General features: G+C 44.9%; 57 protein-coding genes and 1 riboswitch (1 of these 58 running past the window's edge). Of the genes, 19 read left to right on the top strand and 38 right to left on the bottom strand.

Going from position 1 to position 57,224, the window contains the following annotated elements; genetic code table 11:
- The 13 genes from A1QO_RS08745 to A1QO_RS08690 form a co-directional block, all read right to left on the bottom strand.
- A protein-coding gene (locus A1QO_RS08745) for a ParB/RepB/Spo0J family partition protein (protein ID WP_017034374.1) crosses the window boundary here: on the bottom strand, positions 1-37 show its 5' end (the start). The gene continues 866 nt to the left of window position 1, outside the view; only the first 37 of its 903 coding nucleotides appear in the window; its start codon is at positions 35-37; the stop codon falls past the left edge of the window.
- 28 nt (positions 38-65) lie between these two features.
- On the bottom strand, positions 66-839 hold the full coding sequence (locus A1QO_RS08740; RefSeq protein ID WP_017034373.1) for a ParA family protein: 774 nt from the start codon (positions 837-839) through the stop codon (positions 66-68).
- A 14-nt stretch (positions 840-853) separates the two neighbouring features.
- A complete protein-coding gene (gene rsmG / locus A1QO_RS08735) occupies positions 854-1,486 on the bottom strand; it encodes a 16S rRNA (guanine(527)-N(7))-methyltransferase RsmG (protein ID WP_017040196.1) in 633 nt (210 codons plus the stop codon).
- Positions 1,486-3,381, bottom strand: a complete 1,896-nt coding sequence (gene mnmG / locus A1QO_RS08730) for a tRNA uridine-5-carboxymethylaminomethyl(34) synthesis enzyme MnmG (protein WP_017040197.1) — start codon at positions 3,379-3,381, stop codon at positions 1,486-1,488. Before mnmG ends, rsmG begins: the two co-directional genes overlap by 1 nt.
- Before the next feature lie 484 nt (positions 3,382-3,865).
- Entirely contained in the window at positions 3,866-4,303 is a 438-nt protein-coding gene (gene mioC, locus A1QO_RS08725) for an FMN-binding protein MioC (RefSeq protein WP_017034370.1), read from the bottom strand.
- Positions 4,304-4,369: 66 nt separating this feature from the next.
- Complete coding sequence (mnmE, locus tag A1QO_RS08720; RefSeq protein ID WP_017034369.1) at positions 4,370-5,731, bottom strand: tRNA uridine-5-carboxymethylaminomethyl(34) synthesis GTPase MnmE; 1,362 nt, start codon at positions 5,729-5,731, stop codon at positions 4,370-4,372.
- 108 nt (positions 5,732-5,839) lie between these two features.
- A complete protein-coding gene (gene yidC, locus A1QO_RS08715; protein WP_017034368.1) occupies positions 5,840-7,462 on the bottom strand; it encodes a membrane protein insertase YidC in 1,623 nt (540 codons plus the stop codon).
- A 5-nt stretch (positions 7,463-7,467) separates the two neighbouring features.
- The gene (gene yidD, locus A1QO_RS20060; RefSeq protein WP_083188625.1) at positions 7,468-7,722 is read right to left on the bottom strand and encodes a membrane protein insertion efficiency factor YidD; all 255 of its coding nucleotides are present in this window, start codon (positions 7,720-7,722) and stop codon (positions 7,468-7,470) included.
- Entirely contained in the window at positions 7,689-8,012 is a 324-nt protein-coding gene (gene rnpA, locus A1QO_RS08710) for a ribonuclease P protein component (protein WP_017034367.1), read from the bottom strand. Before rnpA ends, yidD begins: the two co-directional genes overlap by 34 nt.
- A 45-nt stretch (positions 8,013-8,057) precedes the next feature.
- The gene (rpmH, locus tag A1QO_RS08705; RefSeq protein ID WP_004735800.1) at positions 8,058-8,192 is read right to left on the bottom strand and encodes a 50S ribosomal protein L34; all 135 of its coding nucleotides are present in this window, start codon (positions 8,190-8,192) and stop codon (positions 8,058-8,060) included.
- 227 nt (positions 8,193-8,419) lie between these two features.
- A complete protein-coding gene (locus A1QO_RS08700) occupies positions 8,420-9,157 on the bottom strand; it encodes an amino acid ABC transporter ATP-binding protein (RefSeq protein ID WP_017034366.1) in 738 nt (245 codons plus the stop codon).
- Complete coding sequence (locus tag A1QO_RS08695; protein ID WP_017034365.1) at positions 9,154-9,825, bottom strand: amino acid ABC transporter permease; 672 nt, start codon at positions 9,823-9,825, stop codon at positions 9,154-9,156. Before A1QO_RS08695 ends, A1QO_RS08700 begins: the two co-directional genes overlap by 4 nt.
- A gap of 126 nt (positions 9,826-9,951) precedes the next feature.
- Positions 9,952-10,698 carry an amino acid ABC transporter substrate-binding protein gene (locus A1QO_RS08690; protein ID WP_017034364.1) on the bottom strand — a complete coding sequence of 249 codons (747 nt, stop codon included), beginning with the start codon at positions 10,696-10,698 and terminating at the stop codon, positions 9,952-9,954.
- Between the two features lie 364 nt (positions 10,699-11,062).
- Here A1QO_RS08690 and dnaA point away from each other — a divergent pair, with 364 nt between their 5' ends.
- From dnaA to gyrB, 4 genes are all read left to right on the top strand, one after another.
- A complete protein-coding gene (dnaA, locus tag A1QO_RS08685) occupies positions 11,063-12,469 on the top strand; it encodes a chromosomal replication initiator protein DnaA (protein ID WP_017034363.1) in 1,407 nt (468 codons plus the stop codon).
- Between the two features lie 75 nt (positions 12,470-12,544).
- Complete coding sequence (gene dnaN / locus A1QO_RS08680) at positions 12,545-13,645, top strand: DNA polymerase III subunit beta (protein WP_017034362.1); 1,101 nt, start codon at positions 12,545-12,547, stop codon at positions 13,643-13,645.
- A gap of 19 nt (positions 13,646-13,664) precedes the next feature.
- Positions 13,665-14,744: a DNA replication/repair protein RecF gene (gene recF / locus A1QO_RS08675; RefSeq protein ID WP_017040222.1), complete on the top strand. Its 1,080-nt coding sequence runs from the start codon at positions 13,665-13,667 to the stop codon at positions 14,742-14,744.
- An 18-nt stretch (positions 14,745-14,762) separates the two neighbouring features.
- Complete coding sequence (gene gyrB, locus A1QO_RS08670; RefSeq protein WP_017038347.1) at positions 14,763-17,180, top strand: DNA topoisomerase (ATP-hydrolyzing) subunit B; 2,418 nt, start codon at positions 14,763-14,765, stop codon at positions 17,178-17,180.
- A 240-nt stretch (positions 17,181-17,420) separates the two neighbouring features.
- On the opposite strand, the gene A1QO_RS20700 is transcribed toward gyrB, so the two are convergent.
- On the bottom strand, positions 17,421-17,543 hold the full coding sequence (locus tag A1QO_RS20700; RefSeq protein WP_277814230.1) for a hypothetical protein: 123 nt from the start codon (positions 17,541-17,543) through the stop codon (positions 17,421-17,423).
- 140 nt (positions 17,544-17,683) lie between these two features.
- Between A1QO_RS20700 and A1QO_RS08665 the strand changes: the two genes are divergently transcribed.
- Positions 17,684-18,118: an Hsp20 family protein gene (locus A1QO_RS08665; protein WP_009848140.1), complete on the top strand. Its 435-nt coding sequence runs from the start codon at positions 17,684-17,686 to the stop codon at positions 18,116-18,118.
- A 106-nt stretch (positions 18,119-18,224) separates the two neighbouring features.
- Here A1QO_RS08665 and A1QO_RS08660 read toward each other — a convergent pair whose 3' ends face one another.
- The 3 genes from A1QO_RS08660 to glyQ all read right to left on the bottom strand — a co-directional run bounded on the left by A1QO_RS08660 (position 18,225) and on the right by glyQ (position 22,701).
- Entirely contained in the window at positions 18,225-19,475 is a 1,251-nt protein-coding gene (locus A1QO_RS08660) for a valine--pyruvate transaminase (protein WP_017040221.1), read from the bottom strand.
- A gap of 233 nt (positions 19,476-19,708) precedes the next feature.
- Positions 19,709-21,775, bottom strand: a complete 2,067-nt coding sequence (glyS, locus tag A1QO_RS08655) for a glycine--tRNA ligase subunit beta (protein ID WP_017040219.1) — start codon at positions 21,773-21,775, stop codon at positions 19,709-19,711.
- Between the two features lie 2 nt (positions 21,776-21,777).
- Positions 21,778-22,701 carry a glycine--tRNA ligase subunit alpha gene (gene glyQ, locus A1QO_RS08650; protein ID WP_017038344.1) on the bottom strand — a complete coding sequence of 308 codons (924 nt, stop codon included), beginning with the start codon at positions 22,699-22,701 and terminating at the stop codon, positions 21,778-21,780.
- A gap of 210 nt (positions 22,702-22,911) precedes the next feature.
- Positions 22,912-23,038, top strand: a riboswitch (yybP-ykoY riboswitch).
- Between the two features lie 91 nt (positions 23,039-23,129).
- Here glyQ and A1QO_RS08645 point away from each other — a divergent pair.
- Both A1QO_RS08645 and A1QO_RS08640 read left to right on the top strand, forming a co-directional pair.
- Positions 23,130-23,684 (top strand): TMEM165/GDT1 family protein, encoded by a 555-nt coding sequence (locus tag A1QO_RS08645; protein WP_017034355.1) that lies wholly within the window; start codon positions 23,130-23,132, stop codon positions 23,682-23,684.
- Between the two features lie 164 nt (positions 23,685-23,848).
- On the top strand, positions 23,849-24,106 hold the full coding sequence (locus A1QO_RS08640) for a hypothetical protein (protein WP_017034354.1): 258 nt from the start codon (positions 23,849-23,851) through the stop codon (positions 24,104-24,106).
- A gap of 78 nt (positions 24,107-24,184) precedes the next feature.
- Here the strand turns inward: A1QO_RS08640 and tusA are convergent, their stop codons facing one another.
- Positions 24,185-24,433: a sulfurtransferase TusA gene (gene tusA, locus A1QO_RS08635; protein ID WP_017034353.1), complete on the bottom strand. Its 249-nt coding sequence runs from the start codon at positions 24,431-24,433 to the stop codon at positions 24,185-24,187.
- A 150-nt stretch (positions 24,434-24,583) separates the two neighbouring features.
- Between tusA and A1QO_RS08630 the strand changes: the two genes are divergently transcribed.
- Both A1QO_RS08630 and A1QO_RS08625 read left to right on the top strand, forming a co-directional pair.
- Positions 24,584-24,769 (top strand): hypothetical protein, encoded by a 186-nt coding sequence (locus A1QO_RS08630; protein WP_017034352.1) that lies wholly within the window; start codon positions 24,584-24,586, stop codon positions 24,767-24,769.
- Between the two features lie 165 nt (positions 24,770-24,934).
- Positions 24,935-25,879 carry a LysR family transcriptional regulator gene (locus A1QO_RS08625; RefSeq protein WP_017038343.1) on the top strand — a complete coding sequence of 315 codons (945 nt, stop codon included), beginning with the start codon at positions 24,935-24,937 and terminating at the stop codon, positions 25,877-25,879.
- 117 nt (positions 25,880-25,996) lie between these two features.
- Here A1QO_RS08625 and A1QO_RS08620 read toward each other — a convergent pair whose 3' ends face one another.
- From A1QO_RS08620 to ilvG, 6 genes are all read right to left on the bottom strand, one after another.
- Positions 25,997-26,977: an MDR family oxidoreductase gene (locus A1QO_RS08620; RefSeq protein WP_017034350.1), complete on the bottom strand. Its 981-nt coding sequence runs from the start codon at positions 26,975-26,977 to the stop codon at positions 25,997-25,999.
- 156 nt (positions 26,978-27,133) lie between these two features.
- A complete protein-coding gene (ilvA, locus tag A1QO_RS08615; protein ID WP_017040218.1) occupies positions 27,134-28,681 on the bottom strand; it encodes a threonine ammonia-lyase, biosynthetic in 1,548 nt (515 codons plus the stop codon).
- Positions 28,682-28,685: 4 nt separating this feature from the next.
- Positions 28,686-30,542, bottom strand: a complete 1,857-nt coding sequence (ilvD, locus tag A1QO_RS08610; protein ID WP_017038342.1) for a dihydroxy-acid dehydratase — start codon at positions 30,540-30,542, stop codon at positions 28,686-28,688.
- A gap of 17 nt (positions 30,543-30,559) precedes the next feature.
- A complete protein-coding gene (locus A1QO_RS08605; protein WP_017034347.1) occupies positions 30,560-31,525 on the bottom strand; it encodes a branched-chain amino acid transaminase in 966 nt (321 codons plus the stop codon).
- 11 nt (positions 31,526-31,536) lie between these two features.
- On the bottom strand, positions 31,537-31,821 hold the full coding sequence (gene ilvM / locus A1QO_RS08600) for an acetolactate synthase 2 small subunit (protein WP_017034346.1): 285 nt from the start codon (positions 31,819-31,821) through the stop codon (positions 31,537-31,539).
- Positions 31,821-33,467: an acetolactate synthase 2 catalytic subunit gene (gene ilvG / locus A1QO_RS08595; RefSeq protein ID WP_017034345.1), complete on the bottom strand. Its 1,647-nt coding sequence runs from the start codon at positions 33,465-33,467 to the stop codon at positions 31,821-31,823. The genes ilvM and ilvG overlap by 1 nt, the downstream gene beginning before the upstream one ends.
- 490 nt (positions 33,468-33,957) lie before the next feature.
- On the opposite strand from ilvG, the gene A1QO_RS08590 reads away from it, so the two are divergent.
- The gene (locus A1QO_RS08590; protein WP_017034344.1) at positions 33,958-35,481 is read left to right on the top strand and encodes a YifB family Mg chelatase-like AAA ATPase; all 1,524 of its coding nucleotides are present in this window, start codon (positions 33,958-33,960) and stop codon (positions 35,479-35,481) included.
- A 116-nt stretch (positions 35,482-35,597) separates the two neighbouring features.
- Here A1QO_RS08590 and A1QO_RS08585 read toward each other — a convergent pair whose 3' ends face one another.
- From A1QO_RS08585 to A1QO_RS20435, 6 genes are all read right to left on the bottom strand, one after another.
- Complete coding sequence (locus A1QO_RS08585; protein WP_017040217.1) at positions 35,598-36,554, bottom strand: DUF2860 domain-containing protein; 957 nt, start codon at positions 36,552-36,554, stop codon at positions 35,598-35,600.
- 129 nt (positions 36,555-36,683) lie between these two features.
- On the bottom strand, positions 36,684-37,283 hold the full coding sequence (locus tag A1QO_RS08580; protein ID WP_017034342.1) for a thiol:disulfide interchange protein DsbA/DsbL: 600 nt from the start codon (positions 37,281-37,283) through the stop codon (positions 36,684-36,686).
- 36 nt (positions 37,284-37,319) lie between these two features.
- Positions 37,320-38,306: a serine/threonine protein kinase gene (locus A1QO_RS08575; protein WP_017034341.1), complete on the bottom strand. Its 987-nt coding sequence runs from the start codon at positions 38,304-38,306 to the stop codon at positions 37,320-37,322.
- Between the two features lie 57 nt (positions 38,307-38,363).
- Positions 38,364-39,782: a cytochrome c oxidase accessory protein CcoG gene (ccoG, locus tag A1QO_RS08570; protein WP_017034340.1), complete on the bottom strand. Its 1,419-nt coding sequence runs from the start codon at positions 39,780-39,782 to the stop codon at positions 38,364-38,366.
- A gap of 327 nt (positions 39,783-40,109) precedes the next feature.
- Positions 40,110-40,376, bottom strand: a complete 267-nt coding sequence (locus A1QO_RS08565; protein WP_017034339.1) for a YihD family protein — start codon at positions 40,374-40,376, stop codon at positions 40,110-40,112.
- Positions 40,377-40,489: 113 nt separating this feature from the next.
- Positions 40,490-40,657, bottom strand: a complete 168-nt coding sequence (locus A1QO_RS20435) for a hypothetical protein (protein ID WP_170746653.1) — start codon at positions 40,655-40,657, stop codon at positions 40,490-40,492.
- Positions 40,658-41,002: 345 nt separating this feature from the next.
- Between A1QO_RS20435 and A1QO_RS08560 the strand changes: the two genes are divergently transcribed.
- Both A1QO_RS08560 and trhA read left to right on the top strand, forming a co-directional pair.
- Positions 41,003-41,797: a sporulation protein gene (locus A1QO_RS08560; RefSeq protein WP_017034338.1), complete on the top strand. Its 795-nt coding sequence runs from the start codon at positions 41,003-41,005 to the stop codon at positions 41,795-41,797.
- Between the two features lie 85 nt (positions 41,798-41,882).
- On the top strand, positions 41,883-42,542 hold the full coding sequence (gene trhA, locus A1QO_RS08555; protein ID WP_017034337.1) for a PAQR family membrane homeostasis protein TrhA: 660 nt from the start codon (positions 41,883-41,885) through the stop codon (positions 42,540-42,542).
- Positions 42,543-42,642: 100 nt separating this feature from the next.
- On the opposite strand, the gene A1QO_RS08550 is transcribed toward trhA, so the two are convergent.
- From A1QO_RS08550 to def, 5 genes are all read right to left on the bottom strand, one after another.
- Positions 42,643-44,088, bottom strand: coding sequence for a TrkH family potassium uptake protein (locus tag A1QO_RS08550; RefSeq protein WP_017040216.1), 1,446 nt, complete (start codon positions 44,086-44,088; stop codon positions 42,643-42,645).
- A gap of 28 nt (positions 44,089-44,116) precedes the next feature.
- On the bottom strand, positions 44,117-45,493 hold the full coding sequence (trkA, locus tag A1QO_RS08545; protein ID WP_017034335.1) for a Trk system potassium transporter TrkA: 1,377 nt from the start codon (positions 45,491-45,493) through the stop codon (positions 44,117-44,119).
- Between the two features lie 90 nt (positions 45,494-45,583).
- Positions 45,584-46,867 (bottom strand): 16S rRNA (cytosine(967)-C(5))-methyltransferase RsmB, encoded by a 1,284-nt coding sequence (gene rsmB, locus A1QO_RS08540; RefSeq protein ID WP_017040215.1) that lies wholly within the window; start codon positions 46,865-46,867, stop codon positions 45,584-45,586.
- A gap of 148 nt (positions 46,868-47,015) precedes the next feature.
- Entirely contained in the window at positions 47,016-47,963 is a 948-nt protein-coding gene (gene fmt, locus A1QO_RS08535) for a methionyl-tRNA formyltransferase (RefSeq protein WP_017041597.1), read from the bottom strand.
- A 91-nt stretch (positions 47,964-48,054) separates the two neighbouring features.
- The gene (def, locus tag A1QO_RS08530) at positions 48,055-48,573 is read right to left on the bottom strand and encodes a peptide deformylase (RefSeq protein WP_017034332.1); all 519 of its coding nucleotides are present in this window, start codon (positions 48,571-48,573) and stop codon (positions 48,055-48,057) included.
- Between the two features lie 139 nt (positions 48,574-48,712).
- On the opposite strand from def, the gene A1QO_RS08525 reads away from it, so the two are divergent.
- The 4 genes from A1QO_RS08525 to A1QO_RS08510 are packed head-to-tail and all read left to right on the top strand — an operon-like array spanning position 48,713 to position 52,090.
- Positions 48,713-49,849, top strand: a complete 1,137-nt coding sequence (locus A1QO_RS08525) for a LysM peptidoglycan-binding domain-containing protein (RefSeq protein ID WP_017038337.1) — start codon at positions 48,713-48,715, stop codon at positions 49,847-49,849.
- A gap of 55 nt (positions 49,850-49,904) precedes the next feature.
- On the top strand, positions 49,905-51,017 hold the full coding sequence (gene dprA / locus A1QO_RS08520) for a DNA-processing protein DprA (protein ID WP_017034330.1): 1,113 nt from the start codon (positions 49,905-49,907) through the stop codon (positions 51,015-51,017).
- Between the two features lie 2 nt (positions 51,018-51,019).
- On the top strand, positions 51,020-51,496 hold the full coding sequence (locus A1QO_RS08515; RefSeq protein ID WP_017034329.1) for a DUF494 family protein: 477 nt from the start codon (positions 51,020-51,022) through the stop codon (positions 51,494-51,496).
- A 33-nt stretch (positions 51,497-51,529) separates the two neighbouring features.
- Positions 51,530-52,090, top strand: a complete 561-nt coding sequence (locus A1QO_RS08510) for a DNA topoisomerase family protein (RefSeq protein ID WP_017040214.1) — start codon at positions 51,530-51,532, stop codon at positions 52,088-52,090.
- A gap of 64 nt (positions 52,091-52,154) precedes the next feature.
- Here the strand turns inward: A1QO_RS08510 and A1QO_RS08505 are convergent, their stop codons facing one another.
- A complete protein-coding gene (locus A1QO_RS08505) occupies positions 52,155-53,279 on the bottom strand; it encodes a 5-(carboxyamino)imidazole ribonucleotide synthase (RefSeq protein ID WP_017038335.1) in 1,125 nt (374 codons plus the stop codon).
- 3 nt (positions 53,280-53,282) lie between these two features.
- Positions 53,283-53,768 carry a 5-(carboxyamino)imidazole ribonucleotide mutase gene (gene purE / locus A1QO_RS08500; protein WP_017034326.1) on the bottom strand — a complete coding sequence of 162 codons (486 nt, stop codon included), beginning with the start codon at positions 53,766-53,768 and terminating at the stop codon, positions 53,283-53,285.
- Between the two features lie 446 nt (positions 53,769-54,214).
- On the opposite strand from purE, the gene hemF reads away from it, so the two are divergent.
- The 3 genes from hemF (at position 54,215) to A1QO_RS08485 (ending at position 56,356) form a co-directional block, all read left to right on the top strand.
- On the top strand, positions 54,215-55,132 hold the full coding sequence (hemF, locus tag A1QO_RS08495; RefSeq protein ID WP_017040213.1) for an oxygen-dependent coproporphyrinogen oxidase: 918 nt from the start codon (positions 54,215-54,217) through the stop codon (positions 55,130-55,132).
- Positions 55,133-55,256: 124 nt separating this feature from the next.
- Entirely contained in the window at positions 55,257-56,093 is an 837-nt protein-coding gene (gene aroE / locus A1QO_RS08490) for a shikimate dehydrogenase (RefSeq protein WP_017034324.1), read from the top strand.
- On the top strand, positions 56,090-56,356 hold the full coding sequence (locus tag A1QO_RS08485) for a DUF1488 domain-containing protein (RefSeq protein WP_017040212.1): 267 nt from the start codon (positions 56,090-56,092) through the stop codon (positions 56,354-56,356). The genes aroE and A1QO_RS08485 overlap by 4 nt, the downstream gene beginning before the upstream one ends.
- A gap of 24 nt (positions 56,357-56,380) precedes the next feature.
- Here A1QO_RS08485 and A1QO_RS08480 read toward each other — a convergent pair whose 3' ends face one another.
- A complete protein-coding gene (locus A1QO_RS08480) occupies positions 56,381-56,926 on the bottom strand; it encodes a gamma carbonic anhydrase family protein (protein ID WP_017034322.1) in 546 nt (181 codons plus the stop codon).
- Positions 56,927-57,224 lie beyond the last annotated feature (298 nt).

The following is a 57,224-nucleotide window of genomic DNA, read 5'->3' as shown; positions in this document are numbered from 1 at the left end:
ACGCGTCCAGCCCTTTTCCTAAACCACGTTTAGACATGACAGCTAGTTCCTTTTTGAAATATTTTTTACGCTGGGATTTCTTCTCGACGAAGCATCTCACCGGCAAGGGCCAAATACGCTTTTGCACCCGCTGAATACTTGTCGTAATACATCGCGGGTTTACCGTGGCTTGGCGCTTCGGCTAAACGGACATTTCGAGGGATAACCGTACGATATACTTTCGTGCCGAAGTGCTTCTTCAATTGGTCGGAAACTTCATTAGAAAGCCGGTTTCTTGGGTCATACATAGTTCGCAGTAACCCTTCAATTTTTAGATTTTCATTCACGACAGCGGCAAGCTTACTTATCGTATCCATCAAAGCCGTTAGACCTTCTAAAGCAAAATACTCACACTGCATAGGAACTAGTACAGAATCTGCTGCAGCCATGGCATTGATTGTAAGAAGGTTTAACGACGGAGGGCAATCTATAAAGATGAAATCATAGTTATCACGAACCGAAGCCAATGCGTTTTTTAGGCGAACTTCTCTGGCAAAGACTTCCATTAATTTGATTTCTGCAGCGGTTACGTCACCATTTGCTGCAATCAAATCATAATGACCTGAGGTTTTCGTGCACACAACATCATGAAATGGAACATCTTCAACAAGCAACTCATACGAGGTCGCTTCAACCTGGTATTTATCAACACCACTCGCCATCGTGGCATTGCCTTGGGGATCAAGATCGATAACCAATACTTTACGCTTAGTGGCTGCCATAGACGCCGCTAAGTTAATGCATGTTGTTGTTTTTCCTACGCCACCTTTCTGGTTGGCTATTGCTACGATTTTACCCACGGTCTGCCTCGCTGTTATCCCTTCCGAGATAAGATTACAAGATGACGCTCACCTTCCAATTCGGGAACGTTCAAAGATTTGACGCTGTTCACAGAACACCATTGTGGTAGCTGTTCGACCTCATCTTTCTGCAATTGACCTTTTAACGCTAGGAAAACCCCAGAATCAGATTTAGGTAGGTGATGGCACCACTCTACCATATCTGACATTGAAGCAAATGCACGGCTAAGAACGCCATCAAATTTGTCTTCTGTTTGGAACTCTTCTACTCGACTTTGGACTGTCGTCACATTTTTTATCCCAAGCTCATGACAAACCTGTTTGATAAAACGGATACGTTTGCCGAGACTGTCGAGTAAATAAAACTCTTTTTCTGGATTCATGATGGCTAATGGTACACCAGGAAGGCCAGGGCCAGTGCCAACATCGATAAAGCGAGTACCTTGTAAGTGCTCACTAACAACGATGCTATCAAGGATATGTTTAACGATCATTTCAGAAGGATTGCGAACCGACGTCAAGTTATACGCTTTATTCCACTTATTGAGCATTTCAACATACCCAATAAGCTGGTCTGCTTGATCGGATGACACTTGGAGATTTGTTTGGCTAACCAGTTGTTCAAGCCTAGCTTTTAAGTCGCTCATTATGAATCAATCCCTTTTTTTAGCAGGCCTTTTTTCTTGAGGTAAACCAATATAATTGAAATAGCCGCCGGGGTGATGCCCGATATGCGTGAAGCAATACCTACCGATTCCGGTTTTGCATTGGTCAGTTTAAGCATCACTTCATTAGACAAACCTTTGACTTCGCTGTAATCAAAATCAGCAGGAATTTTGGTGTGCTCATGACGTAAAGATTTATCTATCTCGTCTTGCTGACGCTGAATATAACCTTCGTATTTAACCTGTATCTCGACTTGCTCTGAAGATTGTTGATCTTCTAACGCAGGAGAAAAATGATCGAGTTTTGTCAGCTGCGCATAAGTGATCTCTGGCCTACGCAGTAGATCTTCACCACTGGCTTCTCTAGAGATCGGATTCTTCAATAATTCATTCAGCGCCTCAACACCTTCAGACTTAGGGTTGATCCACTGATCTTTTAGTCGTTGGCGTTCTTTTTCGATCGTTTCTACTTTTTGATTAAATCGAGCCCAGCGTAGATCATCGACCAAGCCAAGTTCTCGCGCTTTTTCTGTCAAACGTAAGTCAGCGTTGTCTTCACGGAGCAATAATCGATACTCAGCACGAGACGTAAACATACGATAAGGTTCTTTGGTTCCCATGGTGGAAAGATCATCGATAAGAACGCCCATGTATGCTTGATCACGACGTGGGCTCCAGCCATCTTTGCCTTGACTGTATAAACTCGCGTTGAGTCCAGCCATCAAACCTTGTGCTGCGGCTTCTTCATAGCCCGTCGTGCCATTAATTTGCCCCGCAAAGAACAAACCTTTAATGAACTTATTTTCGTAGGTTTGTTTGAGATCCCTTGGATCAAAAAAATCATATTCGATGGCATAACCAGGGCGAACAATATGAGCATTTTCAAACCCTTTCATCGAACGTACTATTTGAATTTGAACGTCAAAAGGCAAGCTGGTGGAGATACCATTAGGGTAGAGCTCATGGGTTGTTAATCCTTCAGGCTCGATAAAGATTTGGTGGCTTTCTTTATCGGCAAATCGCATGACTTTATCTTCGATAGAAGGGCAGTAGCGAGGGCCAATACCTTCAATAACTCCAGCATACATAGGGCTACGATCGAGGTTTGCTCTGATAACGTCGTGTGTTTTTTCATTGGTGTGTGTAATAAAACACGGAATTTGCGCAGGTTGCTGGCTATGGTTTCCCATGAAAGAAAAAACAGGCGTTGGGTTATCACCATGTTGCACTTCAAGCTCAGAAAAATCGACACTGCGTGCATCAATTCTTGGCGGTGTTCCTGTTTTTAATCGATCAACTCTGAGCGGAAGTTCACGAAGACGATCGGCGAGAGCGATCGATGGAGGATCTCCTGCGCGGCCTCCTGAAAAGTTTTCCATGCCAATGTGTAGCTTTCCACCAAGAAATGTCCCAACAGTCAATACAACGGACTGGGCGTGGAATTTAAGCCCCATTTGAGTCACTACACCGGTAACCTGATCATTTTCAACAATAAGATCATCAACAGATTGCTGAAACAGGGTCAGGTTTTCAGTATTTTCTAAAGCATGGCGAACATAAGATTTGTACAACAGACGATCGGCTTGAGCTCGCGTGGCTCGAACTGCCGGGCCTTTTGATGCGTTCAGAGTTCTAAATTGTATACCCGCATGATCAATCGCTTTGGCCATTAAGCCACCCATCGCATCGACTTCTTTGACTAAATGACCTTTGCCAATACCACCGATGGCAGGATTACATGACATTGCTCCTAAGGTATCAATGTTGTGTGTTAGCAGAAGTGTGTTTTGTCCAGTACGTGCTGCGGCAAGGGCAGCTTCTGTTCCAGCGTGACCACCACCAACAACGATGACATCAAATCTTTCATGGTAAAGCATGTGTAAACCTTAAGTAATCAAGCGAAATTATGGAGAGATAAAAGAGCGACATTCTACCTTTTTTAATGGAATAGAAAAACGAAATTATCAATTTTTCATTTTTAATCGATCTCTTAATATATATAAGATCTTTATAGAGATCTTTTACTAGATCTATTATTAAGGAAGTCATTTTCTGTGGATAAGTTAAAAATGATCAACAAGATCATGCGTTTTTCATGGATCAATTGTTGTGATCTAACCTTGATCAAGATGAGGATTGGTTGGGATCAAAAACAGTGCTTATACACAGGGGGGCGGAGGCTATAAAGTTGTTATTGGGATAACTATAGGATCATAACGGTATATCCTATGATTTATCCACAGATGATTTGACTGTTTTTTGTTCGAACAGTCTGTTTTTTTCTTCATTAAGTTATGCACAGATCATATTCGAAGCAAAAAAAAGTGACCATGACGGTCACTTTTCTTCATTTTATCTTGTTTATTTAAGTTGATCTTGATGCAAAGAGAGCCAAATATCCACTTCATCTTCAGGAACTGGCGTGTTGAGAACATCAATTAGTAAGCAGTTTGATAAGCGAGTTGCCCCTATATCTGCCAGTAATTCATCGGCATGTTTGCCTGCATTGCAGAAGGTATCATAGCTTGAGTCCCCGATCGCAATGACGGAGTAACGAACATCAACCATCTTTGGTGGAGTGGATTGTAGCGCGTGGATAAAAGGCTGAATATTGTCTGGATAGTCACCCGCACCATGTGTTGAGGTCACTATCAGCCAAGTTCCGGATGCTGGTATCGCCTCTAAAGAAGGCTGATTGTGAACCGTAACCTCTATTCCATTTGCTGTTAGTTGGTCACTGATGTGGTCCCCTACATACTCTGTCCCACCTAATGTACTGCCTGTAATTATATGAATCATTGACGCTTTTCCTTGTTAAGTACTACGTAGGTGCTTGTTGACCAAAGCCATTATTTACCTAAGCTGTTATTTCCCAATACAAAATGAAGAGAAAATCTGTCCGAGCAAATCATCAGAGCTAAATTCCCCGGTGATTTCGTTGAGATATTGCTGTGTCAGCCTTAACTCCTCAGCCAATATTTCACCAGCCATGTACCCTTCAAGCTGTTGCTGACCGATATTCAAGTGTTGCGCGGCATGGTTAAGCGCCTCTAAATGACGTCTACGAGCCATGAAGCCTCCTTCATGGCCGCCAGAGAATCCCATGCACTCTTTTAGGTGTGTACGCAGGGCATCAACGCCTTGACCTGTTTTGGCTGATAGGCGGATCAAGGTCGGTGAATTGACGTGACAAATCCCCAAATCTTCTTGTGTTTGATCGGCTTTGTTTCTAATCACCGTTATACCAAGATCTTCTGGCAGCTTATCGACAAAATCAGGCCAAATATCCGAAGGATCAGTGGCGTCTGTTGTTGTTCCATCGACCATGAATAGCACGCGGTCGGCCTGTTTTATTTCATCCCAAGCGCGCTCTATACCAATTTTTTCAACCTCGTCAGAGGCATCTCGCAACCCTGCTGTGTCGATGATGTGCAGCGGCATACCATCAAGATGAATGTGTTCGCGAAGTACATCACGGGTTGTGCCAGCAATTTCAGTCACAATAGCGCTTTCTTTGCCCGAAAGAGCATTCAGTAAACTGGATTTTCCGGCGTTGGGCCTACCTGCAATCACGACTTTCATGCCTTCGCGCATGAGTGCACCTTGATTGGCTTCTTTACGTACCGCTTCAAGATTATCAATGATGGTTTGTAGGTCTGCGGAGACTTTTCCGTCAGCTAGAAAATCAATTTCTTCTTCTGGGAAATCGATGGCCGCTTCGACATAGATTCGTAAATGGATCAAAGAATCCACTAAGGTATTGATACGATTTGAAAATTCACCTTGAAGGGATTGTAGTGCCGATTTAGCCGCTTCTTCAGAACTGGCGTCGATGAGGTCTGCTATTGCCTCAGCTTGCGTTAAGTCCATTTTGTCATTCAAAAATGCTCGTTCTGAAAACTCCCCAGGTTTTGCTGCGCGTACTCCAGGGATTAACAATATCCGTTTGATAAGCATATCCATCACAACAGGTCCACCATGACCTTGCAGTTCAAGAACATCCTCACCTGTAAAGGAGTGAGGATTTGGAAAAAACAGGGCAATACCTTGGTCGAGCTCTGCGCCATTCTCTGCTTTAAAAGCGAGATACTCGGCATAACGTGGCTTTAGAGCTTTACCTGTTACTTCTAGGGCGACCTGTGTTGCAAGAGGCCCTGAAACACGAATAATCCCAACACCGCCTCGGCCTGGTGCTGTTGCTTGAGCAACAATCGTATCTGTAGTCATAATTTTGCCAAATCGCTTGTTCGATGAAATTGATAGTCATTAACGCAATTGTAATCAGCGAAAAACAAAAAGGCGACCAAAAGGTCGCCTTTCTTTCTATATTAAGTCTTACTTAGAATGTAAGCCTTTCTTTTCCAGTGCACGATAAATTAACGTTTGCTGGATAAGCGTTACGATGTTCGATACTAGCCAGTAAAGAACCAAACCTGAAGGGAAGAACAAGAAGAAGAAAGTAAACATAACCGGCATAAAGGTCATGATCTTCTGCTGCATTGGATCCGTTACAGTCGTTGGGCTCATTTTCTGAATAAGGAACATTGAAGCGCCCATCAGAAGTGGCAAGATGTAGTAAGGGTCTTGTGCTGATAAGTCATTAATCCAACCAAAGAATGGCGAGTGACGTAATTCAACAGACTCCATCAGGGCCCAATACAGTGAAATGAAGATTGGCATTTGTAAGATGATAGGTAAACAGCCACCGAGTGGGTTTACTTTCTCTTTCTTATACAATTCCATCATTTCTTGGCTCATACGCTGGCGGTCGTCGCCAATACGCTCACGCATCGCTGTCAACTTAGGTTGAAGCATGCGCATTTTTGCCATTGATGTGTACTGAGCTTTTGTCAGTGGGTACATAGCACCACGAACAATGAAGGTTAGACAGATGATGGCCAGACCCCAGTTAACAACCAGACCTTGGATGAACGAAAGCAATGTATGAAGTGGTTTAGCAATGAACCATAACCAACCGTAATCCACAACGAGATCTAAGCTTGGTGCAACTTCCGCCATTTGATCTTGAAGTTTTGGACCAACCCATAGCGTGCTTTCAAACTGTGTGCTTTCGCCTGTAGCGATGGTTTTGTTTGGCATACGAACACCAATATCAGCCAGGTTACCAATCACACGAGTGTATAAGCTGGTGCCTGGTTCATCACGAGGAATCCACGCCGTCGCAAAGTAGTGTTGAATCATCGCCGCCCAACCTTGACCGTTAGGTAGGTTGATAGATAGGTTGCGATCTTGCATGTCACTAAAGCTGTACTTTTTATAGCGAGTATCTTCAGTTGAGTACGCACCGCCACGATAAGTTGGCATTGTTAAGCTACCGCCGTCATCTAGAACGGTTTGACGTAAGTGAGCATACATACCAACAGTGGCATTGTTGCCAGAGTTGTTAGCAACATCAAAAGTCACATCAATAGCATAACTGCCGCGCTTAAGAATAAACGTTTTAACGTAATCAATGCCATTCGCTTGGAACGTCATTGGAATACGCAGTTCATCTTGGCCATCAGCTAAAGTAAAGCTGTCTGCTGAAACTTGGTAGTTAGGGCGATTTGAGCTGCTTAAATCGATGCCTTGAGGACCGACTAAGCCACTTTGCGCAATAAATTGATGCCCTTGAGTATTTCTCAGTAAAACAAACGATTCTTCAGAATCATACTCTTCGTCGTATTGATTTAAGTCCGCAGCAATAACATCACCACCAACCGTGTCGATAGACAGAGTTAGGACATCCGTAGTCACTGTAATTGTTTGTGCTGACGCAGACGATTGACCAGGAGCAGGATCGAGGTCATCAGCAAAAGATGGTGCCGGTAGTGAGCCGTTAGATTGTGCCTGTTCAACTGTTTGTGGAGCTGGAGCCTTTGCTACTTGCCATTGTTGGTATAGTAAAAAAGAAACCAAAGCCAAAGCAATTAGCAGGATATTACGTTGAGAATCCATCGTTATTAATCTCTGTCTTGTTTTTGGACTGGTGGAACGGGGTCAAAACCCCCTTCATTCATAGGGTGGCATTTTAATAGACGTTTGCCTGATAACCAACACCCTTTTACAAAACCGTGAGCTTTCAACGCTTCTATCGCATATAAAGAACAGGTTGGAGTAAATCGGCAGCGTGGGCCGATGAGTGGGCTAATAAACCATCTATAAAAATAGATGGGTATTAGCGCTATCCACGCGAAGGGCGAGACAGGCGAAGCCATAATTTATCGAATAGCTTGAATATTTCTTCATTGCTTAAATCTTGCGCGCTCTTTTTAGCGATGACAACAAAATCTTTGTTAGGAAGTTGATGTTGACTGTTACGAAAGCTTTCACGGGCGAGACGTTTAAAACGATTTCTTCCAACCGCAGTTTTGATTTGCTTTTTTGGAACGGCCAAACCTAGACGAGGATGAGAAAGTGAATTATTACGAGCAATGATGGTGAAATGAGGAGAACCAGCACGATGAGCTTGCTGGAAAACGTTTTGATAGTGTTCGGGAGTTAACAAACGTAACTCCCGACAGAAGGCTAGCTTATTCAAAATAATCAAAGATTACTTAGAAAGACGCTTACGGCCTTTAGCACGACGTGCATTGATTGTTGCACGACCGTTCTTAGTCGCCATGCGTGCACGGAAGCCGTGAGTACGCTTGCGCTTTAGAACTGTAGGTTGAAAAGTGCGTTTCATTTTAAATACCTTTACTGATCAGTAGTTTTAGGTTCTTGTTAACCCGGCGTGGGCACAATGTATCTCTCTATAAGTAGAAAGAACGACCGACGCCTCTCAACAAAGAGGCGGAATTGTAATCACTGTCACAAAAAGAGTCAATGATTGGGTTTACCTAAATTCCGGTCGGCCGATTATACGTAGTGTAAATAAAATCTCAAGGATCTTTAGTTCACTGCGTTAGATCTTTAATCAAGACCAACTTGATTAAGGAACTTTCTGAGTTGAGGATCCTGTGGATTATCGAAAATATCCTGTGGAGAACCTTGCTCAACAATATGTCCATTTGCCATGAAGATCACTCTGTCAGCGACTTCTTTTGCAAACTGCATCTCATGTGTTACAACCAGCATCGTTTGATGTTTTGTTGCTAACTGCTTCATTAAATTAAGAACTTCGCCAACCCATTCTGGATCAAGCGCAGAGGTGGGTTCATCAAATAGCAGCAGTTCTGGCTGTAGCGCCATGGCACGGCCAATGCCAACACGTTGCTGCTGGCCACCAGAAAGAGCGGCGGGATAACTGTCGCCTTTTTCACTCAAACCGATGTCATCTAAAATTTGCTGAGCTTTGGCTAAAGCCTGATCTTTTTTCCATCCTCTGACGGTAATCAGCCCTTCTGCAATATTTTGTCGCGCTGTCATATGAGAAAACAGAGCATAGTTTTGGAAGACAAAGCCTGTTTTTCTTCTCAGCGCTAGTATTTCTGCTTTGCTGTGGGATTCTGCATTCACTGAAACATCATCTATCGTGATGGTCCCTTTATCGGCTTGCTCTAAGAAGTTGACGCATCGGAGTAGTGTGGATTTTCCTGTGCCACTAGAACCGATAATAACAATGATCTCGCCTTGCTTTATTTCAAGGTCAATTCCTTTTAGCACTTCGGTCTCCCCAAAGTGTTTGTGGATGTTGTTTAATTTAATCATCGTTGGTAAGCCTTATTTAACTTCTCTTCCGCAAAGATTTGTACACGTGTTAACACTAAAACCACTGCCCAGTAGATAAGGGCGACCGCGAGGAAAGCTTCAAAAAACCGAAAGCTCGACGACGCCTCCATTTGAGCGATTGCCATCACTTCTGTTACCCCTAATGTGAAAGCGAGAGAGGTCGACTTAATCATATCGATGAAGTAGTTCATGAGAGAAGGCAGTGCGATTCGGGTGGCTTGCGGCAAAATAATCCGTCGCATCGCTTGTGTGGAGGTCATGCCAACAGACAGGCTCGCTTCCATTTGGCTGCGATCAACCCCAATGATGGCGGCACGAATACTCTCTGCCATATAAGCGGCAAAGTGCAGCGTTAAACCAATAACGGCCGCACTAAAGGCGTCGATGCCTACCATGATTGGAAAAATCTGCGGCAATCCGTAATAAAGGAGGAAAAGTTGAACCAAAAGTGGTGTGCCACGGAAAAAACTAATGTACAGCTGGCTTAACTGATCAAGTACAGGCACTTTGAATACGCGAATATTGGCGAGAATGACCGCAAGCGCCAGTGAGAAAAATAATCCCCATATGGCCATTTCCATCGTCGTGCCAAGATACCTGAGCAGGACTGGTAATAGCTCAAGCATATAGTTGAAATCAAAACCCATGAAGTGACCCTATTATAGACAGCGGTTATGTAAGCTGTGTTTCATTAAACTGAAATTATCGTGCTCTATAGACAAGAAAAGGCGGAACCTCATGTCCCACCTTTTTATAGAATAAACGTTTTAGGGCTATTTAGTAATATCAGCGCCAAACCATTTCTTCGATATTTCGGCTAGAGTGCCATCTTCGCGCATAGCGGATAAAGCTTGGTTTACTTCACCTTGTAGCTTTTGTCCCTGAGCGTTATCCACAAACGGCCAAGCGTTTTGAATCGTTTCAAATGGCTGACCTGCAAGTTGAAGAGGAAGCCCTGTCTTTTTAATCAATTCAAGCGCAGATAGACGATCCATGACAAAAGCATCGGCACGGCCTAGTGCGACATCATGCTCAATACCCGTATCGTAGGTTTTGATGGTGATTTTGTTGTCGGTATCGTAGTTACGAAGCAGTTGTTCAAAGTTAGAACCTAGGTTTACCGCGACCGTTTTACCTTCTAGGTCTTCAATACCTTGAATTGCATCGTTACCTTTACGTACGGTAATTTGTGCGCCATCAACCACATACGGGTCTGCAAACAAGTATTTTGCCTGACGTGCTTCTGTCATGGTGATCTGATTTGAAATCGTATCAATTCGACCTGTTTCAAGTAGGCCAAACAAACCAGAGAAGTTTGCAGTAACGTATTCAACGTTGTAGTCGTTACGTTTGCCTATTTCATTCCAAAGATCGACTTCAAATCCTTGTAATTCATCTTGTTGAACAAAAGTGAATGGGAAGTAGCGCCCAGACATGCCAACTTTAACGTCAGTCGCGGCTTGAACCGTGGCTGTAGATAGTGCAAAAACGGCAATAGCAGTCTTAATCCAGTTTTTCATAATACAACTCCATATTTATGTAGGACGAGATACTACTGTTAGGCTTTAGATTAGAGAAATAACTAAGTGCGATAAATTAGAGGAAAGCGGTCTAAGTTAACAAAATTCCTTCGCAGAATGATCGATCATTTTAATTTAATTCACAGAGTTATCACCAATAGTGCGATCTCTCTAATTCATCCACAATGTGGATCAAAATGTGGGTAAATAAAGGGCAAGATGTGTTGATCCGTCGGTTTTGAGCGTAAAAATTGTGAATAACTTCGATCTTATTCACTGGATCGTTGATCAATCGCTGGTGATCTGGGTTATCAACAGGTAAAATCGCCAGTCTTTTCCGATTAATATTTCGAGTGGGGGCACCGTGTCATCTTCGCTTTGGTTGCAATGTCTGCAACAGCTTCAAGAAGAGCTACCAGCTACAGAATTCAGTATGTGGGTTCGTCCGTTACAAGCGGAGCTCAATGACAATACTCTGACCTTATTTGCCCCGAACCGATTTGTTCTAGATTGGGTACGTGATAAGTACATCAATAGTATTAATCGATTACTGCAAGAATATTGTGGCAATGATACGCCCAGTTTACGTTTTGAAATTGGTAGCTTACCTGTTGCAGCGCCAAAAGCGGCCCCGACTCGTTCAGCAGCCGATGTTGCCGCTATGTCTTCTGCTCCTGCGCGTCTACAAGCGCGTAAACCCGTGCATAAAACCTGGGATGACGAACCGAGCACCCTGGCGGACATTAACCATCGCTCAAATGTGAACCCTAAGCACAAGTTTAATAATTTTGTAGAGGGTAAATCGAACCAGCTGGGTTTAGCGGCTGCCCGACAGGTATCGGATAATCCAGGCTCAGCGTACAACCCCTTGTTTTTGTACGGTGGTACAGGCTTGGGTAAAACGCACTTATTGCACGCGGTCGGTAATGCCATTGTGGATAATAAACCCAATGCGAAAGTGGTTTATATGCACTCAGAACGTTTTGTGCAAGATATGGTAAAAGCCCTGCAAAATAACGCGATTGAAGAATTTAAACGCTATTATCGCAGCGTTGATGCGCTGCTGATCGATGACATTCAATTCTTTGCTAATAAAGAACGATCCCAAGAAGAATTCTTCCATACCTTCAATGCATTATTAGAAGGAAATCAGCAGATCATTTTGACGTCTGATCGCTATCCAAAAGAGATCAATGGGGTCGAAGATCGCTTGAAATCTCGCTTTGGTTGGGGGTTAACGGTTGCGATCGAACCACCAGAGCTAGAAACTCGAGTGGCTATTTTGATGAAGAAAGCGGAAGACCATCAAATTCACCTTGCCGATGAAGTGGCGTTCTTTATTGCGAAACGCTTACGCTCTAATGTTCGTGAATTGGAAGGGGCACTCAACCGTGTTATCGCCAATGCGAATTTCACCGGTCGCCCAATTACCATTGATTTCGTTCGCGAAGCACTTCGTGATTTATTAGCGCTGCAAGAAAAGTTGGTCACGATCGACAATATTCAAAAAACCGTGGCTGAGTATTATAAAATCAAAGTCGCTGATCTATTGTCGAAGCGACGCTCTCGTTCGGTTGCTCGTCCTCGTCAACTGGCGATGGCGTTAGCGAAAGAGCTCACTAATCACAGTTTACCTGAGATTGGTGATGCATTTGGTGGCAGAGACCATACGACGGTATTGCATGCATGCCGCAAGATTGCTCAGCTTCGAGAAGAGAGTCACGATATAAAAGAAGATTACTCGAATTTGATTCGTACATTATCTTCTTAATTTCCAAGACTTGATTATTTTATCTATATATAAAAGAACACAGGCATCGCGCCAAACTACCGTTAAGAGTTAGATATGAAATTTACCATTGAACGTAGCCATTTAATTAAGCCACTTCAGCAAGTGTCAGGTGCTTTAGGTGGACGCCCAACATTGCCTATATTAGGTAACTTGTTGCTCAAAGTTGAAGATAATGTTCTTTCCATGACAGCAACCGATTTAGAAGTGGAATTGGTTAGCCGAGTGACATTAGAAGGTGACTTTGAAGCGGGCAGCATTACCGTTCCTTCGCGTAAATTTCTCGATATCTGCCGCGGACTGCCAGATAGCTCGGTTATTACGGTTGTTTTAGACGCAGATCGAGTACAGGTTCGCTCTGGCCGAAGCCGATTCTCATTAGCGACACTCCCAGCGAATGATTTTCCTAACATTGAAGATTGGCAAAGTGATGTCGAGGTGTCGCTGACTCAAGCTGAGTTAAAAGGTTTGATTGAAAAAACACAGTTTTCAATGGCCAACCAAGATGTCCGCTATTACCTCAATGGTATGTTGTTTGAGATCGATGGCAACACCATTCGTTCTGTCGCCACCGATGGCCACAGAATGGCGGTTTCGCAAGTGACCTTAGTGGGTGATTTTGAAAAACAGCAAATTATTGTGCCACGAAAAGGGGTGCAAGAGCTGTCAAAGTTATTAGATGCGCCAGAGCAGCCGGTGGTATTGCAAATAGGTAGCTCTAACCTGCGAGCTGAGGTGAACAACTTTATCTTTACATCAAAGCTTGTTGATGGCCGTTTCCCTGACTATCGTCGTGTTATGCCGCAAAATACCAACAAGACATTAACCACAGAATGTGATGAATTGCGCCAAGCTTTTTCTCGCGCTGCCATTCTGTCTAATGAAAAATTCCGTGGTGTGCGTGTCAATCTCGCTAATAACGAGATGCGAATTACCGCCAACAACCCTGAACAAGAAGAAGCGGAAGAAACACTCGATGTGGACTTTCAGGGGGAAGACTTAGAAATAGGCTTTAACGTCAGTTACGTACTGGATGTATTAAACACCCTACGTTGTGAAAAAGTGTTGATCTCGATGTCTGACGGTAACGCCAGTGCATTGATCGAAAATGCTGATGATGACAGTGCGATGTACGTTGTTATGCCGATTCGTCTTTAAATCGCATTGACCTGATTGAATGCCATTAAACCGTCTGATTATCAAACAATTTAGAAATATTGAAGCCTGTGATATTGAACTGTCTACAGGCTTTAACTTTCTTATTGGGCCCAATGGAAGTGGCAAAACCAGTGTCTTAGAAGCGATTTATTTGCTCGGACATGGCCGTTCCTTTAAAAGTTCACTGACAGGCCGAATCATCCAAAATGAACAGGATGAACTGTTTGTCCACGGTCGTTTTTTGAACTCGGATCAATTTGAGCTACCAATTGGCATTAATAAGCAGCGCGATGGGACAACAGAGGTTAAAATAGGCGGTCAATCTGGGCAGAAGCTTGCGCAGCTTGCACAGATTTTACCTTTGCAACTCATTCATACTGAAGGGTTTGAATTACTGACTGATGGACCGAAACATCGACGTGCATTTATCGATTGGGGTGTGTTCCACAGTGAGCCTGCATTTTATGATGCATGGGGGCGATTCAAACGTCTCAACAAGCAAAGAAATGCATTATTAAAAACAGCGACCAGCTATCGAGAGCTCAGTTACTGGGACCAAGAGATGGCGCGCTTAGCGGAAAGTATTAACGCTTGGCGACTACAATATGTCGATGAGTTAAAGAATCATGCCGAGCAGATTTGCCAAGATTTTCTGCCCGAGTTCGATATTCAGGTCAATTATTATCGTGGTTGGGATAAATCCACACCATATCAGAAGAGTCTGGAAGATAATTTTGTCCGCGATCAGGCGCTTGGTTACACCTTCAGTGGGCCAAATAAAGCCGATTTAAAGATAAAAGTGAATGGGACACCCGTTGAGGATGTGTTATCACGAGGTCAGTTAAAGTTGATGGTTTGTGCACTTCGTGTCGCGCAAGGTCAATACTTAACCCAGAAGACCGGTAAGCAATGCATTTATTTAATCGATGACTTTGCTTCAGAATTAGATAGCCAACGTCGTAAGCGTCTTGCTGACTGCTTAAAAGAGACCAAGGCTCAAGTTTTTGTAAGCTCTATAACCGAACGCCAAATTGCCGATATGCATGACAATAACGGCAAGATGTTTCATGTGGAACATGGCACAATAGAGCACGGATAAATAACGAGAGAGTAATTCATGTCTGAAAATTACGATTCATCGAGTATTAAGGTACTAAAGGGTCTGGATGCAGTACGTAAGCGTCCGGGTATGTACATCGGCGACACAGATGATGGCACCGGTCTACACCACATGGTTTTTGAGGTGGTGGATAACTCAATTGATGAAGCGTTAGCGGGTCATTGTAATGACATCATTGTGACTATTCATGAGGACAACTCAGTATCGGTACGTGATGACGGCCGTGGTATCCCGACTGAATTGCACGAAGAAGAAAATGTATCGGCAGCTGAAGTTATCATGACGGTTCTTCATGCTGGTGGTAAGTTCGATGACAACTCGTACAAAGTATCAGGTGGCTTGCACGGGGTAGGTGTTTCGGTAGTCAACGCTCTTTCTAAGCAGGTGACCTTAACCATCCATCGTGGCGGTAAAATTCACAAACAGACGTATCAGCATGGTGAGCCTCAAGCGCCACTAGCGGCAACAGGTGATACCGAAAGAACCGGAACTGAAATTCGTTTTTGGCCGAGTGAAGAGACCTTCACCAACATTGAATTCCATTACGATATCTTAGCAAAACGACTGCGTGAACTTTCGTTCCTAAACTCTGGCGTGTCTATCAAGCTGATTGATGAGCGTGAAGAAGATAAAATGGACCACTTCGAATACGAAGGCGGTATTCAAGCATTTGTTGAGCATCTTAATACCAACAAGACACCGATTATCCAGAAAATATTCCATTTCGATTCTGAGCGAGATGACGGTATTACCGTTGAAGTCGCGATGCAATGGAACGATGGTTACCAAGAAAATATCTACTGCTTTACCAACAACATTCCACAGCGGGATGGTGGTGCTCACTTAGCCGGTTTCCGTTCTGCGTTAACTCGTACGCTAAACAGCTTTATGGATAAAGAAGGCTTTTCTAAGAAAGCTAAGACTTCTACATCAGGTGACGATGCTCGTGAAGGTCTAACGGCAATTGTTTCTGTAAAAGTGCCGGATCCTAAGTTCTCAAGCCAAACCAAAGATAAACTGGTTTCATCAGAAGTGAAATCAGCCGTTGAATCTGTTATGGGTGAGAAACTGTCAGAGTTCCTGATTGAGAACCCAGGTGAAGCGAAGATTGTTTGTTCGAAAATTATCGATGCAGCACGAGCTCGTGATGCAGCGCGTAAAGCTCGTGAAATGACACGTCGTAAAGGCGCATTAGATTTAGCGGGTCTTCCAGGTAAACTAGCGGACTGTCAGGAAAAAGATCCTGCATTGTCTGAACTGTATATTGTGGAAGGAGACTCTGCTGGCGGATCAGCCAAGCAGGGGCGTAACCGTAAGAACCAAGCGATTTTGCCACTGAAAGGTAAGATCCTAAACGTTGAGAAAGCCCGCTTTGATAAAATGCTGTCTTCTCAAGAAGTTGCCACACTGATTACCGCACTAGGTTGTGGGATTGGTCGTGACGAATACAATCCAGATAAACTGCGTTACCACAACATCATCATCATGACCGATGCCGATGTCGATGGTTCTCACATCCGTACTCTGCTCCTGACGTTCTTCTATCGTCAAATGCCTGAACTGATTGAACGTGGTTACATCTATATTGCTCAGCCACCGCTTTACAAAGTGAAGAAAGGTAAGCAAGAGCAATACATCAAAGATGAAGAAGCGATGCTTCTGTATCAGGTTTCTTTAGCGCTTGATAATGCATCACTGCATGTGAACGCTGAAGCTCCGGCCTTTTCTGGTGAAGGTTTAGAGAAACTGGTACTGCAATACAATGCAGGTATTAAGCTGGTGGATCGTATGAGCCGCCGTTACCCTCGCGCTTTGATTCATGAGTTCATCTACATGCCTCGTCTAAGCGCTGAGCAGTGTAATGATGTAGCTGCAGTGGAAGCTTGGGGTAATCAGCTGATTGACCAGCTTAATGCAAAAGAAGAAGGCGCGAGCCAATACAGCCTAGAGATCGAGCAGCACGTTGAGCTTGGATTAAATCTTCCTAAAGTGATTGTTCGTACTCACGGAGTGACTCATGAGCACTTACTCAGCATTGATCTTCTGAACTCGAAAGAATACGCAAAATTAGCGGATCTTTCAGAGGCTCTTGACGGTCTTATCGAAGAAGGGGCTTACATTAAACGTGGTGAGCGCACACTGGAAGTTGCAACGTTTGTTGAAGCTATAGATTGGCTAATCAAAGAGTCTCGCCGTGGTCTAAGCCTACAGCGTTACAAAGGTCTGGGTGAAATGAACCCGGATCAGCTTTGGGAAACGACCATGGATCCTGATTCTCGTCGTATGCTACAAGTAACGATTGAAGATGCAGTTGGTGCTGATCTGTTGTTCACGACATTAATGGGTGATCAAGTTGAGCCGCGTCGTAACTTCATCGAAGAGAACGCACTTAAAGTAGCTAACCTAGACGTTTAGTCTCTTTGATACTTCGCTCTTTCGCTTAATTTCTGTGCCAGAGGTGCTCACATACATTCGTATGCTCCGCGCCTCTTCCTTGAACTAAAACGAAATAGCTTCGTCTCAAAAAACTCAATTTATTATTAAAAAGACTGCCCGAAATGGCGGTCTTTTTTGTTTTTTAAGTATTTGAAAAATAATGATCTTGGAAAATAATTGAAAATTATCCCTTGAAACTATTTTGCTCAATCCATATATCTAGTTGTGAAGAGGATGACTGTCTTGCTCTACAAGAGAAGAAACAGAACCTTCATAACCGTTGCTAGAGTGTCGCTCAATAGAGGATAACTTTGGCAGCACACAACTTAAAAATTGATTCATTGCCATGTCCCAGTGTTGTCGCCAATAGAGGTGAAACCCGAGGAATGCGAATTGAATCTCTTAGCTGTTTACTGGATCACACTGGTTCGATCTCAGTAAAATTCACGGCTAAGACTATTGCTTACTAAAAGGATAGCATTATGAGAACTGTAGATTTCACTCCACTTTACCGCAACGCAATCGGCTTCGATCGTCTATTCAACATGATGGAAGCGAACACATCGAAGAACTCTTCTGGCGGTTACCCTCCATACAACATCGAGCAAAAAGACGAGAACAACTACCGTATTACTATGGCCGTTGCTGGTTTTGCTGATGACCAATTAGATCTGACTCAGAAAGAGAACATGCTAATTGTTAAAGGTGAGCGTAAAGCAGAAGCAGAGAAAACCTTCGTATACCAAGGTATCGCAGAGCGCGATTTCGAACGTAAATTCCAACTGGCAGACTACGTAAAAGTGGTAGGCGCAAGCATGGAAAATGGTCTTCTTCACATCGACCTAGAACGCGAAATCCCAGAAGCGATGCAACCACGTAAGATTGCTATTAATGGTAATAGCCTACTAGAAGGTTGATTACTGTTAGCTCCTTAGAGCTAAAAAATATCGGGAAGTAAAAGTGAAAGAGCGCCTAATGAGGTGCTCTTTTTGTATTTGGTCTACGGTAAGCTAAAAGCTCTGATTACTGCTCTGAGTAAGCCTTTTTCACTTCTTCAGCAATAATATTAATGCCTTTTTGCATCGCTTCATCGTCTTGTACGTAGTTCATACGCAAGCACTGGTGAGCATGATCCCATTCGTCTTTTTGGCCAATAAAGAAATACTCACCGGGAACGATCAATACGCCGCGGTCTTTTAAACGCTTATACAGTTCCATGGTGGTGATGGGCAGTTCATCAAACCAAAGCCACAAAAAAATGGCCCCTTCTGGTTTGTGAATTCTAAAGCGTGGATCTTCTATCGCCTGTTGAAGTAACTCAACGGCTCGCAGCGATTTCTGTTGATAAAACGGCTTAATAACATCACTACTGAGTTTCAGTAAGTCACCTTTCTTTATCATATGATTCGCTATGGTTGGCCCAATGCTTCCTGGAGCTAAGCTGATGATGCCATTCATATTGGTCAGTGCTTGGGTCACTTCTTCACTCGCGAGAATAATCCCACAGCGAACACCCGGTAAACCCAGTTTCGATAAGCTCATGCAGAGTATGGTATTGTCGTTCCAGAACGGTTTTACATCTTCAAAAATGATGTTTGGGAATGGCAAACCGTAAGCGTTATCGATGATAAGTGGAATGTTATTCTCTCGCGCTAACTTATCCAGTTTTTGAATTTCGTCATCGGTTAATACGTTCCCCGTTGGGTTGGTCGGGCGAGACGCGCAAATGGCTGCGACTGATTCATTCACTTTCAGTTGCTCAAAATCAACATGATATTTGAACAATCTATTCTCTAGCATTTCAATTTCTGGGTGGTACGAGACGAAAATGTCTTCATCAATGCCTGCATCCCCATAGCCGATGTACTCTGGTGCTAAGGGCAGCAATATTTTTTTATGGGAACCATCGGGTTGCTGACCAGCGAAGAGATTAAACAGGTAGAAGAAACCGCTTTGACTGCCATTGGTAAGGCTAATGTTCTTTTCAGAAATATCCCAACCATAGGTTTCGCTAAATAGCTTGGCGAGCGATTGAACAAACGTCGTTTTACCTTGAGGGCCATCATAGTTGGCCATAGCGGCGAGAAAATCCCCATTGGCGAGCATTTCTTCACTGGCTTGGTGAAAGTAATCGAGCATGGATGGAATGGCAGCGGGGTTACCACCACCGAGCATGATGGCTCCTGGTGTTCTCAGACCGTCATTTAAGTCATCCATTAATTGGGTAATACCAGAATACTGATTAAATTTTTCACCAAACTTAGAGAATTGCATTGCTTACTTACCTAGTTTATTACGAGTGCTTTTTATAATGAAAACGGATGTTCACTCCGTTTGGGATGATATTTGAACATACCGCGGAAACACTTTGCGAGGCAAAGCTTATTTTTGGATTAGGCAAAAACAAAGCCCAATTCCGAGGAGTTGGGCTTAAAAGGAGTTAACTACTTAGTCTTGTTACTTTACTTTCGTTACTGTTTCAGCAAAGCTTATTTTTGTAGTAAAGCCTATTTCTGCAACAGAGAAATATCAGCAATCTGTAGGAACAGGTTACGTAGGTTGTTCAGTAGCGTTAGACGGTTCTTCTTAAGCGCTTCGTCATCAGCCATAACCATTACGTTATCGAAGAATGCATCAACCGGTTCACGTAGATCAGCAAGCTTACTTAGGGCTTCTTGGTAGTTGCCTGTCGCGAATGCTGGTTCTAGTGCTTCCGTCATTACTTCAACGTTTTCAGCCAGTGCTTTCTCTGCGTCTTCTTGAAGAAGCGTTAGGTCGATTTCAGCTGGTAGCTCGCCATCGAATTTCGCAAGGATGTTACCTACACGCTTGTTCGCTGCTGCTAGTGCTTCTGCTGCTTCCAGTTCACGGAAGTGAGAAACCGCTTTAACACGTTGGTCAAAGTCAGCTGGCTTAGTTGGACGACGTGCTAGTACCGCTTGGATGATATCAACGCTGAAACCAGCATCTTGGTACCATGCGCGGAAACGACCTAGCATGAAGTCGATAACGTCAGCTTCAACATTGTCGTTAGTTAGCTTGTCGCCTAGTAGCTCTTTCGCTTTACCGATCAGATCCGTTAGGTCTAGGTTGTAGCCGTTTTCAACGATGATACGTAGCACACCTAGTGATGCACGACGTAGAGCGAATGGGTCAGAACCTTTTGGTGCTTGGCCAATACCGAAGATACCTACGATAGTGTCTAGCTTGTCTGCCATTGCAACTGCTGAAGAGATACCCGTGCTTGGTAGGTCGTCACCAGCGAAACGAGGCATGTACTGCTCGTAAAGTGCTAGTGCAACTTGCTCGTCTTCACCATCGTGAGTCGCGTAGTGCATGCCCATTACACCTTGTGTATCCGTGAATTCGAATACCATAGATGTCATTAGGTCACACTTAGCCAGTAGGCCTGCGCGCTTAGATTTCTCAACGTCAGCATCGATTTGCTCAGCGATGTAGCCAGCAAGTTCTGTGATGCGGTCTGTTTTGTCTTTGATAGTACCAAGCTGCTTCTGGAAGATAGCTTGGTCTAGCTCTGGAAGACGGTCGATCAGCGGGCGCTTACGGTCTGTGTTGAAGAAGAACTCAGCATCAGCAAGACGTGGACGTACAACTTTCTCGTTACCTTCGATAACGTGACGAGGCTCTTTAGACTCGATGTTTGATACGAAGATAAAGTTAGGAAGTAGCTTCTTATTTTCATCGTAAACAGGGAAGTACTTTTGGTCACCTTTCATGGTGTAAACCAAAGCTTCAGAAGGTACTTTTAGGAACTCTTCTTCAAACTTCGCTGTCAGTACGACTGGCCATTCAACCAGAGACGTGACTTCTTCAACAAGGTCATCTTCTAGGTCAGCTTTACCGCCAACCGCTGCTGCCGCTTTTTGCGAATCAGCAAGGATGATCGCTTTACGCGCTTCGTAATCTGCCATGACTTTACCGCGCTCTTCTAGGATCGCAGGGTATTGGTCAGCAGAGTCGATGGTGAACTCTTGTTCGCCCATGAAACGGTGGCCACGGATAGTACGAGCAGAAGCTACGCCTAGGATTTCGCCTTCAACAAGCTCATCACCTAGCAGTACTGTCAGTGTTTTCACTGGACGGATAAATTGAATGTCTGAGTTACCCCAGCGCATTGCTTTAGGAATGGGTAGGCCAGCCAGTGCTTTCGCAGCGATGTCCATCACCAATTCTTGAACGGGTTTGCCAGCCACTTCTTGTTTGAAAAGAAGCCACTCGCCTTTGTCTGTTTTCAGGCGGTCAGCTTGCTCAACAGTAATACCGTTACCACGAGCCCAACCTTGCGCTGCTTTCGTTGCGTTGCCTTCCGCATCGAATGCGACAGAAATTGCAGGACCGCGTTTCTCAACCACTTTGTCTGCTTGGCCTTCAGCCAGTGCAGTTACTTTAAGTGCTAGACGACGAGGTGCTGCGTACCACTTGATGCCTTCGTGAGAAAGCTCAGCCGTTTTAAGACCTGCTTCAAAGTTAGCAGCAAAGGCTTCTGCTAGAGAACGAAGTGCTGTTGGTGGAAGCTCTTCCGTACCCAGTTCAATTAGAAAATTCTTCGCCATGATTACTTCTCCTCGTTTGTCTTTTTACACATCGGGAAGCCAAGCGCTTCACGTGATGCGTAGTACGCCTCAGCAACTGATTTCGTCAGGTTGCGGATACGAAGGATGTAACGTTGACGCTCTGTTACCGAGATAGCTTTGCGCGCATCAAGGATGTTGAATGCGTGGCCTGCTTTTAGAATGCGCTCGTAAGCTGGAAGCGGCAGTGGCTTCTCAAGCTCAAGTAGCTCTTTACACTCTTTCTCGCACTGGTCGAAGAAAGTGAATAGGAAATCTACGTCTGCGTGCTCGAAGTTGTAGGTTGATTGCTCAACTTCGTTTTGATGAAAGATATCACCGTAAGTCACGTTAGAACCGTCTGGTGCTACATTCCATACTAGGTCGTAAACAGAATCGACTTCCTGGATGTACATAGCTAGACGCTCGATACCGTAAGTGATCTCGCCAGTGACAGGCTTACACTCAAGGCCGCCAACTTGTTGGAAGTAAGTGAATTGAGTCACTTCCATGCCGTTTAGCCAAACTTCCCAACCAAGACCCCATGCGCCTAGCGTTGGGTTTTCCCAGTTATCTTCTACGAAACGAATATCGTGCACTAATGGGTCGACACCAAGTACTTCAAGTGAGCCTAAGTACAGTTCCTGAATATTGTCAGGAGAAGGTTTCAGAGCGACCTGGAATTGATAGTAGTGCTGCAGACGGTTCGGGTTTTCACCATAGCGACCATCGGTCGGACGGCGAGAAGGTTGAACGTAAGCGGTAGACATTGGTTCTGGACCAAGTGCACGCAGACATGTCATTGGGTGAGAGGTGCCAGCACCTACTTCCATATCCAAAGGTTGAACAATGGTGCAACCGTTTTGAGCCCAATAATCCTGCAGCGCGAGGATCATTCCCTGGAAGGTTTTGATATCGTATTTTTGCATAGTCAAGTTCGCGCGATTCTTCTAAGTGATTTAGTGAAAATAACCACCAAGTATAGCGACATATTGAGTCTGCGAGTAGAGGTAATCATGGTTAATTAGTACCCAGTACGGGGTTTAATCCATTTTATCGCTTTCGTGATCAATAAATTCATCAAATGAAACAGTTTTAGGTCGTCTTTGCTTGTATTTATTGGTATTCGCTTTAAAATCCTCATCGTCTTTGGGGAGTAGCCTGCTTATTCAGCTTGAATAAGTTCGTTCGTCAACATAATTGGTGCAAAATCACCATGGCGTTCGAGACCTTTGTATCAATCAGACTTTTCTGGGTACAAGGTTTAGCAAGACCTTAGACAAACATCATGAACCGGGGTGGGGCATGAGGTTTGTCTATGGTTAAATATAATAATCCTCGCCCCAATGAGCATGTCATGAGCGTTTTAGCAATTTCCATTACCACTGTCGCTTTAGCCGAGATCGGCGATAAGACACAGTTACTGTCATTATTACTGGCAAGCCGGTATCGAAAACCAATCCCAATCATAGCCGCTATCTTTTTTGCGACCATTGCCAATCACGCGTTAGCTGCGTGGCTCGGTGTGGTTGTCGCAGATTATTTATCACCTGACGTATTAAAATGGGTGTTGGTGGTGAGCTTTATTGCGATGGCGGGCTGGATTTTGATTCCAGATAAACTCGATGACGATGAGAAAATTTCCAATCGTGGACCGTTTGTCGCTAGTTTCATCGCCTTTTTTATCGCCGAAATTGGCGACAAAACACAGATAGCGACATCGATTCTTGGCGCTCAATATGCTGACGCTTTGACGCTTGTCATTTTAGGCACAACGATTGGAATGCTGTTAGCTAATGTGCCGGTAGTTATCATTGGTAAGTTGTCGGCAGACAAGATGCCTTTAGATTTAATTCGAAAAATCACAGCCTTGTTATTTGTGGGCCTTGCGATAGGTGCCGCTCTTTTCTAAGCGATACAGGGTTTATGACTTCGTGATTATTGCGATATTGAACTAGATCAAAAAGTGATTCGATCTTACTCAATATCGCTGTCACTGACACATAAATGTCACAAATATTGTGCTAATTTGGTGGCGTAAAAGTAAACAATTCATAGCAGCGAGAGGGCACTATTATGCTTACACGTTATATGGGTATGACACCGAAAAGTCAGAGTTACTTATTCACCTTTGGGTTAGCGATAACATTGCTTGGTATCGTGTTGACCGACATGTGGTTACCCATGGTGATTGGCGCTATTGTGATGACAGGGTTAATGGTGGAGTCTTGGATTCGCGTTGCTCACATTATTCCGATGCATCAAGAAATGCGAGATATGCAAAAACAAATTACCGCATTGCAAACTCAGTTACGTCGGCACGAATCAGAATAGAAAATATCTATTTTGTCGTAGAATACAGTAAAAAGGGGCACAATCATCTATGTTGTGCCCCTTTTCAGTTTTTGTGCTTTAGGCAATGCCTTTTCGTATTAAATATTGATAGGGCAACGTCTCAGTCTGAAAGGCGACCAATTCATGATCCATAAAGCGACAAAAGCTCGGAATATCACGAGTCGTAGAAGGATCGTCGGCTTTGACGAATAGCACCTCCCCATCTTGCATTTTTCTCATCGTTTTTCTCACCATCATTACGGGCTCTGGGCAGCGTAATCCTTCTGCTTCTAGTGTATGGGTGGCAAGTGTTGAATCAAAGGTCATGGTGAACTCTCTGTGACAGCGTTAGAGCGGTAGATAATACTAATGAAGAAAAAATATTCAATAATCTCTTGGCAAATTGATCATTTTGTTTTAATTTAGTTAACAAGTTGGTAACAACTGGTATTTCAGAGAAAAGATTAAGGAGCGAACATGCTAACAGCACTCGATAGACTGACCATCTACTCCGTTCTTTGTTTTATATCTTTTTGCGCTTTGGTATTACGTTCACCAGCTGACTTGTCTTTAATTCCATTATTTGGTTTAAGTGCAACGATTTTAGGGATTTGGCTTGAGATGCGTCGTTGGACGGGCGTATCTGAAGAACAAAAAAATTAGTGCACAATAGGCTTAACTAACGTTAAGCAAAGACTGCTCACTTGTAAGACTACACACGAATACATTCCGACACTACCCCAGTTTTCTTGGGCTTCCCCGCTGAAAAGCGGGATTTTTTTTGCCCAGAGGTTACACTAAAGGTTATTACTTTAGTGGAGCCAAGCCGTGGAATTAGAAGAGGTTTACCGTAAAGATCTCAATCTACTGATCGCCTTAAGGGTATTGATTGAAGAGTCCAGCGTGAGTAAAGCCGCTGCTCGTTTAAGCCTCAGCCAGTCTGCCATGAGTCGTGTTCTTGGTAGGCTTCGCCAATTATTGGCGGACCCCCTGTTTACTCGCCAAGGTCAACACCTTATACCGACTGAAAAAGCACTAGAGATCGATCGCTCTTTGGGGGAGCCACTTGAATCTCTTCGTCAATTGCTTTCTCCCTTGGAGTTTGAACCTCAAAGCTGCGATCAGGTGTTTTCTATCGCGACGACCGATTATGCAATGCAGACTATTTTGCCTTTTGCTTTGCCACGGATATACCAAGAAGCCCCTAATGTGTCATTTAATTTCTTACCCTTACAGCACGATAGGCTTTCCGATCAATTGACTTATGAAGGGGCTGATTTAGCTATCTGTAGACCAACTGGGCCTGTAGAGCCTTTACGTAGCGAGATTCTAGGTCGAGTTGGGGTTCTGTGTTTGCTTTCAAAGCAGCATCCATTGGCAGACCAAGAGATGAGTCTAACGGACTACCGAGATTATCCTCATGCGATGATAGCGATCAGTGATGGCGTGAAAGCGTTGCTAGAGCAGTCGCTAGTGGGAAATCCCGCCCCTAAAATGGTACTTCGGGCTTACCATTTAGAAGCCGCATTAGCGATTGTGGATACTATGCCACTTATCATTACGGTTCCTGCTGACTTGGCTTACTTAGTGGCTGAACGATACGATTTGGTGGTTAAGCCCTTACCATTTCAGTTTACTCCTTTCGACTATTCGATGATTTGGCACCCTCGATGTGAGCACTCCCCTGCGCAAGAATGGCTGAGAAGTATTGTAAAAGAGGAGTGTGGACGTTTGATTGCCAAGCGAGTGAAAGACATGGGGTTGGATGGTTAACCCTACTGAAAGGCCGTCATAGCTCCTATTTATGATAAAAAGCATGATCAAAAAAAGCTTTAGGTCTCCCTAAAGCTTTTTGCTAAACAGACGGTTTTAAAATCAACAATCAGTCAGTTACAGCTTGATCACGACTCGTCCCGTGATTTGGCCGTTAGTGATGTCTTCTGCGTATGTTGGGGCCTCGGCAAGATCAATTTCTGTACAGGCTTGCTCAAAGTAGCTCTCTGGTAATAGCTCAACCAGCTTTTCCCAGGCAGCAATGCGTTTTTCTAGTGGACAAGAGACTGAATCGACACCTTGCAAGCGCACGTTACGCAATATGAATGGCATGACCGTTGTTGGTAAATCAAACCCACCGGCTAAGCCACACGCGGCAACAGCACTGTTATAGTCCATTTGTGCGAGTACTTTTCCAAGTACCTTGCTTCCGACGGTATCAACAGCGCCAGCCCAGATTTGTTTTTCAAGTGGGCGTGCTGGTTCTTCAAATTCGCTACGGTCAATGATTCGGCTTGCTCCTAGTTTTTCTAGTAACGGCCCGTTTTGTTCCACTCGGCCTGTCACGGCGGCCACTTTGTAACCCAACTTAGCCAGTAGTGTTACCGCTACGGAACCGACACCGCCACTCGCGCCTGTCACAAGTACTTCACCGGTTTCTGGTTTTACACCTGCATCAAGAAGCGCTTGAACACAAAGCATGGCGGTAAAGCCTGCAGTGCCAATCATCATCGCTTTTTTACTATCAAACCCTTTTGGCAGAGGCACCAGCCAGTCCGCTTTTAGACGTGCACGCTGCGCCATGCCACCCCAATGGTTTTCACCGACGCCCCAACCAGTAAGGACAACATGGTCGCCCGCTTGGTAGCGATCATCGTCAGAGCTTACGACGGTACCGGCTAAATCAATACCTGGGACCATAGGGAAATTACGAATAATTTTGCCTTTTCCTGTGATAGCAAGGCCATCTTTGTAGTTTAAAGAAGAATAATCGACATCAATCAGTACTTCGCCTTCCGGCAGTTGTGATTCATCGATTTTTTCTACACGAGCGATGGTACGTTTTTCTTCTTGATTTAGAACTAAGGCATTGAACATTCGTATTCTCCACTTAAGGACAGCAATGAAATTACACACAGTGTAGTGAGAAACTAACTATGAATAAAATGAAACTTTAGCATTATATCTATGTGCTAAACGCATTAATTAAACAGTACAGCATAAAAAAGCCAGTCAAGGTGACTGGCTTTGAGTTTAGGATAAAAAGAACTGATAGGAAGGGTTATCCGTTTCGTCTTTGCATTGATAACCCAATTCACGCAGGTGCGCTGAAAAACGAGTTAAATCATGTTCATCCAGTTCAAAACCACACAACACTCGACCATAGTCGGCGCCATGGTTACGGTAGTTAAACAGGCTAATGTTCCAATGCGTTCCGAGGGTGCTTAAGAACTTAAGCAATGCACCAGGGTATTCTGGAAATTCAAAACTGTATAAGCGTTCTTTCAGTGGTTTCGACGGTTTACCACCAATCATGTAGCGAACGTGTAGTTTCGCCATTTCATCGTCTGATAAATCCACGACAGGGTATCCCCCGTTGCGAAGATCGTTAATGATGTGTTCGAGCTCTTCTTGCCCACCTTGCAAACGCACACCAACAAAAATATTGGCTAGGCTATCGTCGTTGTAGCGGTAATTAAACTCCGTCACAGCTCGGCCACCAATAAGATCGCAAAATTCAAAGAATGCGCCTTGGCGTTCAGGAATGGTCACCGCGAGCAAGCCTTCACGTTTTTCACCCAGTTCACAGCGCTCTGAAACATAACGTAAACCGTGGAAGTTGGTATTCGCACCTGAAAGTATGGTGGCGAGTTGCTTGCCTTTCAGTTGGTTTTGCTCTGCAAACTTCTTCAATCCTGCAAGGGCAAGGGCGCCTGAAGGTTCAGCGATGGCACGTGTATCTTCAAAGATGTCTTTTACCGCAGAGCAAATCTCGTCACTTGAGACAGAAATATGCCCATCAAGGTATTGTTGACATAAACGGAACGTTTCATCACCAATGCGTTTGACCGCAACGCCATCTGCGAACATGCTCACTTGGTCAAGAACAACAGGCTCACCAGCATCAAGCGCGGCTTTGAGGCAGGAAGAATCTTCCGGCTCGACGGCAATCACTTTGATTTCAGGCATCAGTTGTTTGATTAACACCGAGACCCCAGCCGCTAAACCACCGCCACCAACCGGCACAAAGATATAATCTAGGTGACCATTTTGCTGCAACATCTCCATGCCTATCGTGCCTTGCCCTGCAATCACTAATGGGTGATCAAAGGGAGGAACAAAGGTATAGCCGTGCTTTTCTGACAACCGTTCAGCTTCGGATTTCGCTTCATCAAAGTTACTGCCATGAAGTACAACGTTGCCACCAAAGCTTCGAACCGCCTCGACTTTGATATCGGGGGTTGTCTTCGGCATCACAATCGTCGTCGTGATCCCCAGCTTTGTTCCTGACATCGCTAAACCTTGCGCATGGTTGCCAGCGGATGCGGCGATGACGCCCTCAGTTTTCTGTGCTTCAGACAAGCTTGCAACCATGTTGTACGCGCCACGCAACTTGAACGAATGTACAGGTTGACGATCTTCACGTTTCAGTTGCACCTGGTTGCCCAAACGTTCGGACAAGCGCGGCATATCTTGCAATGGGGTGACCATCGCGACTTCGTAGACAGGTGCTTTCAGGATTTGGCGCAGATAGTCTGCGCCAGTTTGTTTCCCTTGCTTTGCTAAAAAAGCGTCGGTCATGGGGTTACCCTTCTAGCTTAGACTTATCGCGTACCGCGCCTTTGTCTGCACTTGTTGCCAGGCTCGCATAGGCTTTAAGTGCAAGTGATACAACACGTTCGCGATTGACTGGTTTCCAACCCATTGTATCTTGCGCTGTGCGTCGCGCTGCCAGTTCATCTTCAGACACATCGAGCGTGATGGAACGACTTGGAATATCAATAGTGATGATATCGCCATTTTTCACTAGACCAATCGCACCGCCACTTGCTGCTTCTGGAGATACGTGACCAATAGAAAGACCGGATGTACCGCCAGAGAAACGGCCATCAGTCAGCAGTGCACAAGATTTACCGAGTCCCATTGATTTAAGGTAAGTCGTAGGGTAGAGCATTTCTTGCATACCTGGGCCGCCTTTCGGGCCTTCGTAACGAATAACAACCACTTCGCCCGCTTTGACTTTTCCGCCTAAGATATTTTCAACAGCGTCATCTTGGCTTTCAAATACAATGGCAGGGCCTTGGAATGTTAAGTTTTCTTCATCTACACCAGCCGTCTTAACGATACAACCGTCGACCGCAATGTTACCTGAAAGAACGGCCAGTCCGCCTTCTTGGCTGAACGCATTGTCTATGGTGCGAATGCACCCTTCTTTACGGTCATCGTCTAAACGATCCCAACGGCAATCTTGTGAAAAGGCTTTGGTGGTACGAATACCAGCAGGGCCAGCTCGGTAGAATTTGAGAACGTCTTCATCGTCTGTTTGCATAATGTCGTATTGAGCAAGCTGCTCTTTCATCGACATATTGAGTACTGTGCGAGTGTCACCGTTGAGTAGGCCTGCACGGTCAAGCTCACCAAGGATAGCCATCACACCGCCTGCACGGTGAACATCTTCCATATGATATTTAGGGGTGGATGGGGCAACTTTACATAGGTGTGGAACACGACGCGACATGGCGTCGATATCGTCCATATCAAAATCAACCTCACCTTCAAGAGCCGCTGCAATAAGGTGTAAAACCGTATTACTTGAACCGCCCATGGCAATATCAAGTGCCATGGCGTTTTCAAACGCGGCTCGGTTAGCTATGTTGCGTGGCAGTGCTGAATCGTCGCCTTCTTCGTAGTAACGTCTGGTTAGATCAACGACACGCTTACCTGCATTGATGAACAACTGCTCACGATCGGCGTGTGTTGCCAGCATAGAACCGTTACCTGGCTGAGACAGCCCTAACGCTTCCGTTAAACAGTTCATTGAGTTCGCTGTAAACATACCAGAGCAAGAGCCACATGTTGGGCATGCTGATCGTTCAACTTGCTCGCTTTGTTCATCTGAAACCGTTGGATCAGCGCCTTGAATCATGGCATCGACCAAGTCGAGCTTGATGATTTGATCGGAAAGCTTGGTTTTACCTGCTTCCATTGGGCCGCCTGATACAAAAATCGCCGGAATGTTAAGGCGCATAGCGGCCATCATCATTCCTGGGGTGATTTTGTCACAGTTCGAGATACACACCATGGCGTCGGCACAGTGCGCATTGACCATGTACTCGACTGAATCGGCAATAATTTCACGAGATGGTAGCGAGTAAAGCATGCCACCGTGGCCCATTGCGATGCCATCATCCACAGCGATGGTGTTGAATTCTTTGGCGATACCACCGGCTTTTTCAATCTCTCGAGCAACCAGTTGCCCCATGTCTTTTAGATGTACGTGACCGGGAACAAATTGCGTGAATGAGTTAACAACAGCGATGATCGGCTTGCCGAAATCTTCATCTTTTACGCCCGTTGCACGCCACAATGCTCGTGCGCCCGCCATGTTGCGTCCATGAGTTGTGGTCGCGCTGCGGTAGGTATTTTTTGGAGTCTTAGACATTTGAATTTCCTTTTCTATTACTTCGCAGACGGAGTGCTTTGTTGGGGCTTGTTCTCTGGGTAAATGTAGTCAAGCCAACCCCACTTGTCTTCTGTGGTGCCGTTAAATAAACCAAAGTAATCCGCTTGCAATACTTTAGTGATTGGGCCGCGTTTTCCTGTACCCACTTCAATTTTATCCACAGAGCGTACTGGAACAATTTCTGCTGCGGTTCCAGTCATGAACACTTCGTCAGCAAGGTAGAGTGCTTCACGAGCAATATTTTCTTCACGAACTTCGTAACCACGCTCGCGTGCTAGAGTGATGATTGTGTCACGTGTAATACCCGGCAAAATGGCACTGGTTGCTGGTGGTGTCGAAAGAACGCCATTGCGAATCACAAAGATGTTCTCACCTGCACCTTCAGATAGGTAGCCATCAACACTTAACGCAATGCCTTCATCGTAGCCATGACGACGCGCTTCTCCACCAACAAGCAGTGAAGAAAGATAGTTACCGCCCGCTTTAGCCGCCGTCGGTATCGTGTTCGGTGCCGCACGGTTCCAGCTAGAAATCATCGCATCAACGCCGTTCTCTAATGCTTCTTCACCAAGGTAAGATCCCCAAGGGAAAGCCGCAATAATCAGATCCATGATCGAGTCTTCTGGTGGACAAACACCCAGGCCAACATTACCAACAAAGCCAAGTGGGCGAATGTAAGCGGATTCGAGTTTATTTTGGCGCAGAGTCTCGCGTGTCGCTTCCATGATTTCTTCTTCCGTGTAAGGAATTGGAAAACGGTATATTTTCGCGGAATCTTTTAGGCGTCTTGCATGCTCTGGGTGACGGAAGATAACTGGCCCATTTGGTGTGTTGTAGCAGCGCACGCCTTCAAATACAGAAGTGCCATAGTGCATAGCATGAGTAAGAACGTGAACATTGGCCTCAGCCCAAGGAACCATCTCACCATTAAACCAAATGTAGTCAGCTGTTTTTTTAGACATTATTATCTTCCTTAAGCGTTAAGTGTGTGTTGTAAGTTGTTGTTAGGGAGTTCGTTATTGTCGATTTTGGTCACTTCAACGCTGATCACATCCCATAATTTTTCAATCTGATTAGTGAGAAATTCAATAGGTCGATCGCTATCGACAATAATTTCTACACTTGCAATTTTGCTGTCGTGATTTTGTGTTCCCGCCACTTGTTTTACAACAAAGCCGCGGTGGCGAACGACGCGTAAAACGCGCTCTAATAGAACCGGTTTATCATCGGCTTTAATATCTAAGAAATATCTTTCCATTAGGTGTTCTCCAACATTTCACTGTTTGATGCACCCGGTGGTACGAGTGGCCAAACATTTTCTTCTTCATCGATCAGGACATGTAAAAGGTATGCTGTTTTACTTTCGAGCATTTCTTTTAACGCCGGTTCAACTTCTTCTTTGCGAGTGATGGTTTTTCCTGGAATATCAAATGCTTTAGCTAGCATGACAAAGTCAGGGTTATCATCCAAAATCGTTTCGCTGTGGCGGCCGTCAAAGAATAAGGATTGCCACTGGCGAACCATGCCTAAACGAGAGTTGTTCAACAACACCATTTTGACTGGAATTTGGCGACGTTTTAAGGTGCCAAGCTCTTGAATATTCATCATGAAAGAGCCGTCACCAGAAATCAGGATGGACTGATCATCAGGTCGAGCAACGGCAGCTCCCATTGCAGCCGGTAAACCAAAGCCCATTGTCCCTAAACCCGCAGATGTGATGAAGTTTTGTGGATCACGAGGCTGAATGTGTTGCGCTGCCCACATTTGGTGTTGGCCAACATCGGTAGAGACGATAGAGCTGTCTGGCATCATGTCCGATAATTGCTTAAGCAAAAGTGGGGCAAAGATAAGATCGCCCGGGTGATCATATCGCCATGTAAAGGCGGTACGCAGCCCCTCACTGTGGTGAGCCCAAGAGCTGATGTCGTGAGTGCATTTCAGTTTCGGCAGTATTTCACGAATATCACCACGTAATGCTGCGTTGGCATGACGAAGCTTGTTGATTTCAGCGGCATCAATATCAATATGAATGACTTTAGCATGAGGCGCGAAGGTATCGAGTTTTCCGGTCACACGGTCATCGAAACGCGCACCGACAACGATCAAAAGGTCACTTTCTTGGACGATAAGGTTGGCGGCTTTTGTGCCGTGCATCCCCAACATACCAAGATAATGTGGGTCGTGGCGGTTAATCGTTCCCAAGCCTTTCAATGTACTCACGGATGGCATTGGGTTGTCAGCGAGAAACTGACGAACGGAGTCAGTGGCTCTGCCGAGTTGAACGCCGCCGCCAACGTATAAAACGGGGCGCTTCGATTCACGAAGCAATGCATTCGCTAGGCGAAACGCTTCAGGCGTTGGTACTGGAAATGGGATATGTTCGAAATCCGGTAAGGTTTCGACAGGGGCTTCAGCTAACTGAACATCTTTCGCAATATCGACGATGACAGGGCCTGGTCGACCCGCTTTCGCGACTTCAAATGCTTCTGCAAGTGTTGGTGCTAGGTCATGGATATCAGTCACGAGATAACTGTGTTTAGTACAAGAAAGAGACATACCGATGACATCCATTTCTTGAAAAGCATCAGTACCAATGTGGGAGCTGGCAACTTGTCCGGTAATTGCAACTAAAGGAATTGAATCCATGAAAGCATCGGCAAGGCCGGTGACGAGGTTAGTCGCGCCTGGACCAGAGGTCGCCATGCAGACAGCGACATCTTGTGATGATCGCGCCATACCAATCGCTGCCATTGCCGCGCCTTGTTCATGGCGACATAAAATATGTTCTACACCACACTCATAAAGGGCATCGTAGATAGGCATAATGGCACCACCAGGGTAACCAAAGACGGTTTTTATGCCTTGTTGTTTTAATGCGGATACGACTAAATCTGCTCCTTTCATCGTATCCCTCTCATACTACGACTTGGCTCGTAGTGACTTCCATTATTTTTGCACGTCATGTGCGCTCCCATTCTTCCTGTCATTTCTCGACTGAACCTTGGTTGTATTCGGTCGGATGTGCTTCAATTTTTAGTGTACTAATTGTAAAAAAACCCCCGGACTTTTCAGTGCGGGGGTTTTTAAAATCTTGTGGTTACTTGCTGCCCACTATCCCCTGCGCGGTGTCAATAATGACCACGATAATCAGGAGTACCAGAGTGTTAAGGCGAGCTTTGAAGTTCATTTTATTTTTTATCTTCGTTTTTGTATTTTATAAATATTGAACAAAATATGTTGCGTACCTAGTGGTAACATAGAATTCCGTTAAATGACAAGCAAAAACTCATTCTTTTTTCACATTTCCTCAGCCTCTAGGCGGGTTATATAACACCCTCATTCAAAAAAGAACCATTCAATTGTTCATGTGAATCGGTTTCAGTAGGTAAGGTAAATGGGGTTAGCCATCGTTCATAGCCGCGCGAGTGTAGGTGTTGAAGCACCAGAAGTGACGGTAGAAGTTCATATCAGTAATGGGTTGCCAGGATTTAGCTTGGTCGGGCTGCCTGAAACTACGGTCAAAGAAGCAAAAGATCGCGTTCGCAGCGCCATTATTAATTCTCGATTTGAGTTCCCAGCAAAGCGGATTACGGTCAATTTGGCACCGGCAGATTTACCCAAAGAAGGCGGCCGATTTGACCTCCCTATTGCATTGGGTATTTTGGCGGCGTGTGAACAGATTCCCATCGATAAATTAGCGCAGCGCGAGTTTATCGGTGAGTTGGCGCTTTCTGGTGAATTACGAGCGATCAAAGGGGTATTACCAGCTGCGCTTGCGGCCCAAAAATCTAAGCGCTGTCTTATTGTTCCACACTTAAATGGTGATCAGGCTGCCTTGGTTGGTAAGGAGATACATAAGTCAGCGCAGAGCTTACTGGAAGTGTGTGCAGAATTGTGCGGGCAGCAGTCCCTCCAGCTGTTTCAAACTAAAGCCAAATTCAGTGACGCTAAACTGACACGCGACTTGCAAGATATTATAGGCCAACAGCAAGGTAAACGAGCGTTAGAGATTGCCGCTGCAGGAAACCACAATTTACTTTTTTTGGGGCCACCTGGCACTGGAAAAACCATGCTGGCGTCTAGGCTGTGTGATTTACTGCCCGAAATGTCAGTGAATGAAGCGATGGAAACGGCTTCGGTTGCATCCTTAACTCAACAAGAAATCAATGAGCACAACTGGAAAAAGCGGCCGTTTCGCTCGCCTCATCATTCAAGTTCGATGGCGGCGCTGGTGGGGGGAGGCTCGATTCCTCGGCCCGGAGAGATTTCTTTAGCCCATAACGGGTTACTCTTTTTGGATGAAATGCCCGAATTTGAAAGAAAAGTGCTCGATTCATTGCGAGAACCTTTGGAGTCGGGTGAGATCGTGATTTCTCGCGCTCAAGGAAAAACCCGTTTCCCAGCTCGCTTTCAATTGGTTGGGGCGTTAAACCCAAGTCCTACTGGTTATTACGAGGGAAGTCATACGCGTACCAATCCTCAATTGATTCTGCGCTACTTGAGTCGACTTTCTGGTCCACTGCTTGATCGGTTTGATATGTCGATAGAAATTCCAGTGCTACCCAAAGGCGTTCTTACAGAAGGTGGAGACAGAGGTGAGCCTACTGAGGTGGTAAAACAACGAGTGAAAATCGCCAGAGAACGAATGCATGAGCGAAGTGGCGTGGTTAATGCGCTGCTTGGTAGCCGAGATATCGATCAATATTGCCCGTTGGAAAAAGTCGATGCTCAGTTTTTAGAAACCGCTTTGCATCGCCTTGGTCTTTCTATTCGTGCTTATCATCGGATCATTAAGGTCGCTCGAACCATTGCCGATCTCGACGGTGCAGAGAGAATAGAGAAGCCTCACTTAGCAGAGGCGCTTGGGTATCGAGCGATGGATCGATTGTTAAAGCAGCTGACCTTACAAGCGGTCTAAGAAGATGGTTAACAAGGCGGCATAACATAATAGGTTATCTTATTTTAAAGATGTGTCGCGATCATTAATCCGCCATAACCTGATGTTTATGGCGGTTCTAATTTATGATCTAGAGATTAGAATTTGTAGTTAACCCCCAGTGTTACGATGCTTTGAGATTCATCATAAAAGTTAATATTTGCATCGGTTTGGCTATACCCAACGAAAGAAATGAAAGACCAATTTTGCCAGCCCATCAAGTTTTGGTATTCATAGGCGACAAAAAATTTCAATCCATCATCGTTACGTATTTGATTTCCAAATAAGTGATTACCCGCTTGATAGTCATGCTGAGAATAGGCCGCGGTTAAAGCGATGTTATGCTCACCGATTGATTGAAACAGACTCAGTTCACTTCGGTACCCCTGGTAAGAATTGGCTTCCCCTTGTGCATCGCTTTCAATATACGCGATGGCAGGCAGCAGCATGGTCGTGCGGCTTAGAGGTATTCTTACTTGCCCTTTGATGAGAAAGGTTTTGGCGTCACGAGCTAATGCGGTATTGACCAGGGCATCCTGCTCAACCTCTTTATCAGCGTAGGCCATGTCGAGAGAGAATAAGCTCCCTCCAATATTCGACAGCTTTAATCGATAAGCGTTACCGTCGACATCGGTTTCTTGGCGTGCCGTTGTGGTCTCGTAAGGATTCTGCCACTCACTGCCCGACATGACCGTTGGAAGGTAGGCGATGTCTACTGTCATTCTCGAAGGGAATTGATATTTATAACCCAATTGTAAGGCAAGTGTCCCTATCGCGATATCATCACGAGTCGTACCAAAATAGACCTGTTGGTTTGATCGGCCGAATGTATAGGCAAGATTACCTAGCGGGGCAACAATCACTGTGTCATCGGTTTCTGCGGTTTGATCTAAACCGGTTAGAATGGCATTAGCGTTGGTATTGAGATGCGATTGAGTGGAGATATACCCAGTATTGAGAGAGATCTCTCCGCTAAACCCATTGCTAGAGCCCAGTTTGGCGTAAGTAGGGGCGGCAGTCAGTAAGGTAAAAAGTAAGATATAGCTGGCTTTCATTAGGTTCTCCATCACCTGAACAAGAGCTTCTACTATACGTTATGATTTATGTACTTATAGCGTTTTTTAATAAAAAAAGAGAACGCACTATGTTCTCTTTCATTGGATGGTGATTCTGTGGTGGTAAAACTACTTGGTCAGCAAGTAATTCACTAGTTCGAAGTATTCCGTCGTCGTTTTGATTGACTGAGCTTGAACAAGGTAGCGGTTATTGACCACGAGAGCAGGGACACCAGTTAGGCCACTGTCTTGAAACTGTTTATCAAAACGGCGAACCATGGAATCGACGGCAAAACCATTATATGCCGCGTCGTATTTCTTGCCATCAACGCCTTCATCCAAGAATATTTGGCGCAACTCTTCTTCATTTTTGGGTGGCTTGCCCATGTTATGGATGCGATTAAAAAGGACTGGGACCATTTTGTCTTCGACTTTTAGAGCGATCATCGTGGCATACGCTTTACTGACCGGTTTACCCATTGATCCGCCCATGAATGAAACATGGCTTTTCAGTAGCTTAGCGTCTTCTGGTAGCTGTTGTTTCATTTGTTCAATAACAGGTTCCAGTGAATTACAGTGAGGGCAGTAGAAAGAGAAAAACTCCGTGACTATCGGCTTTTTTGAAGGCTCAAGATCGAGCACTTTATAGTGTGTTCCTTCTTCAAACTGTGCCGCGTGAGCTGTAATACTCAGCATTAGGGTTGCGAAAATTGCAAACAGCTTCTTCATTGTTATCTCCATATTCTAATTATAAGGCAAATGCCATTACCATTGTGGTGTGAGTGATAATGACGGTTCACTCAGCGCCGCAATTTGTTCTTTAAAGCCTAAGACTTGGCTTTCCCAGTATTTTGGGTCATTAAACCAAGGAAAAGCGATGGGAAAAGCCGGATCTTGCCACCTTTTTGCCAACCAAGCCATATAGTAGACCATTCGTAGACCACGCAAAGGCTCAATAAGTTTCAGCTGCGAGTGATCAAAATCACAAAACTCTTGATAAGCTTCTAAAACGATGTCCAGTTGAGCCAATTTTTCTGTTCTATCGCCACTGAGAAGCATCCATAAATCTTGAACAGCGGGGCCATTTCGAGCGTCATCGAGGTCGACAAACATTGGGCCATCTCGCCATAGAATATTGCCAGGATGGCAGTCTCCGTGTAGGCGAATAATATCGACGTTAGGCTGCCATTGTGCTTCTAATCGAGAAATTAACAGGTCAAGATCGCTGAAAAAAGCGTTCTCAAGGTGCATTGGAATAAAGGTCGAATTTTCCAACAGCTTCTTCGGCTGATGCAAATATTCATCTAGGCTGATCGTCGGTCGATGAGCAAATGTGCGCTGCTGCCCAACTTGGTGAATGCGACCAAGAAAGCGACCCACGCCTTCCAGTTGATCCAAGTTATCCACTTCGAATTGTCTTCCGCCTACACTCACAAACAATGCAAATAGGTAGCCTTGGTATTGATGTAGAGTATGACCGTTAATTCGACATGGCGGTGCGACCGGCACTTCGGCGTCGTGCAGTTCTAGGGTAAAGTCGTGCTCTTCTTGGATTTGCAGTTCGCTCCATCGCTCAGGTCGATAGAACTTCACAACATAGCGTTGACGTTCTTCATCGGTGAATTGGTACACACGGTTTTCGTAGCTGTTAAGAGGCAAGAAACCAGACTCGGCACGAATACCGATACTCTCTAATGCGTACCACATGAAATCGGGTGTCAGGGCATTAAAATTAAAGGCTTTTTCGGTCATAAAATAAAAAGGCTCATTAACTGAGCCTTTTCCTTAGTGTAAGAGTGAGAATATCGATTAAAGCTTCTTAATAAATCGACTTTCTACTTCAATACTGAAGTCGTCATTGTCAGACAGTATAAACTGAATCGTCGTGACAGATGAGGTTAAGTTGTCAGGATTGACTCCTAAGCTCATTGGCAGGTTGAGTACTTCCCCTGGTTTCACCTGAACCGTTTGGCGACCGTACCAAGTCGCATCGGTTAAGCCGGTGACTTCCAGTTGGTAACGCTGCGTCTGTTGTGTTTTATTGATGATCTTCAAGGTGTAAGTATTTTCAATTTCACCGACGTTGTTTTCTCTGAACAGCTCACTTCGGTCACGAATAACACTGAGTCCCGCAGGATCGACACTGGCGATTTGCACAAAGAATAATCCAATCATCACAACAAGAACCAAGCCGTAACCAATCAGTTTTGGCCGCATGATATCGGTCTTATTGCCCGCCAATTGGTGTTCCGTGGTATAGCTAATGAGACCTTTTTTGTATTTCATGCGCTCCATGGTTTGATCGCAAGCATCAATACATGCGCCGCAGTTAATGCATTCGTATTGCAGACCGTCACGGATATCAATACCCGTAGGGCAAACCTGAACACAAAGGTCACAATCGATACAGTCACCTAATCCCAATTCTTTTGGATCGGCTTTACGTGCTCGTGGGCCGCGCTCTTCACCTCGCTTGCTATCGTAGCCGACAATGAAGGTATCTTTGTCGAACATCGCTGATTGAAAACGAGCATAAGGACACATGTGGATACACACAATGGAGCGCATCCAACCGGCATTCGCATAAGTACATGCGGCGAAGAAAATCACCCAAAATACAGGCCAAAAAGTGCCACTAAAGGTGAAGAAATCGACAACCAATTCTTTGACCGGAATAAAGTACCCGACAAAGGTTAAACCTGTTGCAAGAGCGATGGCGATCCAAGCGCAATGCTTTAATATTTTTCGAAACAGTATTTTCCCAGTGAGCTTTCCTGAATCTTGTTTACGCCGCTTGTTGGCGCTGCCTTCGAGTTTTTCTTCAAACCAGATGTACATAAAAGTCCAAACGGTTTGTGGGCAAAGGTAACCACACCAGACTCGACCTAAAAAAGTGGTGATAAAAAACAGCCCAAATGCCGCAATCATAAAGAGCAAGGCGAGGAGCGTGAGATCTTGTGGGTAGAGTGTGGTGCCAAAGAAGTTAAACTGCTGGCTGGCAATATCGAGCAGGATCGCCTGGCGTTCTCCGTAAGGTATCCACGGAATCAGAGTGAATAGCGCGAGTAAAAACCAGCCCCCATAGCGGCGTAGTTGCTGAAATACCCCTTTGCTTTCTCGAACATAGATGCGATTGCTTGGGTTGAAGCGATCTTGTTTCCCTTTATGGGTCTTGGGGTTATATGTTTTGGGAGTGATATCCTTAACATCGATCTTGTCCTGACTCATGAAGTCATCCTTTTCTTTGGGCTGCTAGGCATGGGTTCTGCTGCTCATGCTCTATCGACATTGCATTTTGGTTGGTCAATACTTTTGTTTGTAAATTAGCGTTGCTCGCAAATTAACGCTTTTGCAAATGCATCTTGTTTGCTCAGACGTAATTTAATCGCCTGGGCGCTAAGTGGCGGGTTATTATACAGTGGATTGTGGATTCAATTGTTTAACATTAACCACACTTCATAACAAAATGTGCCTGTTTTATGCTGGGTTAGCCTTAAAGGGAATAAAAAAGCGACCGGATGGTCGGTCGCTAAGATCATCAGGGAAGAAAATACGTTATTTGATGATGCCTCGGGCGCGTAGAATCGCCTCTTTAAAATCATTTTCTTGGTCTTTCTTTAATCCTGGAATCATGTCTGATTTATCGCTATTACGCATTTTTAGATGGTAAATAAGCACGTCGTCAGTGAGGTCGTCGAGTTTGCCTTCATAACCAGCTTCTTTCGCTAATTTTACAATAAATTGTAATAAGTTCAGCTGCTGGTCTTTTTGCCATTCAGGCTCGAGAAGCTCGACTAATTCTTCAATTCTATGGCACTTCACTATTTCATCTCACGGTTATCATTTTATGAGATGTAATGTATCAAATATCACGTTTAAATCTAGGGTTGGTCGATTTTAGGTACAAAAAAGCGCAGTGAGTACTGCGCTTTTTATTAAGCCGCTTTTGTTTCTTTAGTAGGGTCTGACACCGTTCTTGCTGTCTTCTCTGCCAAAGTCATCACGGGTGTTGCCTGTCTTGCTGTCGGAGCAGTAGCAAAGCCACTACGACGACGAGACGCACTGCGATTTGAGTGCGCAAACCTGACGGGTGTTGGGCGCATTGATTAACCTAACTGCCAGGCATATCCATTGCCAATTTAATGGCCTAAGCCGTTATGAGTTGAGCTTCAATTGCTTGAAGGGTGGCTCTTCTGGCTCTCGCCAATCCAAATAACGACTCAGGAGTTGTGATATGCAAGCACATCAAAAAATAGATTAGCACCAACTTGTGGGTTGGTCGATATATAAACAGTTTTTGTGTGGTTTTTTTATGATAAAAATGTGATTGAAATAGAGGCTAACAATTTGACGGGTCTTTTCAGGACGGAAGTAGGAAAAACGCTAGTGGGGCGATTGAGTTAAGACTCGATTCGTGGTTACTATGGATACTCATCAAGGAGGTGTGTATGTCATTTTTCAAGAAAACCCTCGCAAGTTTTGGTATCGGTTCAGCCAAGGTTGATTCGGTGTTGCAACAAGAAGTGTTGTACCCTGGTCAAGGCGTCAACGTGACCATTCATGTCTATGGCGGTTCAAGTGAACAAGAAATTGATAATATTGAGCTAAAGCTGTGCTGTCGATATGTCGAAGAGGTAACGACTGAGCCTGGAAAAAATTCTGAAGGCCAGCGTACTCGTCGTGTCAATAAAACACACACATTAGCCGAGTGGACGTTGCCCTATGCATTCACGATAAAATCAGGTGAAGAGCGAGATTTTAACGTTGAACTAGACGTCCCACTTAATACCCCTGTGACCATCGGGGATGCGAAAGTGTGGTTGGAAACCGGTCTGGATATTTCGATGTCGATCGATCCCACGGACAAAGATATTTTGACGGTGAGGCCCGACCCGTTAATGGATGGGATTTTTACGGCACTCGAAGAGCAAGGACTAAGAATTAGGCAAGTGGAGTGTGAGGCGGTCAAAGGCTTTGAATTACCCTTTGTCCAAGAGTTCGAATTTGTACCTACGACAGGTCCTTACCATGGGCGCTGGCGTGAAGTTGAAATCGTTGCGCACCATACAGAAAGCGAGTTGAAACTTTGGTTTGAAGTGGATCGAAATCGCAAAGGTGCAAAAGGTATGTTGGCAAGCTTGCTTGGGTTGGGGGAATTAAAACGCGAGTTATCTATTCCTATCGGAACCAATCCGGAACTGGCAGGGAGACAGGTTCTCGCGTTTTTAGAAGAGAGCTGTTAAGCGTGGATAATTATTTAAGCTTACAAGTGTAAGCTTAAATGTGCGATACTGCCGATTATTGAATTTCTACTTTGGTTAGTCGCTCATGAACTCTGCAGTTAGCTCGGAATATTCCGTCCGTGAAGAACAGGCAAATGCAATAACCCATGGCCTTGGTGTGCTTTTTGGCATCGTCGGTTTAGGACTCCTACTGCATAAATCGATTCATGCTCAAGGTGATACGCTGACTCTAGTGAGTATGGCTGTTTATGGCGCGAGCATTGTTGTGCTTTTTCTGGCGTCAACTTTGTATCACTCTATCCCTTCCCCTAAAGCTAAACGTTGGTTAAAAACCTTTGATCACTGTGCGATTTATTTGCTGATTGCCGGCAGCTATACCCCTTACTTACTGGTAAGTCTTCGAACGCCACTTGCGATTGGGTTGATGGCCGTCATTTGGTTCATTGCCTTGTTCGGTGTTATCGCCAAGCTGTTTTTTGTTTACAGGTTTGAAAAGTTGTCATTGGTGACTTATTTAGCCATGGGGTGGCTGTCGTTAGTCGTTATCTATCAATTGGCTATCAGCATTGAAGTCGAGGGGCTAATCTTGCTTGCCGCAGGCGGGATTGTCTACTCACTCGGTGTGGTGTTTTATGCCATTAAACGCATTCCTTATAATCATGCCATTTGGCATGTGTTTGTTTTAGCAGGGTGCGTGTGCCACTTTTTTTCTATATATCTGTATGTGGTTCCTGTTTCTTCATAAGGTTAGGCCATAGGAGGCTGTGGATATTTTGTCTCAGGGGTTTTAATCAGCAAGGGTTGGAATCAGTCGGAATTTGAATAAACAGGAATACACTAAACCGTTAACTTCTCCAGAATGCTGGGAAAAATAGCACGAGCAGAGTTAAAATCTCCAACCTTCCCATTAACATGCCAAAGCTTAATAACCATTTAGCGGCATCGGGTAACGGAGCGAAATTACCCGTTGGGCCAATGATAGAACCCATTCCCGGCCCGACATTGGCGACTGCAGTAATGGAACCTGAAATGCTGGTGATAGGGTCAAGCCCCATTGTACTTAGCCCTGCGGCAATGAAGATAATGGTAATGAAGAACATCAAGCCAAATGAGACGACAGAGCGAACAATATCGTCGTTCACCGGGCGCTGGTTGTAGCGCTGAACAAACACTCCATTAGGGTGAATAAGTTTCATCATCTGTTTATTCAGTAGCGCTATCGCAATCTGAAACCGGAAGACTTTAATCCCTCCTGAGGTTGACCCAGAACACGCGCCCGCCATCATTAAAAACGCGAAGAGAGTGGTAGGAAGTGCGCCCCATGCGGTGAAATCTTCTAAACCAAACCCAGTCGTCGTGACAACAGAGACGATATTGAACATCGCAACACGAAGGGCATCTATGCTCGAATATCCATCTCTCACGACCAGCCATAAGGCAACAACGAAGCTAGAAATTAGGAATAGATAGGTAAAGCCTCTTGCTTGAGAGTCTTGTAACAGTACATCAGGCTTACGTTTTTTTAATGCGGTGACGAAGAGCAAAAATGGTAACCCCCCCAAAAACATAAACAGCGTTGCTACCCAATGCGACCCATGAGAGAAGCTATTCATCGAACCATCAGAGGTGGAATACCCACCGGTGGATAAGGTGGTAAAGGCATGATTAATCGCTTCAAACAGTGACATACCCGTGACAACAAACCCAATACAACACAACAGGGTTAGCGTCAGGTAAACAATCACGATATTTTTTGCCACGGTTTTGGCCCTAGGGCTGCTTTTATCGGACCAATCGGAGGACTCGGTTTGGAACAGCTTCATGCCACCGACATTGAGCATCGGCAGAACAGCGACCGCCATGACAATAAATCCAACGCCGCCTAACCACTGCAATATAGAGCGCCATAATAAAATGCTAGGTGCCATGGTATCCAGGCCACTTAATACGGTGGATCCCGTAGTGGTAATCCCAGACATGGTTTCGAAGTAGGCATCGGTGAAACTAATGTGGTTAATAAACACAAAGGGGAGAGCGGCAAACGCACTGGCGATCGTCCAGACGAGGCTAGTGATGAGGAACATATCACGAACACTGAGTTTAAACGTCGCCGTCCGACCCAGTGATAAGCACAAAAAAGCCACAAAATGGGTAATCAATATCGACTGACCAAACTCCCAAAAACCAGCAGTACCAGTAAAAAAGGCAACGAGAGTCGGGATGTACATAAATAGGGCTAGCTTTGATAAAAGTAGCCCTATGACAAAGAGTATGGGACGCAGGTTTACCATTCAATGATGCTCCTAGTCGCCACGATATCTATAAGAAAAATGCACTTGGTTGGAATAGTGCTTCTACGTCGGGTACGTATTTTTTGTCAACTAAGAACATCACAACGTGGTCGTCTTGCTCGATGATGGTTCTATCGTGGGCGATGAGTACTTCTTCTCCGCGAACAATGGCACCTATGGTTGTACCCGGTGGAAGTCGAATATCCCCAATGGCGCGACCAACGACTTTAGAGGTGGTTTCATCGCCATGAGCGATCGCTTCAATGGCTTCAGCTGCACCGCGACGAAGTGACGAAACATTAACAATATCGGCTCGACGCACGTGAGTTAATAGCGCGGATATTGTCGCTTGTTGGGGTGAGATCGCCACATCAATAACACTGCCTTGCACTAAGTCAACGTAGGCGCCTCGCTGAATCAGCACCATCGCTTTTTTGGCTCCCATGCGTTTCGCAAGCATGGCTGACATGATGTTGGTTTCATCTTCATTGGTTAACGCAATAAACACATCAACCTGATCGATATTTTCTTCCGTTAATAATTCTTGATCGGCGGCATCACCACAAAAGACGATGGTATTTTCAAGATCTTCAGAGAGCTTCTCCGCTCGTTTATAGCTGCGCTCAATCAGTTTGACACTGTAGTCTTGTTCAAGGCGTTTCGCTAAACCTGCACCAATATTACCACCACCCACAATCATAATGCGTCGGTAGGGCTTTTCTAGTCGTTGCAGTTCACTCATGACCGCACGAATGTGGTTACTTGCGGCAACAAAGAACACTTCATCGTCTGCTTCAATGATGGTCGTGCCTTGCGGTCTGATTGGTCGGCCTTGACGGAAAATCGCGGCAACACGAGTATCAATATGTGGCATATGATCACGAAGTGCTGACAGTGCATTACCCACTAGTGGGCCACCATAGTAGGCCTTAACCGCCACTAAGCTGACTTTTTGATCCGCAAAACTGACCACTTGCAAAGCACCTGGGTATTGGATTAAGCGTTCAATATAGCTGGTGACGAGCTCTTCGGGAGCAATCAAGTGATCGACAGGAACCGCACCCGATTTAAACAAGGCATCTTTTTCGATTAAATACTCAGGAGAGCGAATACGAGCAACACGGTTTGGCGTATTAAAGAGTGTAAAAGCCACTTGGCAAGCGGCCATATTCGTTTCATCCATATTGGTGACGGCAACTAACATGTCGGCATCTTGTGCGCCGGCTTCTCTTAACACGTCAGGGTGGCTAGCGTATCCATTCACGACTCGCAGATCATATTTATCTTGTAGCTCACGAAGGCGATCACCATTTCTATCGACGATAGTGATATCGTTATTTTCACCTACTAGGTTTTCTGCGAGCGTACCGCCCACTTGACCTGCGCCAAGAATAATGATTTTCATGCCGTTTCTCTTCTATTACTGCTTTAAATCGTAGAATGAAAGTACTCTATTGCACTTTCATTCTGTGCGGTTCTATCTAGCAAGGTGACGTTATGCTAAAGCCTTTTTCAATACAGCGTAGTAGAAACCATCCATATCATTTTCACCGGGAAGAATTTGTCTGCCTGGGGATGATGGTTCTGATCCAATAAGCTCGGCGTTATCTTTGCGATTCAAAAAAGCACTCACTTGTAAGCTGTTCTCTTGCGGTGCAATTGAGCACGTTGCATATACCATAGTGCCACCTGGTTTCAATTGCTGCCACATCGCATCCATAATTTCACTTTGCAGTTCTGCTAGCGCTTCAATGTCTGTTGCTCGACGCAGCCATTTGATGTCTGGGTGGCGACGAATAACACCGGTTGCGGAACACGGTGCATCAAGCAAAATACGATCAAATTGCTCACCTTGCCACCACTCTTCAGGGTAACGTGCGTCACCGCAAAGAACATCGGCTTTCAGCTGCAATCGGTCTAGGTTATCGTAAACACGGTCAAGTCTTTTCGCGTCGCTATCAATGGCGACGACTTCTGTATCGGTCGTGTGCTCTAAAATATGTGCGGTTTTTCCGCCTGGTGCGGCGCAGCAGTCTAGAATCAGCTCACCTTCTTGCGGGGTTAAATAATCGACAGACAGTTGCGCTGCTGCATCTTGTACCGATACCCAGCCTTTTTCAAACCCAGGTAATTTGGTGACATCGCAAGGCGTGGCTAACTTTATCGCATCCGATGCTTCTGGATGAACGGTGAATTCAATGTCTTCATTTTTGAGCAGTTCTAGGTACTCATCTCGCGTGTGGTGCTGGCGGTTCACCCTCAACCACATTGGTGCTTTGCTGTTGTTAGCCTCAATGATGGTTTCCCATTGCTCTGGGTAACTCTCTTGAAGCATCTTTAAAATCCAGCTTGGGTGGCTATATTTTCCGGCGTTGTGGCTAACGGAGAACGCATCAAGCTCTTCTTGGCTGCGTAGGTAGTTTCGTAACACAGCGTTGATCAAGCCGCTTAAGCTTGGGCCTCGCAGTGTATTGGTGGCTTCAACGGTTTCGCCTACCGCGGCGTGAGAAGGGATACGCATAAAGCCAAGCTGGTAAATGCCCACTAGAATTAGATGGTGAAAAACACGCTTTTTGCCTTTGAGTGAGTTTTCCATCAGTTCGTTAGCAATGGACTCTAAGCGCGGTAAATAACGCAATGAACCGTAGCAAATCTCTTGCAACAGGGCGTGGTCTCTCGGGCGGATTGTTTTTTGAGCGGCGGGTAAAGCGTGAGAAAGAGAATGACCTTTGTCGACGACTTGAAAAAGTACGTTAGCTGCGGCTGCGCGAACATTCATTGTGAATACCTTAAATTAGTGGAGGCGTCTCGGCTTCCTAAAATGTACCGACTTAACATTGGCTAAGTCGGTGAGTTGCTTTGGTGGTGCTTTAGGTGGTGCTTTAGGTGGTGCTTTATTAGGTCGACATATCCGATAGAAATCGAGGCTAGCTGAGCACCGTACCCACCTCAAACCAGCTTGCACGGGCGTTGAGGATATCTTGTACTGGCATGGCTTTTTTACCCGGGACTTGCAGTTGGCTTAGGATAAGAACCTGATTGCCCGTCGCCACGTAGATGCCCGTTTTATCGGCTTGAATGATCGTCCCTGCGGGTTGGTCACATGGTGTTTCATCAACTCGGCTTTGCCACACTTTGATGTTGTTGTCAGCGACGGCAAAGTGACTCATTGGCCCTGGGTTAAATGCACGTACGCAGCGTTCAATGTGCTCAGCGTCGTCTTCCCAGTTGATTTTCGCTTCTTCTTTACTGAGCTTTTTCGCGTAGTTTGCTAGATCATCATTTTGCTTTTCCGCTACAGCCGTGCCAGAAGCAATATCAGCAAGGCAATCGACCAAAGCAGCAGGGCCTAATTCTGCCAGTTTCTCGTACATCGAAGCACTGGTATCATTGGCTTCAATCGGTAAGGTGGCGATCTTAAGCATGTCGCCCGTATCGAGCCCTTTGTCCATCTGCATGATGGTCACGCCTGTCTCTTTATCCCCCGCCCAAATTGAACGTTGAATGGGAGCCGCGCCGCGCCAGCGTGGAAGAATTGAACCATGAACATTGATGCAGCCGAGCTTTGGTGTATCAAGAACCGCTTGAGGTAGCAGTAACCCATACGCTACAACGACCATGATATCGGCATCTAATTCTGCTAATTGCTGCTTTGCTTCATCAGACTTAAAGTTTTCTGGCTGATAAACAGGAATGTTGTTTTCTAATGCCATGTTTTTTACAGGGCTCGCAGTCAGTTTTTTACCGCGTCCTGCTGGGCGATCTGGCGGAGTATAAACAGCAATGACTTCATGTACCGAAGACAACAACGCCGCCAAGTGACGGGCGGCGAAATCTGGAGTACCTGCAAAGACAATTCTCAAAGACTGGCTCAAGGTAGGCTTCCTTTTTTAATGATGGTCTCTAGCTATTAATAACATCTTGTCATCAATAGCCGGTTTAGCTGTGTTTGTTGCTAGGCCGTTATTATCGGTTCGCTTGCTTTTCGTTAAAGCGTTTAATTTTTGCCAGCTTATCTTGGATACGCTTTCGCTTTAAAGGAGATAGGTAATCGACAAAGAGTTTCCCCTTGAGGTGATCCAATTCGTGTTGGACACAGATAGCCAGTAAGTCATCGGCTTCAAAGGTAAATTCTTCACCATCGCGGTTGAGCGCTTTTACTGAAACTTCTGCCGCGCGTGACACTAAAGCACGTGAACCAGGAACCGACAAACAACCTTCTTCAATGCCATCTTCACCGCGTTTTTCAGTGATCTCTGGGTTGATAAGAACCATGGGTTGATCGCGTGTGTCAGAAACATCAATCACGACAATACGTTGGTGAAAATCAACTTGTGTCGCAGCGAGGCCAATACCTTCTTCTTCGTACATGGTTTCAATCATGTCATCGACGAGTTTTTGAATTTCAGGTGTTACCTTTTCTACTGGCTTAGCGACAGTGCGTAAGCGGTCATCGGGGAACGTTAATACTTGTAATACAGACATATACACTCTAAATGTTGAACTGTGCCGAATCGGCCTAAAGGTGGTTGGGTCAATTCTAGACATTTTAGACCCTAAATGACAGCATCCAAACGTGAATAATCGAATTATTGATTACTTTTAAGACTAAAGGAATGAGGCTATGCCGCGCATTAATCATTGGTTTCTTATGCTTTCTTTTTCAATTCTAATGTTCGTTTCTTGGTCTGTTTTTGCAAGCAAAAGTGCACCATTAACGCTAAAAGAGGGCGCGCCTAAGACTTATACGGTTGTCAAAGGCGATACGCTTTGGGATATCTCTGCCCTGTATTTGAACAGCCCATGGCTCTGGCCCAAATTGTGGAGAAATAACCCTGAAATAGATAACCCTCATTTAATTTATCCTGGAGATAAGCTCACCTTAGTTTGGCTAAATGGTCAGCCAGTCTTAAGCTTAAAACCTATGGTAAAAATGAGCCCCAAGGTTAGGGTGTTGGATAAACAAGCCGTTCCTACACTTAAAGAGAGCCTGGTTGTCCCTTATTTGCAATCTGATCGACTCGTGAGCCTAGAGACGCTCCGTTTAGGTAGTAAAGTCTTAGGATCGAGTGGTGGTAAGAAATTCTTAACGTCTGAGGACGCGTTGTTTATTTCTCGGACCACAAATGAACGCCATTGGGGGATCTATCGGGTTGCGAGTGAATTTAAGCGTGACAATCAAACCATGGTGGCGCTGCAACGCATCGCCAGCGCACAACGTGAAAAGCAACAAGAAGAAGATTTAACCCAATTGAAGGTGCTCACTCAGGCCAATGAAATTTGGCTCAATGATATTGCACTTCCTGATATTACGGTCGAGAGTAACGGCTTATCAACCACTTTTTATCCGCTCCCCGCCCCTGATGAGACGATGGCGAAGATTTTAGGGGCGCTTAATGGCAGTCAGTACTCGGTAAGAAATCAGGTGGTTATTATCGATAAAGGTTCTGAAGACCAAGTTATCCAGGGCAGTATGTTTCAGTTGTTTCAGCCGGGGGCTAGTGTGTATCAAAAACAGGGTAAATATAGCTATACCGATGAATCTAACGCCTCTGAATTTCGGCTGCCTGATACATCCATTGGCAGTTTAATGGTTATTCGGCCTTACCGTTATTTCAGCTTAGCCCTCATTACAGACAGCAAGGCGCCTATCAGTAGTGAGGCTTTGCTCGTGTCTCCAAATCATTCATTGAAAAAAACAACCAATACCACGGATGAGCTCTCTATTGTCAATCAACGTTCAATGATCGACGAAGGCTAGCCATGATGTCATTCACAAAGAGAGCGCTGCCCATTAAGGTTGTTAGTCTATTCTTATGTTAGAACGGGAGCTCGCCGCTTGGTTGGCGTTATCTTTTACCCCTAAGATCGGCAGTAAGGCACTCGCTCGGCTTATAGCGGTTGACGCACCGTGTAATCTGATGGATAGAGACACAGAATCGTTGTCCTCTCTTGGTTTATCTCGTGAGCAGATTACCTATTTTAAGCAAGGTTCTGAGCGTGATGTAGGTATGTGTATGGAGTGGTTCCAGGCATCCAATCATCATATTTTGACGCCTCTCGATGAGGAGTACCCTCCTTTACTCAAAGAGGTAGCCTTGCCTCCCCCTGTTTTGTTCGTTAAAGGTGATGTAACCACACTGTCTCATCCACAAATCGCTATGGTTGGCAGCAGAAATGCCAGTATGGAAGGATTGAATAGTGCTAAGTCTTATGCAAGTCGTTTTGTTCAGCATGGGTTAGTGGTGACGAGTGGTTTGGCTTTGGGAATTGATGGACATGCTCATGATGGGGCGTTGAGTGCGGATGGAAAAACCATTGCCGTATTGGGTTCGGGATTGGATCAAGTTTATCCATCTAGGCACAAGGGCCTGGCAGGACGGATCATAGAATCAGGGGCACTGGTGTCTGAGTTCGCTCCACAGATTAAGCCAAGGCCAACGCACTTTCCGCGCAGAAACCGCATTATCAGTGGTTTGTCGGTTGGGGTACTGGTCGTTGAAGCGGCAGAAAAAAGTGGCTCACTGATCACTGCAAGGTATGCCGCTGAACAAGGGCGAGATGTGTTTGCGATTCCGGGATCTATTTATAGCGGTAATAACCAAGGGGGGAATGCACTGATTAAAAACGGCGCTTGTTTGGTTCAAAGTGAACAAGATGTTTTAGATGAAATCGATACTTTGCTAGACTGGTCGATTAAACAACGGTTCAGCAGTCAAGCTGAGCTGTTTGATCAAATAGAGAGCGAACAAGAATTGCCATTTCCACAACTGTTAGCTAACGTAGGGGTAGAGGCTACGCCAGTTGATATTCTCGCGAGCAGGACCAATATACCTGTTCATGAAGTCATGATGCAGATCCTAGAGCTTGAGCTTTCAGGGCATGTTGTTGCAGTTTCCGGTGGCTATATTCGAAATGGGAGGGGCTAGCTATGATGATGGACATACTGATGTATTTGTTCGAAACCTATATCCATAGCGATGTGGAATTACAAGTGGACCAAGATGAACTTGAAGATGAACTTCTTCGCGCGGGGTTTCACGAGAAAGATATCTATAAAGCCCTTCATTGGTTGGAAGAGTTGGCATTACTTCAACAAAGTGATGAGCATTCGGCTATTTCTACTTGTGCAGCGACATCAATGCGCATTTACACGGCAAAAGAGATGCAGCGGCTTGATTTAGAAAGTCGTGGCTTCTTACTGTTTTTAGAGCATATTAATGTGCTCACAACAGAAACACGTGAAATGGTGGTTGATCGCGTGATGGGGCTAGAAACCAACGAATTTGAATTGGATGATTTGAAGTGGATTATTTTGATGGTGCTGTTTAATGTACCTGGAAATGAAAATGCTTATACGCTAATGGAAGAGCTGTTATACACAACCGAGCAAGGTATTTTGCATTAAGTTGCCACCTTTGATTAACCACTTAAGAGCCCAATGAGCAGTAAAATAGATCAACATTTATTTTCAAACCACGAGCATGCGCTAGAACATGAACCTTGCCCTAATTGTGATGGAAAGCTTCAACTCCGCCATGGCAAACACGGCCCTTTTTTAGGTTGTACTCAATACCCTAGCTGTGATTTTATTCGACCATTGCATCAAAATGATGGGCACATAATAAAACCATTGGGTGTCGCTTGCCCATTATGCACAAACGAGTTGGTTTTACGCCAGGGGCGATATGGGATGTTCATTGGCTGTAGTCACTACCCTACTTGTCATCACATTGAGTCATTAGACAACAAAAGTGATGACAAAGTACCGCAGTACGCGTGTCCTGATTGCGGTAAAGGACACCTCGCTGAGAGGAAAACACGCTTCGGCAAGGTATTTTATGCATGCGATTGCTACCCTAAATGCAAATTTGCTGTAAATTTGCCCCCCGTTAAAGGTCGCTGTGAGCAGTGCGGTTTTCCATTGTTAGTTGAAAAGAAACTCGCCAGTGGGGTTAAGCTGCAATGCGCTGATAGACGTTGTCATCACATTCAGAAATAAATAAAAAATGACGCAATAGCGTCATTTTTTATTTGGTTTTTACATAGGTTACTGACACTAAACATTAATTTTTAGCCAGCTCATGAATGGCTGGGTAAGCACGTTCATCGAGAACCTTAGCCAGAGAGGCCAAAGTCAGCTGAAGTTCTGTGGCTGATTGAGCTGAAACATTGATGTGTCCCATTTTTCGACCCGCCCGCTTTTCTTTTCCATACCAATGTATATGACAGCCTTCCGTAGAAAGCAGAGCGTCTGGTAGTTTGTCTTCACCCAGTATATTGACCATCGCAGTAGGTCGGATAAGCTTAGTTGATCCTAAAGCCAGACCACAAACAGCGCGTAGGTGATTTTCAAATTGACAGGTTTCTGCACCTTGCTGAGTCCAGTGTCCGGAGTTATGTACTCGCGGAGCTATTTCGTTGACCAGTAGTTGCCCATCAACATCAAAAAACTCTAACGCAAGAACGCCCACATAATCTAGGCGATTGGCAATCGCTGAAAACATCTGCAGTGCTTGGCTTTGCAGTTGGGGAGCATCAATAGCTGTTGATAAGCTGAGTACGCCATTGGTGTGAACGTTTTCCGCTAATGGGTAAACGGCAATGCTGCCATCTTTTGCTCTTGCTCCCACAAGAGAGACTTCTCGATTAAACGGAATGAAGGCTTCGGCCACAATCGATTGAGAAGGAGAAGAGGCGATACATTCAGCCATTTCAGACCAGATGGCATCAACGTCTTTTAGCGATTTAAGACGCCATTGACCTTTTCCGTCATACCCGCCTAAAGCACTCTTCAACACCATTGGAAGCTTAACGGATTCAATGGCGGCATCAAAATCTTCACGGGTATTAACGATGTAATAGTCAGCATTTCTCACCTGGGCTTGATCAAGTAGCGCTTTTTCTATTCGTCGGTCACCACCGGCTTTGATTGCTTCTGTCGTAGGAAAAAACTTTCCACTTTTTTCACAGATATCGAGCACATTATGTGGAATGTGCTCAAATTCAGCCGTAATCACATCTGCTTGTGCAATAGCATTTTCTAATCCTTGACCAATTACCGCCTGAGTCAAAGGATGAACGATGGTTTCACTGTTCACATCAAAGGCTGATATCTCAATATTAAGTGGTGCGCCAGCCAGTGACATCATTCGAGCAAGTTGACCTGCACCTAATACCAATACGTGCATGGTTTAGTCCTCAGCAGGATTCGGGTTGGCAAGGACGGTGTCGGTTTGTTCTGTTCGGAACGCTTCAACTTTAGCCATGACTGTCTCATCGTGTGTGCCGATAATTTGTGCGGCTAGAATTCCAGCATTGGCCGCACCTGCTTCACCGATAGCCAAAGTACCAACGGCGATCCCTTTAGGCATTTGTACGATGGATAACAATGAATCCATCCCTTTAAGAGCGCGAGATTGTACTGGAACCCCTAATACCGGAACACTGGTAAAGGCCGCTGCCATACCTGGTAAGTGAGCAGCCCCGCCCGCTCCAGCGATGATGACTTTAATGCCACGCTCTTTTGCAGTAGTGGCGTAATCTGCGAGTAGCTGAGGAGTTCTGTGCGCAGAAACGACCTTGGTTTCGTAAGGGACACCAAATTGGTCTAGCATCTCTGCTGCTAGTTTCATGGTTGGCCAATCTGATTTAGAACCCATAATAATGCCGACTTTCATCTCAAACTCCTTCAAGCTTCAATAATTAGGTGAGTGGATATTTTGGGCGCATTATACGGGTAAAATCGCATCAAGCAAACGTTTGCGCTAGTGTTAAAAGAAGAATCATACAATTTGTAAACAAATACCTTAGGCACGGATTGTGATTATTTGTACACTTACCATGCTCACTGCGGATAAATCAGAGTCAGGGTGCTAACCTGACGGGGTTTATTTCGTGCATCACCATCTCTGAAGTGTAGCCGCTACTGGGTGATAAACGGTTTGCCATACTCGAATAGAAAACGAGTAGAAGCGATAAACCGAGTGAGAATAGAGATGCCAAAACCTCAAGGGTCGTAAGGCAAGGCTGACCATTTCGATAGAGAAAGTACGATATAGCAAGTTCGATAAAGAAAGTCAGATGAAGTCAAAAAGATAACCAAAATCAGCGTTGGACAAGAATGATGGCAAGTATTGATAAGCACAAAGTGAAGCAGTTTCTATTATCACTGCAAGATAACATCTGTTCTGCACTAGAACAGGCAGATGGCACGGCTAAGTTTGAACATGACGATTGGGAAAAAGGTCCGAGTGAGCGACTTGCTGGTGGTGGCCGAACACGAGTTATGCGTAATGGGCATGTTTTTGAGCAAGGTGGTGTTAACTTCTCACATGTCTTGGGCGAACAAATGCCAGCATCAGCTACGGCGCACCGGCCAGAGTTAGCAGGCCGAAAATTTGAGGCGATGGGTGTTTCGTTAGTGATGCATCCTAATAACCCGTATATCCCGACGTCTCATGCTAATGTGCGTTTTTTTATTGCTGAAAAAGAGGGCGAAGACCCGATCTGGTGGTTTGGTGGCGGTTTTGATTTAACGCCGTTCTATCCTTTTGAGGAAGATTGTCAGCATTGGCACAATGTTGCCAAAGATATTTGTGAGCCTTTTGGTGCCCAGGTATATGCCGAGCATAAAGCTTGGTGCGATAAATACTTTTTCTTACCACATCGCAAAGAAACGCGGGGCGTTGGCGGTTTATTCTTTGATGATCTCAACCAGTGGGGCTTTGATAAGTGCTTTTCCTATATGCAAGCGGTGGGAGAGGGCTTTACTGATGCCTACTTGCCTATTGTTGAGCGAAGAAAAGAGACGTCATTTGGTGAAAGAGAGCGCGATTTTCAGCTTTACCGTCGAGGACGTTATGTTGAATTCAACCTGGTGTATGACAGAGGAACGCTGTTCGGATTGCAAAGCGGAGGGCGGACTGAATCGATTCTTATGTCGATGCCACCATTAGCTCGCTGGGAATATGCCTACCAGGTAGAAAGTGATTCCCCAGAAGCGGCGCTTTACGATCACTACCTAAAACCTCGAGATTGGTAATCGATCGCTTTCTATAGGCTTTCTTCTTTATGTAGTTTCTTCTATTTAGAGTTAGTGATAGGGTCATATTTTAAGGCACATGTCTTTTAGTGTGACTCTTTTTAATTTCTTATAGGTTAAGGATATGACTCAGCAAATAGATCGTTACGTGGTTTTCGGCAATCCCATCACACAAAGTAAATCTCCCTTCATCCATACTCTATTTGCGCGCCAAACCAATCAGCCTCTTACTTATGTGTCGGCTTGTCCGCCAAAAGATGGATTCAAACAAGCGGCAACGCTCTTTTTTTCAGAAGGCGGCAAGGGCTGTAATATTACGGCGCCTTTTAAAGAAGATGCTTATCAATTCGCTGACCGTTTAACAGAGCGAGCACAGTTAGCGGGCGCGGTGAATACGCTAAAGAAATTAGATGATGGAGAGATCATTGGTGATAATACTGATGGTGAAGGGCTCGTTCAGGATCTCCTTCAATACCAAGTGCCTTTGAAGGGTGCTCGTATTCTATTGATTGGGGCTGGTGGGGCTGCAAGGGGGGTAATCAAGCCGCTTTTGGATCAAAACCCAGCTGAAATTATTATTACCAATCGAACTCATGCAAAAGCTCAACAGCTCGCAGACATGTTTGAATCTTATGGAAATATTAAAGCGATCAACATAGGGGAAGTGGATGAGTCTTTCGACGTCATCATCAACTCCTCTTCATCCGGCTTAACTGGCGACTTGCCAGCAATATCTCCAGCAATATTTTCCCCTTACAGCGTTGTCTATGACATGGTGTACGGCTCAGGAAAAACGAAATTTAACCAATGGGCGGCAGAGCACTCGGTGTCAGCCACCTATGACGGTTTGGGAATGCTCGTCGGCCAAGCCGCAGAAAGTTTTATGCTATGGAGAGGATTGAGGCCTGGCTCAAGACAAATCCTAAGAGAGTTACGTAAAAATTTGGAAGGTCTTCAATGAATCAGTCTATTTTATTTCCAGACATGCAGGATTGGGATGAGAATTTAGAGAGGGTGAGCTTCCCTGCCCAACAAGCTGGTGCATTAATCGAATGCTATATATCAATGGAGCAACTAGAAAAATTATCTGCTCAAGAAGTGAAGTCACCACAACAAGCGCTTGATGTGTTTAATCAGTATCGTTTCGATATTGAAGAAATAGTAGAAGAAAAAATAGAGCAAGAAGAATGGACCTCTTCTGGCTCTATTGATGTGTTGCTCTAACTTGGGCAAAGACGAGTCTTAGAGTTAAATAGAAGTGACGTTATTGATATAGTCATTTTTATTCTGAACATAGTTATCAGAAGATTTTTGCAAAAAGGCTTGTTCTTTTTCGGTTAAGGGCCGAGCCTGCTTAACGGGGCTACCCACATAAAGGTAGCCACTTTCTAAGACCTTGTTAGGGGGGACTAAGCTTCCTGCACCGATCATGACATCGTTCTGAATTACCACACCATCTAGGACGATTGCTCCCATGCCGACTAAAACGCGATCATGAATCGTACAGCCGTGTAGCATCACCTTATGTCCTACGGTCACGTCATCACCAATCAATAACGGGTAGCCTGCAGGGTTTTCGATATTCTTATGCGTAACGTGTAGCACGCTACCATCTTGTATGTTGGTTCGTTGACCAATATGGATATGATTTACATCTCCGCGAGCAGCGACCAAAGGCCAAATACTCGAATCATCACCAATTCTAATGTCACCCACTAAAACAGCACTACTGTCTATATAGACGCGTTCACCAATATCCGGGGCGATTCCTTTATAACTGCGTATTGAACTCATAAATTCTCCTTAGTCATTAGGATTAAACGGCAAATATGGACGAATTAGTAGCAAAAATGGTCTCTTTGATTGAAAATTATCCAGGCAGTTAAGGAAATCAAAAAAAATTAAAAAAAGCACTTGCCAACGTGACCGCGATCTCTATAATGCCCCCTCGCTGACACGGGAAAGCATCATTACTTCGGTTTTGAAACGCCCAGCCAGCAAGGTCTACTAGCTTAAGCCGAGTGCTTAAAATGTTTTGAAAAAGTGGTTGACACTAAAAATCAAATCGCTAGAATGGCCGTCCGCTTAGAGA

This window comes from Vibrio genomosp. F10 str. ZF-129 (assembly GCF_000287055.2).
Taxonomy (GTDB): Bacteria; Pseudomonadota; Gammaproteobacteria; order Enterobacterales; family Vibrionaceae; genus Vibrio.
Note: the sequence above shows the minus strand (reverse complement) of the source record. Positions and strands in the feature narration are given on the sequence as shown.

What these genes read in the sequence shown, in the direction of transcription:
- A1QO_RS08525 (WP_017038337.1), top strand. Translation starts at nt 48,713, where the DNA reads ATGCCGCGCATTAATCATTGGTTTCTTATGCTTTCTTTTTCAATTCTA.
- rpmH (WP_004735800.1), bottom strand. Translation starts at nt 8,192, where the DNA reads ATGAAACGCACTTTTCAACCTACAGTTCTAAAGCGCAAGCGTACTCAC.
- A1QO_RS08505 (WP_017038335.1), bottom strand. Translation starts at nt 53,279, where the DNA reads ATGCACGTATTGGTATTAGGTGCAGGTCAACTTGCTCGAATGATGTCA.
- tusA (WP_017034353.1), bottom strand. Translation starts at nt 24,433, where the DNA reads ATGACCTTTGATTCAACACTTGCCACCCATACACTAGAAGCAGAAGGA.
- A1QO_RS08695 (WP_017034365.1), bottom strand. Translation starts at nt 9,825, where the DNA reads ATGGGTTTTGATTTCAACTATATGCTTGAGCTATTACCAGTCCTGCTC.
- hemF (WP_017040213.1), top strand. Translation starts at nt 54,215, where the DNA reads ATGGCAAGTATTGATAAGCACAAAGTGAAGCAGTTTCTATTATCACTG.
- A1QO_RS08560 (WP_017034338.1), top strand. Translation starts at nt 41,003, where the DNA reads ATGTCATTTTTCAAGAAAACCCTCGCAAGTTTTGGTATCGGTTCAGCC.
- rsmG (WP_017040196.1), bottom strand. Translation starts at nt 1,486, where the DNA reads ATGAGCGACTTAAAAGCTAGGCTTGAACAACTGGTTAGCCAAACAAAT.
- yidC (WP_017034368.1), bottom strand. Translation starts at nt 7,462, where the DNA reads ATGGATTCTCAACGTAATATCCTGCTAATTGCTTTGGCTTTGGTTTCT.
- gyrB (WP_017038347.1), top strand. Translation starts at nt 14,763, where the DNA reads ATGTCTGAAAATTACGATTCATCGAGTATTAAGGTACTAAAGGGTCTG.
- A1QO_RS08585 (WP_017040217.1), bottom strand. Translation starts at nt 36,554, where the DNA reads ATGAAAGCCAGCTATATCTTACTTTTTACCTTACTGACTGCCGCCCCT.
- yidD (WP_083188625.1), bottom strand. Translation starts at nt 7,722, where the DNA reads ATGGCTTCGCCTGTCTCGCCCTTCGCGTGGATAGCGCTAATACCCATC.
- rsmB (WP_017040215.1), bottom strand. Translation starts at nt 46,867, where the DNA reads ATGAATGTTCGCGCAGCCGCAGCTAACGTACTTTTTCAAGTCGTCGAC.
- dprA (WP_017034330.1), top strand. Translation starts at nt 49,905, where the DNA reads ATGTTAGAACGGGAGCTCGCCGCTTGGTTGGCGTTATCTTTTACCCCT.
- mnmE (WP_017034369.1), bottom strand. Translation starts at nt 5,731, where the DNA reads ATGACTACAGATACGATTGTTGCTCAAGCAACAGCACCAGGCCGAGGC.
- A1QO_RS20435 (WP_170746653.1), bottom strand. Translation starts at nt 40,657, where the DNA reads ATGCGCCCAACACCCGTCAGGTTTGCGCACTCAAATCGCAGTGCGTCT.
- A1QO_RS08510 (WP_017040214.1), top strand. Translation starts at nt 51,530, where the DNA reads ATGAGCAGTAAAATAGATCAACATTTATTTTCAAACCACGAGCATGCG.
- ilvG (WP_017034345.1), bottom strand. Translation starts at nt 33,467, where the DNA reads ATGAAAGGAGCAGATTTAGTCGTATCCGCATTAAAACAACAAGGCATA.
- A1QO_RS08640 (WP_017034354.1), top strand. Translation starts at nt 23,849, where the DNA reads ATGCTTACACGTTATATGGGTATGACACCGAAAAGTCAGAGTTACTTA.
- A1QO_RS08590 (WP_017034344.1), top strand. Translation starts at nt 33,958, where the DNA reads ATGGGGTTAGCCATCGTTCATAGCCGCGCGAGTGTAGGTGTTGAAGCA.
- A1QO_RS08605 (WP_017034347.1), bottom strand. Translation starts at nt 31,525, where the DNA reads ATGTCTAAAAAAACAGCTGACTACATTTGGTTTAATGGTGAGATGGTT.
- ilvA (WP_017040218.1), bottom strand. Translation starts at nt 28,681, where the DNA reads ATGACCGACGCTTTTTTAGCAAAGCAAGGGAAACAAACTGGCGCAGAC.
- A1QO_RS08620 (WP_017034350.1), bottom strand. Translation starts at nt 26,977, where the DNA reads ATGTTCAATGCCTTAGTTCTAAATCAAGAAGAAAAACGTACCATCGCT.
- purE (WP_017034326.1), bottom strand. Translation starts at nt 53,768, where the DNA reads ATGAAAGTCGGCATTATTATGGGTTCTAAATCAGATTGGCCAACCATG.
- trkA (WP_017034335.1), bottom strand. Translation starts at nt 45,493, where the DNA reads ATGAAAATCATTATTCTTGGCGCAGGTCAAGTGGGCGGTACGCTCGCA.
- ccoG (WP_017034340.1), bottom strand. Translation starts at nt 39,782, where the DNA reads ATGAGTCAGGACAAGATCGATGTTAAGGATATCACTCCCAAAACATAT.
- ilvM (WP_017034346.1), bottom strand. Translation starts at nt 31,821, where the DNA reads ATGGAAAGATATTTCTTAGATATTAAAGCCGATGATAAACCGGTTCTA.
- mnmG (WP_017040197.1), bottom strand. Translation starts at nt 3,381, where the DNA reads ATGCTTTACCATGAAAGATTTGATGTCATCGTTGTTGGTGGTGGTCAC.
- def (WP_017034332.1), bottom strand. Translation starts at nt 48,573, where the DNA reads ATGTCTGTATTACAAGTATTAACGTTCCCCGATGACCGCTTACGCACT.
- A1QO_RS20700 (WP_277814230.1), bottom strand. Translation starts at nt 17,543, where the DNA reads ATGAATCAATTTTTAAGTTGTGTGCTGCCAAAGTTATCCTCTATTGAG.
- dnaN (WP_017034362.1), top strand. Translation starts at nt 12,545, where the DNA reads ATGAAATTTACCATTGAACGTAGCCATTTAATTAAGCCACTTCAGCAA.
- A1QO_RS08580 (WP_017034342.1), bottom strand. Translation starts at nt 37,283, where the DNA reads ATGAAGAAGCTGTTTGCAATTTTCGCAACCCTAATGCTGAGTATTACA.
- A1QO_RS08645 (WP_017034355.1), top strand. Translation starts at nt 23,130, where the DNA reads ATGAGCGTTTTAGCAATTTCCATTACCACTGTCGCTTTAGCCGAGATC.
- A1QO_RS08700 (WP_017034366.1), bottom strand. Translation starts at nt 9,157, where the DNA reads ATGATTAAATTAAACAACATCCACAAACACTTTGGGGAGACCGAAGTG.
- recF (WP_017040222.1), top strand. Translation starts at nt 13,665, where the DNA reads ATGCCATTAAACCGTCTGATTATCAAACAATTTAGAAATATTGAAGCC.
- trhA (WP_017034337.1), top strand. Translation starts at nt 41,883, where the DNA reads ATGAACTCTGCAGTTAGCTCGGAATATTCCGTCCGTGAAGAACAGGCA.
- glyS (WP_017040219.1), bottom strand. Translation starts at nt 21,775, where the DNA reads ATGGCGAAGAATTTTCTAATTGAACTGGGTACGGAAGAGCTTCCACCA.
- A1QO_RS08665 (WP_009848140.1), top strand. Translation starts at nt 17,684, where the DNA reads ATGAGAACTGTAGATTTCACTCCACTTTACCGCAACGCAATCGGCTTC.
- A1QO_RS08515 (WP_017034329.1), top strand. Translation starts at nt 51,020, where the DNA reads ATGATGATGGACATACTGATGTATTTGTTCGAAACCTATATCCATAGC.
- A1QO_RS08485 (WP_017040212.1), top strand. Translation starts at nt 56,090, where the DNA reads ATGAATCAGTCTATTTTATTTCCAGACATGCAGGATTGGGATGAGAAT.
- A1QO_RS08690 (WP_017034364.1), bottom strand. Translation starts at nt 10,698, where the DNA reads ATGAAAAACTGGATTAAGACTGCTATTGCCGTTTTTGCACTATCTACA.
- A1QO_RS08575 (WP_017034341.1), bottom strand. Translation starts at nt 38,306, where the DNA reads ATGACCGAAAAAGCCTTTAATTTTAATGCCCTGACACCCGATTTCATG.
- glyQ (WP_017038344.1), bottom strand. Translation starts at nt 22,701, where the DNA reads ATGCAAAAATACGATATCAAAACCTTCCAGGGAATGATCCTCGCGCTG.
- ilvD (WP_017038342.1), bottom strand. Translation starts at nt 30,542, where the DNA reads ATGTCTAAGACTCCAAAAAATACCTACCGCAGCGCGACCACAACTCAT.
- aroE (WP_017034324.1), top strand. Translation starts at nt 55,257, where the DNA reads ATGACTCAGCAAATAGATCGTTACGTGGTTTTCGGCAATCCCATCACA.
- A1QO_RS08480 (WP_017034322.1), bottom strand. Translation starts at nt 56,926, where the DNA reads ATGAGTTCAATACGCAGTTATAAAGGAATCGCCCCGGATATTGGTGAA.
- mioC (WP_017034370.1), bottom strand. Translation starts at nt 4,303, where the DNA reads ATGATTCATATAATTACAGGCAGTACATTAGGTGGGACAGAGTATGTA.
- A1QO_RS08550 (WP_017040216.1), bottom strand. Translation starts at nt 44,088, where the DNA reads ATGGTAAACCTGCGTCCCATACTCTTTGTCATAGGGCTACTTTTATCA.
- A1QO_RS08630 (WP_017034352.1), top strand. Translation starts at nt 24,584, where the DNA reads ATGCTAACAGCACTCGATAGACTGACCATCTACTCCGTTCTTTGTTTT.
- A1QO_RS08660 (WP_017040221.1), bottom strand. Translation starts at nt 19,475, where the DNA reads ATGCAATTCTCTAAGTTTGGTGAAAAATTTAATCAGTATTCTGGTATT.